The organism is Anoxybacillus sp. UARK-01 (assembly GCF_002075365.1).
GTDB classification, from domain to species: domain Bacteria; phylum Bacillota; class Bacilli; order Bacillales; family Anoxybacillaceae; genus Anoxybacteroides; species Anoxybacteroides rupiense.
This window is the reverse complement of record NZ_NASY01000051.1, coordinates 1-57671: the sequence shown is the minus strand read 5'-3', so window position 1 is coordinate 57671 and position 57671 is coordinate 1. Positions and strand designations below refer to the sequence as shown.

The 57671-nt window shown below is 40.5% G+C and carries 60 protein-coding genes and 2 pseudogenes (1 of these 62 running past the window's edge); 48 read left to right on the top strand and 14 right to left on the bottom strand.

The genetic code is table 11. The annotated features are described in order from the left end of the window. Positions 1–164: the 5' portion of a cupin domain-containing protein gene (locus B6A27_RS16300; protein WP_080862665.1), read on the bottom strand. The gene continues 514 nt to the left of window position 1, outside the view; 164 of the gene's 678 nt are visible here — the first part of the coding sequence; its start codon is at positions 162–164; its stop codon lies off the left edge, out of view. 12 nt (positions 165–176) lie between these two features. Beyond that, positions 177–827, bottom strand: a complete 651-nt coding sequence (locus B6A27_RS16295) for a cupin domain-containing protein (RefSeq protein ID WP_080862664.1) — start codon at positions 825–827, stop codon at positions 177–179. Positions 828–1508: 681 nt separating this feature from the next. Between B6A27_RS16295 and B6A27_RS16290 the strand changes: the two genes are divergently transcribed. The 4 genes from B6A27_RS16290 to B6A27_RS16275 all read left to right on the top strand — a co-directional run bounded on the left by B6A27_RS16290 (position 1509) and on the right by B6A27_RS16275 (position 5037). Continuing rightward, on the top strand, positions 1509–2207 hold the full coding sequence (locus B6A27_RS16290; RefSeq protein WP_080862663.1) for a CAP domain-containing protein: 699 nt from the start codon (positions 1509–1511) through the stop codon (positions 2205–2207). A 465-nt stretch (positions 2208–2672) separates the two neighbouring features. Beyond that, a complete protein-coding gene (locus B6A27_RS16285; RefSeq protein ID WP_080862662.1) occupies positions 2673–3548 on the top strand; it encodes an ABC transporter ATP-binding protein in 876 nt (291 codons plus the stop codon). A gap of 13 nt (positions 3549–3561) precedes the next feature. Then, positions 3562–4359: an ABC transporter permease subunit gene (locus B6A27_RS16280; protein ID WP_080862661.1), complete on the top strand. Its 798-nt coding sequence runs from the start codon at positions 3562–3564 to the stop codon at positions 4357–4359. A gap of 12 nt (positions 4360–4371) precedes the next feature. Beyond that, the gene (locus tag B6A27_RS16275) at positions 4372–5037 is read left to right on the top strand and encodes a TetR/AcrR family transcriptional regulator (RefSeq protein WP_236631861.1); all 666 of its coding nucleotides are present in this window, start codon (positions 4372–4374) and stop codon (positions 5035–5037) included. Positions 5038–5598: 561 nt separating this feature from the next. Here the strand turns inward: B6A27_RS16275 and B6A27_RS16270 are convergent. Next, entirely contained in the window at positions 5599–5997 is a 399-nt protein-coding gene (locus B6A27_RS16270) for a hypothetical protein (protein WP_080862659.1), read from the bottom strand. Between the two features lie 700 nt (positions 5998–6697). Here B6A27_RS16270 and B6A27_RS16265 point away from each other — a divergent pair. Next, entirely contained in the window at positions 6698–7033 is a 336-nt protein-coding gene (locus tag B6A27_RS16265) for a L,D-transpeptidase (RefSeq protein WP_044745311.1), read from the top strand. A 398-nt stretch (positions 7034–7431) separates the two neighbouring features. On the opposite strand, the gene B6A27_RS18520 is transcribed toward B6A27_RS16265, so the two are convergent. Then, a complete protein-coding gene (locus B6A27_RS18520; RefSeq protein ID WP_231734597.1) occupies positions 7432–7530 on the bottom strand; it encodes a YjcZ family sporulation protein in 99 nt (32 codons plus the stop codon). 626 nt (positions 7531–8156) lie between these two features. Between B6A27_RS18520 and B6A27_RS16255 the strand changes: the two genes are divergently transcribed. The 4 genes from B6A27_RS16255 to B6A27_RS16240 all read left to right on the top strand — a co-directional run bounded on the left by B6A27_RS16255 (position 8157) and on the right by B6A27_RS16240 (position 12670). Continuing rightward, on the top strand, positions 8157–9053 hold the full coding sequence (locus B6A27_RS16255) for a YitT family protein (protein WP_236546411.1): 897 nt from the start codon (positions 8157–8159) through the stop codon (positions 9051–9053). 350 nt (positions 9054–9403) lie between these two features. Next, complete coding sequence (locus B6A27_RS16250; protein WP_080862657.1) at positions 9404–11056, top strand: copper resistance protein CopC; 1653 nt, start codon at positions 9404–9406, stop codon at positions 11054–11056. 17 nt (positions 11057–11073) lie between these two features. Further along, on the top strand, positions 11074–11736 hold the full coding sequence (locus tag B6A27_RS16245; protein WP_080862656.1) for a YcnI family copper-binding membrane protein: 663 nt from the start codon (positions 11074–11076) through the stop codon (positions 11734–11736). A gap of 298 nt (positions 11737–12034) precedes the next feature. After that, positions 12035–12670 carry an FMN-dependent NADH-azoreductase gene (locus B6A27_RS16240; RefSeq protein WP_066147366.1) on the top strand — a complete coding sequence of 212 codons (636 nt, stop codon included), beginning with the start codon at positions 12035–12037 and terminating at the stop codon, positions 12668–12670. A 102-nt stretch (positions 12671–12772) separates the two neighbouring features. Here the strand turns inward: B6A27_RS16240 and B6A27_RS16235 are convergent, their stop codons facing one another. Further along, positions 12773–13486 (bottom strand): polysaccharide deacetylase family protein, encoded by a 714-nt coding sequence (locus B6A27_RS16235; protein WP_044745308.1) that lies wholly within the window; start codon positions 13484–13486, stop codon positions 12773–12775. 413 nt (positions 13487–13899) lie between these two features. Between B6A27_RS16235 and B6A27_RS16230 the strand changes: the two genes are divergently transcribed. The 14 genes from B6A27_RS16230 (at position 13900) to B6A27_RS16165 (ending at position 30303) form a co-directional block, all read left to right on the top strand. Next, entirely contained in the window at positions 13900–14553 is a 654-nt protein-coding gene (locus tag B6A27_RS16230) for a YhbD family protein (protein WP_066147369.1), read from the top strand. After that, entirely contained in the window at positions 14535–15239 is a 705-nt protein-coding gene (locus B6A27_RS16225) for a polymer-forming cytoskeletal protein (protein ID WP_066147371.1), read from the top strand. Before B6A27_RS16230 ends, B6A27_RS16225 begins: the two co-directional genes overlap by 19 nt. 11 nt (positions 15240–15250) lie before the next feature. Then, entirely contained in the window at positions 15251–15964 is a 714-nt protein-coding gene (locus B6A27_RS16220) for a polymer-forming cytoskeletal protein (protein WP_236546412.1), read from the top strand. 571 nt (positions 15965–16535) lie between these two features. Beyond that, the gene (locus tag B6A27_RS16215) at positions 16536–17888 is read left to right on the top strand and encodes an MDR family MFS transporter (RefSeq protein WP_080862654.1); all 1353 of its coding nucleotides are present in this window, start codon (positions 16536–16538) and stop codon (positions 17886–17888) included. A gap of 127 nt (positions 17889–18015) precedes the next feature. Beyond that, complete coding sequence (locus B6A27_RS16210) at positions 18016–19704, top strand: methyl-accepting chemotaxis protein (protein WP_201722575.1); 1689 nt, start codon at positions 18016–18018, stop codon at positions 19702–19704. A gap of 284 nt (positions 19705–19988) precedes the next feature. Continuing rightward, entirely contained in the window at positions 19989–20936 is a 948-nt protein-coding gene (gene miaA, locus B6A27_RS16205; protein ID WP_066147724.1) for a tRNA (adenosine(37)-N6)-dimethylallyltransferase MiaA, read from the top strand. A 33-nt stretch (positions 20937–20969) separates the two neighbouring features. Continuing rightward, positions 20970–21194, top strand: coding sequence for an RNA chaperone Hfq (hfq, locus tag B6A27_RS16200; protein ID WP_044745301.1), 225 nt, complete (start codon positions 20970–20972; stop codon positions 21192–21194). A 585-nt stretch (positions 21195–21779) separates the two neighbouring features. Next, the gene (gene spoVK / locus B6A27_RS16195) at positions 21780–22712 is read left to right on the top strand and encodes a stage V sporulation protein K (protein ID WP_080862652.1); all 933 of its coding nucleotides are present in this window, start codon (positions 21780–21782) and stop codon (positions 22710–22712) included. 118 nt (positions 22713–22830) lie between these two features. After that, positions 22831–24390: a fatty acid--CoA ligase gene (locus tag B6A27_RS16190; protein WP_080862651.1), complete on the top strand. Its 1560-nt coding sequence runs from the start codon at positions 22831–22833 to the stop codon at positions 24388–24390. 12 nt (positions 24391–24402) lie between these two features. Beyond that, positions 24403–25551: an acyl-CoA dehydrogenase family protein gene (locus B6A27_RS16185; protein WP_080862650.1), complete on the top strand. Its 1149-nt coding sequence runs from the start codon at positions 24403–24405 to the stop codon at positions 25549–25551. Positions 25552–25569: 18 nt separating this feature from the next. After that, complete coding sequence (locus B6A27_RS16180; protein ID WP_080862649.1) at positions 25570–26652, top strand: CaiB/BaiF CoA transferase family protein; 1083 nt, start codon at positions 25570–25572, stop codon at positions 26650–26652. A gap of 6 nt (positions 26653–26658) precedes the next feature. Further along, the gene (locus B6A27_RS16175; RefSeq protein ID WP_044745296.1) at positions 26659–28269 is read left to right on the top strand and encodes a long-chain fatty acid--CoA ligase; all 1611 of its coding nucleotides are present in this window, start codon (positions 26659–26661) and stop codon (positions 28267–28269) included. Between the two features lie 11 nt (positions 28270–28280). Beyond that, the gene (locus tag B6A27_RS16170; protein WP_080862648.1) at positions 28281–29132 is read left to right on the top strand and encodes a 3-hydroxyacyl-CoA dehydrogenase family protein; all 852 of its coding nucleotides are present in this window, start codon (positions 28281–28283) and stop codon (positions 29130–29132) included. Between the two features lie 16 nt (positions 29133–29148). Then, on the top strand, positions 29149–30303 hold the full coding sequence (locus B6A27_RS16165; protein WP_080862647.1) for a thiolase family protein: 1155 nt from the start codon (positions 29149–29151) through the stop codon (positions 30301–30303). Between the two features lie 44 nt (positions 30304–30347). Here B6A27_RS16165 and B6A27_RS16160 read toward each other — a convergent pair whose 3' ends face one another. Further along, on the bottom strand, positions 30348–30959 hold the full coding sequence (locus tag B6A27_RS16160) for a trimeric intracellular cation channel family protein (RefSeq protein ID WP_044745293.1): 612 nt from the start codon (positions 30957–30959) through the stop codon (positions 30348–30350). A gap of 748 nt (positions 30960–31707) precedes the next feature. On the opposite strand from B6A27_RS16160, the gene hflX reads away from it, so the two are divergent. The 5 genes from hflX (at position 31708) to glnA (ending at position 36374) form a co-directional block, all read left to right on the top strand. Beyond that, complete coding sequence (hflX, locus tag B6A27_RS16155; protein ID WP_221211952.1) at positions 31708–32973, top strand: GTPase HflX; 1266 nt, start codon at positions 31708–31710, stop codon at positions 32971–32973. A gap of 107 nt (positions 32974–33080) precedes the next feature. Next, positions 33081–33209, top strand: coding sequence for a hypothetical protein (locus B6A27_RS19280; protein WP_255375097.1), 129 nt, complete (start codon positions 33081–33083; stop codon positions 33207–33209). Between the two features lie 28 nt (positions 33210–33237). After that, positions 33238–34506, top strand: a complete 1269-nt coding sequence (locus tag B6A27_RS16150; RefSeq protein ID WP_044745292.1) for a methionine gamma-lyase family protein — start codon at positions 33238–33240, stop codon at positions 34504–34506. 77 nt (positions 34507–34583) lie between these two features. Next, positions 34584–34991 carry a MerR family transcriptional regulator gene (locus tag B6A27_RS16145; protein ID WP_044745291.1) on the top strand — a complete coding sequence of 136 codons (408 nt, stop codon included), beginning with the start codon at positions 34584–34586 and terminating at the stop codon, positions 34989–34991. A 48-nt stretch (positions 34992–35039) separates the two neighbouring features. Beyond that, the gene (glnA, locus tag B6A27_RS16140) at positions 35040–36374 is read left to right on the top strand and encodes a type I glutamate--ammonia ligase (RefSeq protein WP_066147395.1); all 1335 of its coding nucleotides are present in this window, start codon (positions 35040–35042) and stop codon (positions 36372–36374) included. Positions 36375–36546: 172 nt separating this feature from the next. Here the strand turns inward: glnA and B6A27_RS16135 are convergent, their stop codons facing one another. From B6A27_RS16135 to B6A27_RS19515, 3 genes and pseudogenes are all read right to left on the bottom strand, one after another. Beyond that, positions 36547–36981 carry an HIT family protein gene (locus tag B6A27_RS16135; RefSeq protein ID WP_080862646.1) on the bottom strand — a complete coding sequence of 145 codons (435 nt, stop codon included), beginning with the start codon at positions 36979–36981 and terminating at the stop codon, positions 36547–36549. Positions 36982–37115: 134 nt separating this feature from the next. Then, positions 37116–37283 carry a hypothetical protein gene (locus B6A27_RS19520; protein WP_483294919.1) on the bottom strand — a complete coding sequence of 56 codons (168 nt, stop codon included), beginning with the start codon at positions 37281–37283 and terminating at the stop codon, positions 37116–37118. 36 nt (positions 37284–37319) lie between these two features. Then, positions 37320–37650, bottom strand: a pseudogene (locus B6A27_RS19515) (transposase); the annotation flags it as partial. A gap of 317 nt (positions 37651–37967) precedes the next feature. Here B6A27_RS19515 and B6A27_RS16125 point away from each other — a divergent pair. The 5 genes from B6A27_RS16125 (at position 37968) to B6A27_RS19510 (ending at position 41194) form a co-directional block, all read left to right on the top strand. Further along, positions 37968–38756: a M23 family metallopeptidase gene (locus B6A27_RS16125; RefSeq protein ID WP_080862645.1), complete on the top strand. Its 789-nt coding sequence runs from the start codon at positions 37968–37970 to the stop codon at positions 38754–38756. A gap of 441 nt (positions 38757–39197) precedes the next feature. Continuing rightward, complete coding sequence (locus B6A27_RS16120) at positions 39198–39641, top strand: ASCH domain-containing protein (protein ID WP_080862644.1); 444 nt, start codon at positions 39198–39200, stop codon at positions 39639–39641. A 120-nt stretch (positions 39642–39761) separates the two neighbouring features. After that, on the top strand, positions 39762–40190 hold the full coding sequence (locus B6A27_RS16115) for a DUF6173 family protein (protein ID WP_221211951.1): 429 nt from the start codon (positions 39762–39764) through the stop codon (positions 40188–40190). Positions 40191–40372: 182 nt separating this feature from the next. Further along, positions 40373–40864, top strand: a complete 492-nt coding sequence (locus B6A27_RS16110) for a hypothetical protein (RefSeq protein ID WP_139788153.1) — start codon at positions 40373–40375, stop codon at positions 40862–40864. A 90-nt stretch (positions 40865–40954) separates the two neighbouring features. After that, complete coding sequence (locus B6A27_RS19510) at positions 40955–41194, top strand: DUF6198 family protein (RefSeq protein WP_080862642.1); 240 nt, start codon at positions 40955–40957, stop codon at positions 41192–41194. A 13-nt stretch (positions 41195–41207) separates the two neighbouring features. Here the strand turns inward: B6A27_RS19510 and B6A27_RS16100 are convergent. Then, positions 41208–41766: pseudogene (locus B6A27_RS16100) on the bottom strand (IS3 family transposase); the annotation flags it as partial. 221 nt (positions 41767–41987) lie between these two features. Between B6A27_RS16100 and B6A27_RS16095 the strand changes: the two are divergent. The 3 genes from B6A27_RS16095 (at position 41988) to B6A27_RS16065 (ending at position 45809) form a co-directional block, all read left to right on the top strand. Then, the gene (locus B6A27_RS16095; protein ID WP_080862641.1) at positions 41988–42362 is read left to right on the top strand and encodes a hypothetical protein; all 375 of its coding nucleotides are present in this window, start codon (positions 41988–41990) and stop codon (positions 42360–42362) included. Positions 42363–42607: 245 nt separating this feature from the next. Then, complete coding sequence (locus B6A27_RS16090) at positions 42608–42985, top strand: hypothetical protein (protein ID WP_080862640.1); 378 nt, start codon at positions 42608–42610, stop codon at positions 42983–42985. A gap of 2461 nt (positions 42986–45446) precedes the next feature. Continuing rightward, positions 45447–45809, top strand: coding sequence for an NAD(P)/FAD-dependent oxidoreductase (locus B6A27_RS16065; RefSeq protein ID WP_044745280.1), 363 nt, complete (start codon positions 45447–45449; stop codon positions 45807–45809). A gap of 1027 nt (positions 45810–46836) precedes the next feature. Here B6A27_RS16065 and lexA read toward each other — a convergent pair. Then, positions 46837–47460, bottom strand: coding sequence for a transcriptional repressor LexA (gene lexA, locus B6A27_RS16060; protein WP_044745279.1), 624 nt, complete (start codon positions 47458–47460; stop codon positions 46837–46839). A gap of 148 nt (positions 47461–47608) precedes the next feature. Between lexA and yneA the strand changes: the two genes are divergently transcribed. From yneA to B6A27_RS16030, 6 genes are all read left to right on the top strand, one after another. Next, positions 47609–47908 carry a cell division suppressor protein YneA gene (gene yneA / locus B6A27_RS16055; protein ID WP_044745278.1) on the top strand — a complete coding sequence of 100 codons (300 nt, stop codon included), beginning with the start codon at positions 47609–47611 and terminating at the stop codon, positions 47906–47908. 16 nt (positions 47909–47924) lie between these two features. After that, positions 47925–48575 carry a YneB family resolvase-like protein gene (locus B6A27_RS16050; protein WP_044745277.1) on the top strand — a complete coding sequence of 217 codons (651 nt, stop codon included), beginning with the start codon at positions 47925–47927 and terminating at the stop codon, positions 48573–48575. Between the two features lie 67 nt (positions 48576–48642). Then, the gene (locus B6A27_RS16045; RefSeq protein WP_080862636.1) at positions 48643–48873 is read left to right on the top strand and encodes a DUF896 domain-containing protein; all 231 of its coding nucleotides are present in this window, start codon (positions 48643–48645) and stop codon (positions 48871–48873) included. 123 nt (positions 48874–48996) lie between these two features. Next, positions 48997–51003 carry a transketolase gene (gene tkt / locus B6A27_RS16040; RefSeq protein WP_080862635.1) on the top strand — a complete coding sequence of 669 codons (2007 nt, stop codon included), beginning with the start codon at positions 48997–48999 and terminating at the stop codon, positions 51001–51003. 154 nt (positions 51004–51157) lie between these two features. Further along, positions 51158–51592, top strand: coding sequence for a sporulation inhibitor of replication protein SirA (gene sirA / locus B6A27_RS16035; protein ID WP_044745274.1), 435 nt, complete (start codon positions 51158–51160; stop codon positions 51590–51592). A gap of 512 nt (positions 51593–52104) precedes the next feature. Beyond that, positions 52105–52317: a YneF family protein gene (locus tag B6A27_RS16030; protein ID WP_044745273.1), complete on the top strand. Its 213-nt coding sequence runs from the start codon at positions 52105–52107 to the stop codon at positions 52315–52317. Between the two features lie 211 nt (positions 52318–52528). On the opposite strand, the gene B6A27_RS16025 is transcribed toward B6A27_RS16030, so the two are convergent. After that, positions 52529–52708 carry an aspartyl-phosphate phosphatase Spo0E family protein gene (locus B6A27_RS16025; protein ID WP_044745272.1) on the bottom strand — a complete coding sequence of 60 codons (180 nt, stop codon included), beginning with the start codon at positions 52706–52708 and terminating at the stop codon, positions 52529–52531. Between the two features lie 167 nt (positions 52709–52875). On the opposite strand from B6A27_RS16025, the gene B6A27_RS16020 reads away from it, so the two are divergent. From B6A27_RS16020 to B6A27_RS16010, 3 genes are all read left to right on the top strand, one after another. Beyond that, complete coding sequence (locus B6A27_RS16020; protein ID WP_066147414.1) at positions 52876–53583, top strand: cytochrome c biogenesis CcdA family protein; 708 nt, start codon at positions 52876–52878, stop codon at positions 53581–53583. 188 nt (positions 53584–53771) lie between these two features. Continuing rightward, positions 53772–54131, top strand: a complete 360-nt coding sequence (locus B6A27_RS16015) for a response regulator (protein WP_044745270.1) — start codon at positions 53772–53774, stop codon at positions 54129–54131. 233 nt (positions 54132–54364) lie between these two features. After that, positions 54365–54859 (top strand): CcdC family protein, encoded by a 495-nt coding sequence (locus B6A27_RS16010; RefSeq protein ID WP_369815497.1) that lies wholly within the window; start codon positions 54365–54367, stop codon positions 54857–54859. A 39-nt stretch (positions 54860–54898) separates the two neighbouring features. Here B6A27_RS16010 and B6A27_RS16005 read toward each other — a convergent pair whose 3' ends face one another. Continuing rightward, positions 54899–55327, bottom strand: coding sequence for a DUF2621 domain-containing protein (locus B6A27_RS16005; protein ID WP_044745268.1), 429 nt, complete (start codon positions 55325–55327; stop codon positions 54899–54901). Positions 55328–55585: 258 nt separating this feature from the next. Here B6A27_RS16005 and B6A27_RS16000 point away from each other — a divergent pair, with 258 nt between their 5' ends. Then, a complete protein-coding gene (locus B6A27_RS16000) occupies positions 55586–56242 on the top strand; it encodes a cell wall hydrolase (protein ID WP_066147419.1) in 657 nt (218 codons plus the stop codon). A gap of 414 nt (positions 56243–56656) precedes the next feature. Here the strand turns inward: B6A27_RS16000 and B6A27_RS15995 are convergent, their stop codons facing one another. After that, a complete protein-coding gene (locus tag B6A27_RS15995) occupies positions 56657–56788 on the bottom strand; it encodes a small acid-soluble spore protein P (protein WP_063504932.1) in 132 nt (43 codons plus the stop codon). A 116-nt stretch (positions 56789–56904) separates the two neighbouring features. On the opposite strand from B6A27_RS15995, the gene B6A27_RS15990 reads away from it, so the two are divergent. Together B6A27_RS15990 and B6A27_RS15985 are read left to right on the top strand one after the other, a co-directional pair. After that, a complete protein-coding gene (locus B6A27_RS15990; protein ID WP_066147422.1) occupies positions 56905–57165 on the top strand; it encodes a hypothetical protein in 261 nt (86 codons plus the stop codon). A gap of 141 nt (positions 57166–57306) precedes the next feature. Further along, the coding region (locus B6A27_RS15985) for a transposase (protein WP_139788151.1) at positions 57307–57671 on the top strand (365 nt) is incomplete at its 3' end.

Sequence of the window (57671 nt, the reverse complement as noted above, 5' to 3'; positions counted from 1 at the left end):
GCTCCCCCTACCATTGCTGGTATTTGTGTCGAGGTGACCTCATAGGCAATGTTTTCATCATCTCGCTGAAAAAAGATGTTATCTCTTGAGTCGAAAAAAAGATTGGGAGTGCCGCTTGTTTTTTTTATATTTGTGTTGTCGGGAACAAATCCGGATTTTCTCATAAACGATTCCTCCTATCGCTGAGAAGAGCGATTTTCTTTTAAGTACGACGGATATTGGGGAATATAAGAGATTGGCTGATGCTGGTACGGCAGCTGATAAGGATATGGGTGAGATTGGTGTGCTGTCCCACGATGGCAATTTTTATATGGACCGATATAGGTGGATGGTTGAACAGGTGCAATGGCCTGTTTCCATTGATTTTCGTCCATACAATAAGTATGGGCCATCATATAGGAAGGAGTAAGTTTTAGGATGTCAGAGCCGAGAATCACTTCCGGAGTGGATGCATCAAAAATAGCGAGAAGATGAGTGCGGTCTACTGTAGCGATTTCATAATGCCACCAGCCTTGAGGGATGTTGACTACCTGTCCGGGAGTAATCGAGTAGCTAAGAACTTTTTTGGTAAATGGATTCAGCATGGAGACGGTGGCAGCGCCAGAAATGCAATAAACTAATTCGGCTGCGTTTTGATGATAGTGCGGCTCTACCACATGATTGGTACTGAGAAAAATATCAAGAAGCGAAATATTTTCTAATGTGTTTAATTGCTTGATGCCTAACACATTAATATAATTATTTTGGTCCAATTGAAACAATGGACTTTGGTTGACATCAAAGGAGTATTGAGCAGATGGAGACGTATAATCAACTGATGAAGCCATAATAGTAATTCACCTCTTTGGTTTGGTGTTCAGACTGTATAGGCATGTTATGCAGCCATAGCTTGTTTGGTGTGCTTTGATGGCTGCTCGTTTTTGAAAAGTTGGTGGAATAAACACAAGAAGCTCGCTCTTAGATCATGAAAAATGAAAAAGAATATCTCAAGTAAGATACTCGTGTGCGAGATCCAATCCGTTAACTGATTGTCCATGCTATATACAGATGAATGGTATCTGTAAAAATTCACGGGTAGAAGTGAAGCTTTATCTGATTACATACGAATGTGAGGATCGAGTGATATCGGTCGCCGCTGCCTATCATGCTCAATGAACCCCTATATTTTACCAGTAAGAAAATTGTAAAATAAAAGGGATCGTTGTAATAAGCGTGTAAAAAATGTTAACGAACATCTTCTTCAAAAATATTGTCAAGACTTATTTTTACGGAAAATAATAAAAAGTGATTATGAATTAGGTATAGAAGGTTTTCATAGGAATGAAAGATATTTTTTTGAAACTCCTGTTGTTTCATGAACGATCCAAGATTTTTTTAATGAAAACGTAGGTTTTTTTTGGAAAATAAAGCTGGAGATTTTTAGTTACCTTATTTATCCATAAATATTACAAAAAGTCCATGTTATCATGAAGATGCACGCAAGAGATGAGATTGAAGGAGGAGAAACGATGAATAAAAAAATCGTACTTTCACTTGCTGCATCTTTAGCGATTGCAGGAGTAACGTTTACGGCGAAGACGGAGGCGGCTGGGATGACTCCATGTCCAGCAGCTAACGGGAAAGAAGTTAAATATACTGTTCAAGTATCCAACTTTCAAGAAATTGAAAAATGGCTTCAAGGGAAAATTCCATTCACCTTATATAAAACAGAGAAGACAAAAGTGAATGCACCACAGCAGACAACTGTTAAAAAACCAGCCGCTTCTGGGCAAAATACTTCTGCAACTCCGTCAACACAAAATCAAAATACTAAAACGACGGAAACGGGATTAAAGGCATATGAACAACAAGTAGTCGATTTAACCAATAAAGAGCGAGCAAAATATGGGTTACCGCCTTTACAAGTGGATTTAGCACTAAGCAAAGTGGCACGTGAAAAATCAAGAGATATGGCAGTCAATAATTATTTTTCACATACTAGCCCAACATATGGTTCTCCATTTGATATGATGAAAAAATTCGGTATCTCTTATACAGCAGCTGGGGAAAATATTGCGAAAGGTCAGCGTACCCCTCAGGAAGTTGTAACAGCTTGGATGAACAGTGAAGGGCATCGTGCCAATATTTTAAATAAAAATTACACTCATATCGGTGTCGGCTTTGAAGAAAATGGATATATCTGGACACAGCAATTTATCAAAAAATAAGGTGTGTGGATACGTCCTTAATAAAGAGCAGTATGATTCTTCATTTCTTTGCCGTACGTAGCCGGCAAGTCATATATTCATTGCACCCAGTGCCTATTCGAGGCACTGGGTATTTTTGTATGTGCACTTTTCTAAACGAAGAAAAGTGGTAGTGAGCTGAATGAGGGACAACAGGGTAGATTATGTATTTTTTACTGAGAGAAATTGGATAGGAAACAACGAACATTAGGCGTTTATCTTCTATGTGGAAGAAGACAATTTTATGGAATTTACTTGGATTAAAGTGAGATAAAAACAATGATATTTTTAATAAAGATGAATGATGTGCAGTTTTTGATATCGAACGGTTTTCAACCCATTCGTTTTTAAAATTTAAAAAACAAATGGACTCACCAGTCAATTTTCTATATAATGGTATTGACTCACCAGTCAATCTGTGCATAGCCACCTAAAGGAGGCGGAAGAATGAAAATTGTAGATGTCAAACATTTGACTAAAATGTATAAGAAGAACAGGGGAATTACCAACTTAACCTTTTCCATTGAAAAAGGGGAAATTTTTGGATTTATTGGACCGAATGGAGCAGGTAAGAGCACAACTATTCGAACGCTTTTAAATTTCCTCTATCCGACCAGCGGGAGTGCGACAATTTTCGGGAAAGATATTGTGAAACAATCAAAAGAAATTAGACAAAAGGTGGGTTACCTGCCATCTGAAGTTCATTTTTACGATGATATGAAAGTGGTTGATTTATTAAAATACTCCGCAGGCTTTTACAAAACATTCAACCCAAAAAGAATGAAAGAACTGGCAGAAAGACTCGATCTTGATCTCCATAAAAAAATGGAGGATCTTTCCTTTGGTAATCGGAAAAAAGTAGGGATTGTCCAAGCGCTTTTGCATGAGCCAAAACTTTTGATCTTGGATGAACCGACAGGCGGACTCGATCCGCTTATGCAAAACACCTTTTTTGAACTTCTTAAAGAGGAAAGAGAAAAGGAAGCAACCATTATTTTCTCCTCTCATATTCTTTCTGAAGTGCAAAAGATGTGTGACCGGGTCGCTATTATTAAGGAAGGGCAGCTTGTGAAAGTCGAAACGATTGAACATCTTACGAAAAACAATTTAAAAAAGATTACCATTACATTTGAACAAGCGAATGCGATGGACTTCAATCTCGAAGGAATCGCGAAAAAAGAAATCAACGGCAGTGAAATGAAGCTGCTTTACAGCGGGGATATAAAGGCGCTTCTCCATCAGCTGAATACGATGCCGATTCAAAACTTGCTGATTGAAGAGCCGTCTCTTGAAGAAGTATTTATCCATTACTATGAGAAGTAAGGGAGGGATCGATATGATTTTTAAAAGGGAACTGAAACGAAATTTCAAGTCGTTGATGATTTGGAGCGTCGTCCTTAGCGGCCTCATTTTATTGACGTTAAGCATTTATCCGCAATTTGCTGAACAGCAAAATGAAATGAACAAGCTGCTAGAGGCTTATCCGGAGCCTATGAAAAAAGCGTTGGGAATGAATGAATTAAGCCTAGGAGATCTGATGGGGTTTTACGGGATCGAAATTTATATGATGACGACTCTTTTAGGAAGCATATATGTGGCTATTCTTGCCTCTAATATCCTAGCGAAGGAAGAAAATGAAAAGACGATCGAATTTTTGCTGTCAAAGCCGGTTACAAGAAACCGAATTGTGACCGAAAAACTTTTGGCTGTTTTCGTCAATATTTTGATCTTTAACGGAGTTATAACAATCATAAGTATGATCGGGTTTCAATTTGCAGATGATCCGGAAGTTTCGGCAGGCATCTTTAGCCTACTAATCGTTGCCACCATTTTGCTTCATTTGACATTTGCTGCTGTCGCGTTTATGTTGTCATCCATGTTAAAAAAAACAAGGAGCATTCTTTCTATTTCATTAGGAATTGTCCTAGCGGCTTATTTTATGAATGTGATGGCAGGGATTTCAGAGGACTTAGAGATTTTAAAATATTTCAGTCCGTTTAAATATGTAGACGCTGCCCAAATTATTCGTGATCATCAACTGGAGCCTCTTTATATGTTTATCATGGCCGCTGTTATTTTCATTAGTTTATTCGTTTCCTTTATGGTATATAGAAAGAAGGATATGGCAGTTTGATAAAACATTGAGGTGTTTAAATTGTATTCAGCATTTGAAAAGCAGCCACAGGAAAAAAGAGCTTTGATTATCAAGGTGGCTATTGAGGAATTTGTGAAGAATGGCTATGAAAAAGCTTCCACAGATGTTATTACGAGACGGGCGGGAATTTCCAAAGGACTTCTGTTTCATTATTTTAAAAGCAAGAAAAACTTATACCTTTATTTAGTCCGTTATGTAAAGGATCTGCTTACGAAAGAAGTAACAGAAGCCTTCAAACAAGTTCAGGCTGATGATTTTTTTGAACGAGTGAAAGAAATAGTCCTATTGAAACGTAAAGTGATAGAGAAGTATCTTCAAGAAGCGTATTTTGCTATGAACGCGCTCACTCATCCGCCTGTTGCTGTAAAAAAGGAAATGGAAGAGATCATAAAGGAACACTACGAAACGTATCAGGAAGGCTTTATGTTGGAGCGTGTTTATATGAAAGACTTGATCCAAACGGAAAAACTGCGAGAGGATATTTCCGTCGATACCGTAGTAAAAATAACGATGCTTATTAGTGAACAGCTAGCTACGAAATACTTAACTCTATATAAAAATAAACCAATCGACATCGCTCATATCATGGATTCCTCCATCAAAGAACTGAATGAATATCTCGAAATTATAAAATATGGAATTTATAAACCAGGATAAACCTTACACTTTTTCCACTGGTTTTCGTTGCTCCGAGCGCGATTTTCAGCGTGTAGATAACATCTCTGGATCGACTGTCGAGGATCTCTTTCCATAAAAAAGATTAGGGCTTGTTACATGGCTATAGAAAAGAACAGCAGCTATGATGAAATAATGGCCTTTATTCACTAAAGAGCATGTTATTTACTAATTTCACACCATCCACCGAGAAGTTCCTCACCTCTAAGCGAAGTGGAGGTGGAGGGAGGTTTATAATTTATCGAAATGTATGTGAAACATAACTGAAAGGTGAAATAAAAATATGGTCGGAAGGCAAGTCTACAGGCTTGCCTTTTCGCCATGCATCCGCGTGGTGAACATTGGAACAACGCTGCTTTCTTTAGGAAGCCGCTGCTTTCAACTAACTGACCATGGACAAACGGCAAAAGTTCCATCATACAAATGTTACCATATCCAATTGCATGTAATAAATTAAATACTATGTAGGGATACCAGAAAATATAACATCATGTTGAAGTATGAAAAAAGAGGTGAGGTCCTTACTTTTGAAGGAGATGTAAATTACATGATTTTTTTTCTTAACGTACGGATGGAAACGTCATGTTCGCCGATGATTTCGTAGACAGATTTAAAGCTTTCTTGGAGGTTTTTCACTTCTTCGTTTGTTTCCATTACAGCTTGCTTCATTAATTTTTGTTCCTGTTCAACCCGATCTAATCGCTCTTCAACACGGCTTAAGCGTGTCTCAACTTGATCTAATCGCTCTTCAACATGACTTAATCTTGCTTCAACTTGATCTAACCGTGTTTCCACTTGATCCAGCCGCTTTTCAACTCGGTTCAATCGGTCATCTATCTGTTTTAATTGTGTTCCGATATCATCTAATCGATCATGGACATTTTTTAGCTCATTGTCAATCGACGTCATTTTTTCTAAAATGAGGTCAAGCTTTTGTTCCATTTTTTCACTCCTTTCCAAAATCACTTTGTCTTTATTCTATTCGAATGAGACGGTTCTGACAAGTATGGATTCATGGATCAAGTGCAGTATTCAGTCAGCATACTTCTGTGTTGATGTAGGAGAAAAACTATGGAACGATAGAGAGATTCAAAAGCAATGAATGAACGTGTTGAAGAGCCTGTTTGTCTATTGCGATCGCTTTCACGACAAGGAAATTTTTTATGATTCGTTACCCGAAGCGCTCATTGGACATGGTATGCAAGGATGATGAGCCTCCTCAATATTCGTTGCCTTTGACTAGGTAATAATCCACTTTTGACCGTGAGTTTTGATAGATACCATTTCTTTCATTGTCTGTATACGGCGCGAGGATCATACATAAGTGAATGGATTGGACAAGCGCCACAGGTTATTCTTCATAACAAACTTTTAGGTCTTCAAAAAGTGATTTCGGATTATTCGATTGCTTGATCACCAAAAAACGTTCCCCTTTTCGCTTACCGAATCGGCCCAGAAGGCTTTTCCGATCCTCCTATCAAGCAGGAGAAGTCACTTTCTTTTGCGCTGAAGCTTCTTGGATTGAGTGGTAAAAAACTCCTCTCTCTTAACGGAGGGGAGATGGGCGAGGTTCATGAATGTCAAAAAATAAAAAAACTCATACACTGATACAAAATTCAAATTTTTATCTGGAGATGGTTGGATGGCGCGTTGGATCGATGTCTCGACAAGTAAACATCAATTAAAGCTTTACGATGGACAGCGGCTCATTAAGGTGTATCCCATTGCTGTTGGTAAAATGTTGACACCAACCCCTTCAGGAACGTATACGATCATTAATAAACAGCGTCATCCTGGAGGCGCTTTCGGGGCTATGTGGATGGGACTCTCTAAGCCACACTATGGAATACACGGAACGAATAACCCTTCCTCTATAGGAAAAAATGTATCCCATGGCTGCATTCGTATGCATAATCAAGATGTGGTGGAGTTAGCTGCACTTGTGCCAATCGGAACACCTGTCCATATTCATAAGTGAGAAGCCTGCTTTGCTATATAACGCTGATAAAGCAAAAAATACAGAGATGTTTCGGATTGTTTTATTTTATGTGGTTTGTCTTCTTTTTTGGAGAGGCTCAGGCAAAATGACAGGATCAAAACATCACAAGTGTTGATGATCCATTATTTTACTAAAAACATGGAGTGATCTAGCTAGGAACCAAGCAATGACCATTAGTTTTTATTGGATAATCAACACACCTGTAAAAACATGTTAAAATTAGCTATCCATTTTTTGGACTTTTATTGTTAAGATGATGTGAAAGAAAATTTTCTTCCCATTATTCGAATGGAGAGAAGAGGGGGATATGAAAAGAAAGGGAGTTCCGTTTGGACGGAACTCCCAGCGGCAATGAAGAAGAGGGTGAAAACGGGCTGTTAATAGTTAATTAACGATGCACCAACGATAATTAATAAGATAAACAATACTACGATTAACACAAAGCCATTATTATAAGATCCGCCGTATTGAGACATGGAATTTCCCCCTTTCATCCGAAGGATACTATTAGTGTATGAAAAAGTTTGTATCATGTTTTGGACAAACATGGATTTTATTGAAATTTGATGAATAAAAACTATCATCAGTCCAACTGAAAAATGGAACGAAAGAAGTATGTAGAAAAATTTCTATACCCAAAAAAGTCTTTCGTCACGTATTCGTGGGACAAATACCTGCATAGCGCGTTTATGGTTCTGTGGAGAAAGTTTTTCACCACTCCTAATCACCGAAAGAGGGGCATCACCTGCCATACAAGGAATAAATGTGGATGAATCAAGTTGTATCTAACAGAAGGGATAACCCGAGCCCCCAACTCTTGACGTCAGCATAGGGAGAGAATATCACAGTGCATGATATGCGTCATATTCATCGTTTTTTGATATAATAAAAACGAAGAAGAACTAACGTGCGAGTGATCTAATGTGAGAAAGAGATGGCCAGCTTGCCGATTTGCCCCTTCTCTTAGCGTAGGTTATATTTTCACTTATATAATGAAGCAATCCCATTTTATCTATATGTATGCTATCATTTAGCAAAACCAAACAATTTTATTTAGGAGGCATTGGATCATGAGCGCTGTTAAGAATAAGGGGGAGTAATTTTGTCAGAAATCTTATCACAATCAGCTAAAGTATCAGTTCAACATCAACAATTATCTAAAACAAAAATCCTTAAAAGGGCAATCGGCATTTTTATTGGAGCTGTTGCAATGGCTGTGGGACTTGAGATCTTTTTAGTTCCCAATAAAGTCATCGATGGAGGCATAACAGGCATTTCCATTATGCTTTCCCACATTACAGGTTATCGCCTCGGTATTTTCATTTTCCTTTTAAACCTTCCATTCTTTTTTATGGGATATAAGCAAATCGGTAAAACCTTTGCTATTTCCACATTATTTGGAATTGCTGTTTTATCTGTTTTTACCTCTTTGTTTCACCCTGTTCCTGCTTTTACAGAAGATATTTTGTTGGCCACGATTTTCGGCGGCATGATTTTAGGCATGGGAGTAGGACTTGTTATTCGCTGTGGCGGTGCGTTAGATGGCACGGAAATATTGGCGATACTGATCAATAAAAAGATTCCTTTTTCCGTTGGCGAAATTATTATGTTTTTTAATATTTTTATCCTTGGTACGGCTGGATTCGTATATACTTGGGATCGCGCGATGTACTCGATTTTAGCCTATGTTATTGCCTTTAAAACCATTGATGTCGTGATTAAAGGATTAGATGAGTCGAAATCAGCGTGGATTATTAGTGATAATTCGGAAATGATCGGCAGCGCCATCATGAATCGACTTGGGCGCGGCGTTACCTATTTGAGCGGGGAAGGCGCATTTTCCGGAGATGATAAAAAAGTAGTGTTTTGTGTGATTACACGCCTTGAGGAGGCAAAGCTGAAAGAAATTGTAGAAGAAAATGATCCCAATGCTTTCTTGGCGATTGCCGATATTGCTGAAGTGCGCGGCGGACGTTTTAAGAAACGGGACATTCATTAATCCATACTTGTTTGTAGCTGCTTCAGCAGCCGTTGATAAAGACGGCTGCTGAAGCGGACAAGCTTGTTATTCAACGTTTAGGCGAGAGGATGAAAGGCGAAGGGCTAGTTTAACCCGTATACACGGGTTTATTTTTTTGCTCTCATAGCGGATATCATGTGAAAAAAGTGTCATACATCCTTCACACTTTTTTCACAGTGTTTATCTAATATAAATACATATCGAACTTCTCCGGGCGAAAAAGGAGAGTTTGTCCGACATGGGGGCTTTGATTCAAGCGGATACAGCTAGACATAGCCAAACGTGATCGATCAGAAAAACGGAAAGTACAGTCACAAGGAGGGAAATCGTTGCTTCGTTTGCACAAAGTACTGCTATGGGGATTGGTGGGTATATTCCTGCTCAACCTATTCCCTGGCCGCTCATTTGCCCATGCTTATATTGTTCGCTCCACGCCGTCAGAAAATGAAACATTGGCTCGCGCTCCGAGTATGATTCGCATCGAGTTTAATGAAGAAATTCAAGACCATTTTTACTCTTTGAAGCTAATCAATGAAGCAGGGCAATCGATTACATTAAACCAGGTATGGATTGATAAGAATCATCCAAAAATACTTGAAGCGAATTTGCCAAACGCTCTGTCGCAGGGAACGTATATGATCCAATGGAGGGTCGTTTCCAGCGATGGCCATCCGGTCAAGGGAACGATTCCGTTTCAAATTGGACAAGGAGGCAAAACGGAAACATCGATTTTGCCTAAAACCAAAAACTATTTGCCACAGCTGGATATGGTATGGATTCGCTGGCTGTTTTACGTAAGCTCATCTTTGTTTGTCGGAATGCTTTTTTTTAAACAAATAGTAGAGCCGAAGCAGGAGACTTTTTCTTTTTCATTCAGATATAATGCTTTGTATTGGCTCGCTTACATTGGAATGAGTCTTTCAATTTTACTGAGTCTGCCTTTACAAATTACAGTCGAAGCAGATGTACCATGGTCTAAAGCATGGAGCGTATCCTTCATAAAAAAAATGATTACGGATAGTTCATTTGGCTCTGTATGGCTCATTCAGATCGCATGCCTTGGATTATTGCTGATAACGGGCTCTGCCATTACATATTTCCATCAGCGCCAAGAGAAGCGGCTTAAACGTTGGGTGTCTTTGTCATTCATTATCGGAATGGGGCTTTTGTTTACGAAATCGTTACTTGGACATACAGCAGCGTCTCCTCATCGCATGATTTCTGTATTGATAGATTTTCTGCATCTTCTTGCTGCCAGCCTTTGGCTGGGGAGCTTATGCATGATTGCCCTTATTTTGCCGCTAGAGCTATTGACGAAAAAGGAAAAAGATTGGCATCGGTATTGGGCCGCGATTAAAAGATTTTCTTACTGGGGGGCGATTTTTGCTTGTGGGGTCATGATGACGGGTGCATACATGAGCCTTCAACAAGTTCCGACCTTTTTTGCTCTTCTTTCGACCATGTACGGGAAGTTTTTGATGGGTAAAGTCATGTTATTGATGATGATGCTGCTGCTAGCTTCCATCCATATATGGGCGAGAAAGAAAGGAAGAAAATTAGGGCTTTCAATATGGGGAGAATGGGGGATCGGAATCATCGTGCTGCTTCTTGCTGCCGTTTTGACGAATCTCCCTCCCGCGACAGCGGCTCCGGGCCCTTTTCAGCAAACAAAAGAGGTTCACGGGTATACGATTGGCTTAAAAGTGACTCCCAATATATTAGGAACCAATCATTTTACGATCCATATTAAAAATCAAAAAGGGCAGCCGGTCCAGGATATTGAGCAAGTGACAGTCACACTTACATCTAAGGAAATGGATATGGGAGAAAATGTTTTACAAGTTCGCGGAAATCAATCCGGCACTTATCAAATCCAAGGAATGATCAGTATGGCTGGCCGCTGGAACATTCATATTCATGCATTAACCACATCTTTACAAAGCATTGATGCAGATTTCGAATGTTTTGTGGGTAGTCAATAAAAGGAGGAAATGGATTTATGAAAAAAGCCGTTCTCAGAGTATCAAGACTGACTATTTTTGCTATGACCGCATTTTTTTTATTTTCAGGAATAGCAAGTGCACATGTGACAGTGAAGCCCAATATTTCTGCACCGGGCTCTTGGGAAACGTATACCATAAAAATTCCTGTCGAAAAAGAGATACCGACAACAAAAGTCACGTTAAAAGTTCCAGAGGGAGCAGAGTTTGTATCCTATCAGCCTGCTAGTGGATGGAAGGTAATCACGGAGAAAGACGCATCTGGAAAAGTGACAACAGTTACGTGGGAAGCAACAGGAGAGGGCCTTTTGCCAGGAGAGTTTCAGCAATTTTATTTTATGGCTAAAAACCCAGAACAGGAAGGAACATTAGCTTGGGATGCTTATCAATACTATAAAGATGGCTCTGTTGTCGAATGGACGGGCGATGAAAGCTCACAAACCCCTCATTCTGTAACTGAAATCAGTCAATCAGCCGCAGCTTCAGACAGCCACAGCTCTCATCATGGCCAGCAAGCTGTTACAGAGACAAAAAAAGAAAGTGACAAAGAAGAGACAGAGAACAAAAAAACGGAAGCAAACGGTGTGCAAACAGCTACCCTGATTGTCTCAATTCTTGCTCTCATTCTTTCCGTTGCTGCGTTTTTGAAAAAGAGAAAATAGGATAACATCCAGTCAAAAAGCACCTTTATCCAAGGTGCTTTTTTATCGCGATTGATAGGGTGTTATTTTGTGGGCGTGGAAGGGAAGCGAGAAAGGGTCATCAACAATGTTTTTCTCGAGCTCCTGAAAAAAATGATCGTTCATCGAGTGAAAAATGAATTTTTCGTTATACTAAAATATTGTGAGCAAATCATTTGAAATCCTATTTAAAATTTAATAAGATTACTTCGAATCAAAAATGTATTGATTCGAAATTTATAACCAAACAAAATTTACAACAAGAAAGGAAAGAATGAATATGGCAAAAGTCTTGTACATTACAGCCCATCCTTATGACCACACACAATCTTACAGCATGGCAGCTGGAAAGGCGTTTGTTGAGGCTTACAAGGAAGCTAATCCTGATCATGAAGTCGTTCATATTGACCTTTATAAAGAATACATTCCGCAAATTGATGGAGATGTATTGAACGGTTGGGATAAATTAAGAACAGGAACAGATTTTAGCGAGCTTTCTGCAGAAGAAAAAACGAAAGTAGGGCGTCTTTCAGAGCTATGCGAGCAATTTATTTCCGCTGATAAATATGTGTTTGTCACACCGTTCTGGAATTTCTCATTCCCTCCGGTGATGAAAGCATATATTGATGCTGTTGCGATGGCAGGCAAAACCTTTAAATACACAGAGCAAGGCCCGGTTGGGTTATTAACAGATAAAAAAGCGCTACATATTCAGGCGAGCGGTGGTATTTATTCAGAAGGCCCAGCTGCTCAATTGGAAATGGGGCATCGTTATTTAAGCGTCATCATGCAATTTTTTGGCATTCCATCCTTTGAAGGGTTGTTTGTCGAAGGACACGCTGCGATGCCTGATAAAGCACAAGAGATTAAAGAAAATGCCATTGCGCGGGCAAAAGATTTAGCTCAAACATTTTAATTAAAAAGAGCCGATCAGGAATGGTCGGCTCTTTTTTCGTGCGCAATCAATGCTTTGCCAATCGTATTTCATACCTGAGGCGTTAATGGAGACTAACGCGCATTATTGATTTTCCAAGTTTTGCAGCTCATTTACCGTGACAAACTGATAGCCTTGCTTGGATAAAGAGGCTAATATACCTTTAATGGTTTGCAGCTCATGATCTGTATCATCGTACATTGGATGCAGTAAAATAATGGATCCCGGCTTTACGTGCTGGTTGACATAATTTACTTTATCGGAAACCGAAGAGTAGTATGTGTCAGGCTCAAGATTCCACATCACCGTTTGGATATGCTGCTCTTTTAAATAATAGGGCAGCCCGATGAGTTTTTTCCCGTTTGGAGGACGAAAATCGATTTCTCCTTTGTATCCGGTTTTGCGAATCCAATCGTTTGTTTGTTCAATTTCTTTTTGAATAAAAGAAGAAGACTTAAAAACCATACGTTGATGAGAATAAGTATGATTTCCAAGCTGATGTCCCGCCGCCACCATTTTTTTGCCAAGCTCTAAGTGTTTCTTTAATTCGTTTCCGATGACGAAAAAAGTGGCTTTTGCGTGATATTGCTCTAAAAGGGGCAATATCTTTTCCACATTTTCCGTAGGTCCATCATCGAAGGTAAGTGCCACTACCTTTTTTGTCGTATCGACATGGCTGATGAGATCTCCAAACAGCTGATATGTTCTTGAATTCATTAGCTTATATAGACCAGCTAATAAAAGGCATATTGAGATGAGACAAATGATTCCATATGTAATCATCCGTTTTTTGACCATTGATTGTCATCCTCTTTTATTTAATTAGTCAAATGGCTTGTTCTTGGACATTTTATCAGTTCGCACTTATTAATACAAGCTCATTTCATGTATATGCCGAGATCAAAGAAATGAATGCTTCTTTTGTGTACAAGGCAGTCCAAGAGAAATAAATGGATTTCTGAGGGAGAGGCTACGTCTTCATGTGAGGCAAAGGGAAACATCGCTTTCGGCTTCACTTGTCAGTCTTTGAAGCAAATGGCCGTTCGCTCACTCAACCGTTAAAAATATCCCGAGATGAAGGGGGAAGATGACGTTTCATCGGTTTAATGGACTGTCTATTGCTCCAATCATGATCATAAAAATGATTTTTATTTACAACGTAACATTGTTATGTTACATTAATGATATGATAACGAAGGAGGTGCTTGAGTGTGGAGCAAGAGTTGATTTCGAAAAAGGAATTGCTGGAACTCACAAATATTTCATACGGACAGTTATATAGATGGAAGCGCAAAAAATTAATTCCTGAAGAATGGTTTATTCGAAAGTCAACATTTACGGGACAGGAAACATTTTTCCCAAAAGAAAAGATATTGGCGAGAATTGAAAAAATTAAACAAATGAAAGATGATTTATCACTTGATGAATTGGCAAGTATGTTTTCACCGAATCCGACTACAATTGCCCTTCATAAAAATGATATTATAGAACGTAACATTGTTTCGGAATTAGCGCTTCATTTTTATATTGAACAAAAGGGCGAGCAGCATGTATTTTTGTTTGACCAACTCCTTCAATTGTATGTATTTGATCGGCTGTTGCAGACAGGCGAAATGAGTTTGGGAGAAGGAAAAAGCGTATTTGATGTATTTGAGCGCCATTACAAAAAAATTCAAGGAAAAAGCTGTGAACTGCTCATCGTGCGAAAAATGGGCATTTCAACATGCCTGCTCTCTACAAATGGGAACGAGCTATATTTTGAGGACGGAGCCAAGGTGGTGGCCCGTTTACATGTGCCTAGCTGTATAGAGGAGTTAAAAATAAAGGTGACGGAGGGGATGGATAAATGGAGCGAAAAGATTTAGTGATTGCTGGCGTCGGCCATGCTTCGGGTGGAATATACAATATGGTCAAGGTTTCAGGAAGTGGAAAGCTTTTTGGTGATGTGGATTGCAACGATTTGAGCATTCAAGGAAATGCCACCATCGAAGGAAATGTGAAAGCGGAAATGGCTCATGTATCCGGAAGGGTTCATATGACGGGGGCGCTGCATGCTGAACAGGTAAAAATTAGCGGAAATGCTAGTGTTGGCGGGAACATAGAGTGTAAAGTGATTCGCTTTCATGGAAACGGGAGCGTAAAAGGAACGTTGAATGCCGAAGAGGTGTATATCCATGGAGAAACAGATGTCGCAGGGGATTGCGCTGCCGAAACATTTGATGCACGGGGCAGCTTTACCATTGGTGGATTATTGAACGCGGGAAACATTCAAGTGAAGCTGTATGGTCATTGTCAAGTGAAGGAAATTGGCGGGGAAACGATTGAGGTTCGGCAACCAGGAGTTCCATTTTTGAAAAAACTATTTTTTCATGTCGGCTTAACAGCTGAAATGATTGAAGGCGATGAAATTTATTTAGAACATACCAATGCCAAAGTTGTGAGAGGAAACAAAGTAACCGTCGGCCCTGGGTGTGAGATTGAACGGGTGGAATATCAAAGTAGCTTTGAATGTGATAAAGGAGCGAAAGTAGGAACATATCAAAAAGTATGAGGAGGAAAGTCATGAGAAACTTGACAGTCAATGGTTCTGCTTTGACATCAGGAGGAACCTTTCGTAATGTGACCATTCGTGGTGATGCGACAATTAGCGGCGATGTACAATGTGCGAAATGGAAAGTATTTGGGAACGCGGATGTGAGTGGAAATATGACAGCCGAATGGCTAAACATTTTTGGACAGGCGAATATAAGAGGAAACGTCCATGTGAAAACGATCAAGCTATTTGGGCAGGCGGACATTCGCGGAAATACCAATGTTGATGACATGCGTCTTCGCGGGGCTGCGCATATTCAAGGGAATATTACAGGCGGAGCGATTCACGGGTATGGAGAGATGAATGTTTCCGGTGATTGTGAAACGGAATCGTTTTCGGTTAAAGGGGTTGTACAAATTGCTAATACATTAAATGCAGAGCGAGTCGACCTCTCCCTTTATTTTGCGGATAGCCGCATTTCGGAAATCGGTGGAAAAACGATCCGCGTGAAACGAAGCAAATGGAACGTGATGAACCTTTTTAAAGGGATGGCGAACACGTCAGCAAGGCTCATGACCGAAATCGTCGAGGGAGATGAGATTTATTTAGAGCATACGAGTGCCCAAATTGTCAGAGGAGACCGTATTATCATCGGCCCGGGCTGCGATATTGAACTGATCGAATATCAAACAAGCTTGCAGCAAAGCGAACGAGCCGTTGTAAAAGAGAAAAGAAAAATATAAAAAGGAGAATCGACTGGGTGTGTTTGGGTGATGAGGAGATCATCTTTAAAAAATCGACAAATGATTAGGGCAGCATATCGCTTCATACCGGCAGCTGAAAAGTATGCCGGTATTTTTATTATGTTTGTTTCATCAATATAGATTTGATAATTTCTTAGGAAAAGCAAAAGATAAAAAACAGAGCATTTTTTTTTAGAAAAACAATGGAATCATGTAAAATAAAAAGTATTCTTCAAAAATTATGTGTGCACAAAATGCTGAAGCGGCTGCAGCGAAAAAGTGCGTAGTGAACAGAGGAATGATGAATTTTTAAGAAGAAAAAGGGGGTGAGCGTCAGTATACGAGCGCATTCGCTTCTCATTCCAAAAGAGGAGGGGCGATGACATGCTAGATTCAGGGAATGGCAGGATATAGAGGCAACTTGGCGTGTCCACAATTTCGTGTCTTCAACGAAGGGAGACTGTTTGATTTCGACAGTCGAAAAAGATCGCTGATTCTTGCTAATCAGCTATACGTTCAATCTTCTTGTATATAGATAGATGGCATGAGTATTTAAAAAAGGGGGATATACATGAGTAGTAGGACATCTGTAATGATTAGCATCGTTTTAGCTATGCTAGTAGCATCTATGGACACGACGATTATGAATACAACGATGCCGATTATTTCTAAAGAACTTGGCGGCTTTTCACTTTATGCGTGGTCATTTGCCTCTTATATGATTACAACGACGGTTCTTTCTCCTATAGCAGGAAGGCTGTCAGATATTTTTGGTAGAAAGAAAGTGTTTAGCTTTGGAATTGTTCTTTTTCTTGCCGGATCACTTTTGTGCGGAATGTCGCAGAGTATGATTCAGCTTGTTCTATTTCGTGCTATTCAAGGAATTGGCGCAGGATTTATGATGCCGTTTCCGGCCATTATTGCCGGAGATTTGTTTCCAGTCGAAAAACGAGGGAAAATTCAAGCGTTTTTTACAGCCATGTGGGGAATTTCCGCTGTACTTGCACCGCTGCTTGGCTCCTTATTTGTGGAGTATTTGTCATGGCGTTGGATCTTTTATGTCAATATTCCTGTTTCTTTGCTTTCATTATTGACGTTGATCCCATATAAAGAAGTATATGAACCGAAGAAAGCGGCTGTCGATTATATCGGTGCGGTTTTATTTGCGCTGGCGATCAGCTCCCTTTTACTTGTGACAGTTGTGAACAGCGGGCAGTTTTTGTATGCTGCTGGAGGGGTATTATTGCTTATTGTTTTTTATTGGTATGAGAAGAAGCAAGCTTCCCCGCTCGTTCCATTAACATTAGTTCGCCATCAAACATTAAAATGGATGAATATTAATGGCTTTATCAGCTGTGTCGCTCTATTTGGAACATCAAGCTATATTCCATTATTTTTGCAGCAAATAGCTCATCAAACCGTTTTTATGAGCGGTGTAGCATTGCTCGGGACATCCATTGGCTGGATGCTGGCAGCTGTTCCGGCAGGAAAATGGATTTTACGATATGGTTATCGTCGTCTGCTTATTATTGGCAATATTTTGCTTGTGGCAAGCGGAGGACTACTTGCGCTGTTGAATGAACAGCATGGCTTTTTTTATGTATTTTTCGCTATGTTTATTCAAGGACTGTCCTTTGGTCTTATGACCACGGTCGGAGTGATTGGTTCCCAACAGCTGGCGGATGCGCATGAAAAAGGAATTGCGACTTCATTTTTTATGTTTTGCCGTAATATCGGAACAGCTATTGGGGTAACGGTGATGGGAGCGCTATTAACGAAAGCCGCTCATTTTATGACAGGGATTCATGATCTGTTTTTATTCGGTTTTGCCGGTAGTATTGTTGCCCTTCTTACCTCCTTTTTCATACGGGAAGAAGTGCAGCATGAGCCGTTCAATGAAATAAAAGAAGGAAAAATGGTGTAGATTCGTATAAAACTTCTGCTCATAGAATCCGATAGAAAAAGTGAGTATGACAGAGGAACCATCGTTTTTCCATCATTTGTTATATTGGTAAAGCGGATGGAGAAAAAGGGGGCTTTTATCATTGAAAATGACCGTTAGAAAAAAATTGTTTGCTGGCTTTACAGCCGTGTTGGCCATTTTAGCCATCATTGTTGGAATTGCCTATTATGAATTGAGAGGCATTGATCAAACGTATACGAATCTATTGAATGAAAAAGTGCAAGCTTTATCGCTCGTTCAGCAAATGGAGATCGCGGCAAAGAAAGAGCAAACGAGCGCACGCGGCTATTTAATTACCGGAGATAGCACATCTTCCACAAATTTTGAAAAAGCGCATGAAGAGTATGGCGAACTAAGCAGCGACGTAGCTAAACTGATCACTCAAGAGGAAGCGAAGGAGCTGCTGTCACAGCTAAATCAACTGGAGGAAGACTACTATCAATTCGGCAAACAGCTAATACAGCTCAAGCAACAAAATGATGTCGAGCAGTATACAGAGTTAGTTGCCACAAAAGGCAGAGAGCTTTCCCAGCAGTTTGATGAAGCGGCGGAAAAATTGGTTCAATTCGAGCGGCGCTTATTAGATCAAGCTAGCCGTTCCACTTCTGCAAAATCGGATTCTGCGCAAATGTGGATGATGATTTATGGAGCGATTGCTGTGCTTGTTAGCGTTGGGGTAGCCTTTTCTATTAGCCAGATGATTTCACGCCCTGTTACTGCGCTATCGCAGGCGGCAAAGCGAATCGCTTCGGGAGATCTTGCAGGGGATAAAATTCTCGTGAAAAATAAAGATGAAATTGGTGAATTAGCCGCCTCTTTTAACGAAATGGCGGGAAATCTACGAGAGGTGATTCAGCAAGTAGCGAGCAATGCTGAACAGGTAGCCGCATCATCGGAACAACTAACAGCAAGCGCGGAGCAAACGAGCAAAGCGACTGAGCAAATTACGGCAACGATGCAAGAGGTGGCATTGGGTGCGGAAAAACAAGTTCAAGGTGTTGAAGAAACACTTGAAACCGTTCAAGAAATGTCCAATGGCATTCATCATGTAGCACAGCGCGCGCAAAATGTAGCCGAAATTGCCGGAGATGCCTCTCAGCGGGCATTGGAAGGCAGTGACACAGTTCGAACGGCCGTTGAGCAAATGAATTCGATAAACGAAACGGTAACGAGTTTAGCTAATGTCATTAAAGGATTAGGGGAACGTTCAACGCAGATCGGCCAAATTATTGAAGTGATTACCGGAATTGCTGAACAAACGAATTTGTTAGCGCTCAATGCAGCGATTGAAGCAGCAAGAGCAGGAGAACAAGGGCGCGGTTTTGCTGTAGTGGCTGACGAGGTTCGAAAGCTTGCAGAACAATCGGCACAATCTGCTCAGCAGATTTCAGCATTGATTGCGGGAATTCAACAAGAAACAAATGCTGCTGTCCAGTCAATGGAAAAAGCAACAGCAGAAACGGGCAATGGAATCGATGTGATTCGGACCGCTGGGCTATCGTTCAAACAAATCAAAGATGCCGTGCAGGAGGTAGCGGGCAATATTCAAGAGGTGTCTGCATCTGTTCAGCAAATGTCTGCTGGTGCGGAGCAAATTGTCCAATCGATACAGCAAATGAATAAGCTAGCCGAAACATCGGCTTCGGGAACACAGGAAGTGTCTGCAGCCGCTGAGGAGCAGCTTGCTTCTATGCAGGAAATCTCTGCTTCTGCTACAGCATTATCAACGATGGCCGAAGATTTACAGGAAATGATTCGAAAGTTTAGAATATCATAGCGTACAGCATGGGATCTTGCATGGCGGCGAGATCCCTTTGTTCATCTTGAAATAACGACGCTTAGTGTTTATATAAGGACCCTATTGTGAACACATCCACCGAGAAGTCTCCCATCTCTAAACGGAGTGAAGGAGGGAGAGGAAGCTCACATCCTTTCATTTTCGTTTGTCTTGTGAAAAGAAGCAATGAAACTCTTTTTTCTTCCTGCAAAACGTGATAAAATTTCCTTCGCTTGGATATAATAAAACAATGTGGCATAATGACACAGAAGGTAGTGATGTCCGTGGGAGAGAAGCTTGTTGTGTTAATCGGGCCAACCGCTGTGGGGAAAACAAAAATGAGCATTGAACTGGCTAAACGGCTCAATGCAGAAATTATTAGCGGTGACTCGATGCAAATTTATAAAGGAATGGATATTGGCACAGCTAAAATTACTAAGCAAGAAATGGACGGAATCCCGCACCATTTAATAGACATTAAAGACCCAGCCGAGCCATTTTCTGTCGCCGAATTTCAACAGCTCGTTCGACCGTTGATTCAAGAAATTACTGACAGAGGCAAATTGCCGATGATTGTTGGCGGGACCGGGCTTTATATTCAATCGGTTATCTATGATTATCGTTTTTCTGACGCTCCTTCCGATCCAGCATATCGAGAGGATCTGCGGCGTATGGCGAAGGAAAAAGGAGCAGAGGCGTTATATGAAGAATTAAAGAGGATTGATCCAGAAAGCGCTGAACGCATTCACCCTCATAATCTGCGCCGTGTCATTCGTGCGCTTGAAATTTATCGATGCACCGGAAAAACAATGGCGGAATGGCAGCAAACGCAAACCCATGAGCTTCTTTATCAAGCGGCGATTATTGGTTTAACAATGGAAAGGGAGCAATTATATCGTCGCATTAACGAACGCGTCGATCAAATGGTGGCCCAAGGGCTGCTCGATGAGGTTAAAGCCTTGTATGAGCGCGGCTTGCGCAACTGCCAATCGATTCAGGCTATTGGCTATAAAGAAATTTATGCATATTTAGATGGCGAGCTTTCATTTGCTGAAGCCGTTGAACAGCTCAAACAAAATTCACGTCGCTATGCTAAACGTCAGCTCACATGGTTTCGTAATAAGATGCCTGTACGCTGGTTTGATATGACAGATTTATCTCGATTTACCGAGAAACGCGATGAAATTTTGCGATACATAGAAGGAAAGCTTCAACAAAAGACGAATATATAAAAATAGGTAGAGAGAAAAAGAGGAGGCCAGTTCATGAAAACATCGATTAACATTCAAGACCAATTTTTAAATCAATTGCGCAAAGATGGCACACAGGTAACCGTATTTTTATTGAATGGATTTCAACTTCGCGGCTTGGTGAGAGGCTTTGACAACTTCACTGTGCTTTTAGAGGTGCAGGGGAAGCAGCAACTCATTTACAAGCATGCGATTTCTACATTTGCACCTGAAAAAAATGTTCAGCTTGATATCCAATAAACAAGCAACAAAAAATCGCCCGCACGACACATGCGGGCGATTTTGTTTCGTAAAAAGGCGGGGAGATGAATATACTATAATAGCTATGGGAATGCAGTGCTCGTTTACACATGATAAAAGGCGATGCTTCTGCACCTTTAGAGCAGTGAAAGCTTGCCTGCTGGTGAGCATTTATTTGATTTTTTACGAAAACAATATAAATACAAATGAAAGATTGAACCAGTTAGCTTCTGGAAAGGTAGGTGACGCATTTTTGAACGGCCAGAGAAACAGAATTTTTCCTTTATTGCGCGAATGTTTGACAGGGGATAAACAACGATCGGTTTTACGAGACTTATGAGTAAATCTGAAAACGGTTTGTTTAGACATCCTGGCCGTCTAAAGAGACGAATTCCACATAAACGATGAAGAGAGCAAACGTTAAATTCGAATGAAATGGGACCACATCATGGAGCAAATAGAGGGGGAAAGGGAGAAGTGCATCGGATGATAGGCATTTGTCACAAATAAATGTCGCTAAACGTATACTGGAAAAAACAATACTACTATTCATCAAGCGAAAGGGATAAAGCGAGGTGACAACCGTTGTCAGAAGTAACGATGAATAAGGCGAAAGGACAAATTAACATTGTATTAAACTCTAAAAATACGAATCATTTAGCGAAAGAGGAACGCATCGAAGGAATTGATTACGAGCAACATGCGATATTAAGAAGCATCCAAACAGAGCTTGACCAATTGATCGGCTTGGAAAATGTCAAAAAAATTGTCAAAGAAATTTATGCGTGGCTATATATTAACAAAAGGCGCAAAGATCAGGGACTGAAATCGAATAAGCAGGCACTTCACATGATTTTTAAAGGCAATCCGGGAACGGGAAAAACGACAGTCGCTCGCCTGTTAGGAAAATTATTTTTTGAAATGAACGTGTTGTCAAAAGGGCATTTTATCGAAGCAGAACGAGCGGATTTAGTCGGCGAGTATATTGGGCACACAGCCAATAAAACACGTGATTTAATTAAAAAGGCGCGAGGCGGTATTTTATTTATTGATGAGGCGTATTCGTTGGCACGCGGGGGAGAAAAGGATTTTGGAAAAGAAGCGATTGATACGCTTGTAAAAGGCATGGAGGATTATTGTGAAGATTTAGTCGTCATTTTAGCTGGTTATCCGGCGGAGATGGATTATTTTCTATCCTTGAACCCCGGTCTCCCTTCCCGCTTTCCACTTATGATTGAGTTTCCTGATTACACGGTAGACGAATTAATCCATATTGCCAAACAAATGCTGCGAGAGAGAGAATACGAATTTACGTTCGAAGCAGAACGAAAGCTGTATCATCATATTGAAGAGCTTCTTCACACAAAGAAGGAACGAAAATTCAGCAATGGCCGCTACATTCGTAATTTAATTGAGAAGGCGATTCGCAAACAAGCTGTTCGTTTATTATATGAAGGGCGTTATGACAAAAAAGAATTAACGTTGATTCGTGATCGTGATTTAATCATCGGTTCTTAATCAAGCGGAAGCAGCAGCTTCCTTATTTTTTTGCAGAGAGGCAGGAGTTTTATTGCACAAAAAAGAATACATAAAATTATTAATTGTCTTAATATTTTAATAAAAAAGGAGGAGAAGAATGTCTATTACGATTGGCGAAGTATTTTTACAAACGGTAAGGAAATTTCCAAAAAAAGAAGCGCTTGTCGATATAAGAAGAGGAATTCGCTATACGTACAAACAATGGGCAGACGAAGTCAGCCGTCTTGCTAATGCCTTCATAGGTATGGGAGTAAAAAAAGGTGATCGTGTTTCCACCATATTGTTAAACACTAGCGAATTAGCAACGGCATTTTTTGCATGCGCCCAAATTGGGGCCGTATTCAATCCAGTCAATTTTCGTTTGAGTCCGAAAGAAATCGCTTACATTTTAGCGGATGCAGCTCCGAAAATAGTTTTGTTTGAAAAGGCCGTAGAACCGCAAATATCACATATTCACCATGAATTTCCTCATATTTCCTTCTGGTATATTGATAACGATACACCACCATATGCGATAAATTACTGGGAACAAGTGAATACCGCTTCATCACAACCTCCTCGCAGCGATGTATCAGAAAATGATCTTTACGCCATTATGTATACGAGTGGAACGACGGGAAGACCAAAAGGTGTTATGCACCGGCATCGCGAGATGATTGAGCAGAGCTTGATTTGTAACTCGATTATGCGCATTCGTGAAACCGACCGGGGACTTGTTGCTGCTCCCATGTTTCATTGCGCTGAATTACATTGCTGCTTTTTGCCGCGCGTGCATGCGGGAGCCACGAATGTCATTATTCATCATTTTGATCCAAAGCAAGTGCTTGAGGTCATTGAAAAAGAGCGGATTACTTCTCTATTTGCCGCACCGACCATGTGGAACATGATTCTTCAGGAGAATATAAGCGCCTATCATTTATCCTCTTTTCGCATTGGCTTATATGGTGCCGCCCCAATGGCTCCTGTGCTTGTAAAGGAGTGCAAAGAAAGATTGGGAATTGATCTGATTCAAGCGTATGGAATGACAGAAATGGGACCGGCCGTAACGTTTTTGCTAGAGGATGAGCAACTAACGAGGGCTGGATCAGCTGGCCGTGCTTGCTTAAACCATGAAATTCGCATTGTGCAGCCGAAAGAAGATGGTCCGTCCGACCCCGATCACGTGCTGCCTCCAGGGCAGGTTGGCGAGATCATCGTGAAAGGACCGTGCATGATGATGGGCTATTACAACCGCGAAGAAGCAACAGAAAAAGCGATGTATAAAGGCTGGTACCATTCGGGAGATTTAGGATATATGGATGAGGATGGATATTTATATGTGGCAGATCGCGTAGATGATATGGTGATCAGCGGTGGTGAAAACGTTTACCCACGCGAAGTCGAGGATGTCCTCTATGAGCATAAAGGGGTGCTGGATGTTGCTGTGCTTGGGGAGCCGGATGAAAAGTGGGGAGAAAAGGTTGTGGCTTTTATTGTTAAAAAAGATCCCAATTTAACAGCAGAAGAGCTTGAGCGATTTTGCAAAAACAGCGACCAGCTAGCTCCATACAAACGACCGCGCGCCTACTATTTTGTTGATGCGCTGCCGAGAAATGCAAGCGGCAAAATCCAAAAATTTTTACTTCGCGAACAAATGAACCAATCAGCAAAATCATAGGGAGATGAGAAGATGGCAGCAAGCTATTTGCGTGAAGAGCATCGCATTTTTCGCAGCTCCTTCAGAAAATTTTTGGAAAAAGAAGCAGCACCCTATTACTTAGATTGGGAAAAACAAGGCCTCATTCCGCGTGATTTTTGGAGAAAAATGGGTGATAACGGTTTTCTTTGTCCGTGGATTGGTGAGAAGTACGGCGGCTTATCCGCTGATTTCGGTTATTCTGTGGTCATTAATGAAGAATTAGAAAAAATAGGATCAAGTCTGATTGGGATTGGCCTGCATAATGACATTGTCGTTCCATATATTTACTATTATGGAACAGAGGAACAAAAGAAAAAATGGCTGCCAAAATGCTTAACAGGAGAAATGATCACGGCCATTGCGATGACCGAACCGGGGGCAGGATCTGATTTAGCGGATATTTCAACAACGGCGATCAAACATGGCGATTACTATGTTGTCAATGGACAGAAGACGTTTATCACGAATGGCATTCATGCCGACTTAGTCATCGTTGTTTGCAAAACCGATCCGCAAGCCGTGCCGCCTTATAAAGGAATAAGCTTATTGGCTGTGGAACGAGGTACGCCTGGATTTACCCGGGGCAGAAAACTGGAGAAAGTGGGACTGCATGCACAGGATACAGCCGAGCTCTTTTTTAGCGATGCAAAAGTTCCAGCAGCCAATTTGCTCGGCAAAGAAGGACACGGTTTTTATTCCTTAATGGAAAAGCTGCAGCAGGAACGCTTGATTGTGGCGATTGCTGCGCAAACGGCAGCGGAAAGAATGTTTGAGCTGACCAAAGAATATGTTAAAAACAGAAAGGCATTTGGACGAGCAATCAGTCAATTTCAAACAATCCAGTTTCGACTGGCTGAAATGGCAACCGAAATTGCTTTGGGTCGGACCTTTCTTGACCATGTCATCGAACAGCATATCGATGGAAGGGATGTAGTCACATCTGTCTCGATGGCGAAATGGTGGATTACTGATATGGCCAAGCGAATAGCGGCAGAAGGGATGCAGCTGCATGGAGGTTATGGCTATATGGAAGAATACGAGATTGCGCGGCGATATCGTGACATTCCAGTCAGTGCGATTTACGCGGGAACAAATGAAATGATGAAAAGGATCATTGCTAAAAATCTAAACCTTTCATAGAAAAAGGAGGAACATCATTTGCTAGAAGGAGTAAAAGTCATCGATTTTTCTCATTATCTTCCTGGTCCATTTGCCAGCCTTCGCTTGGCCGATTTAGGAGCAGAAGTAGTGAAGATCGAACCGCCAACAGGCGATAAGATGCGCGAGCTGGCTGATGAATGTATATTTGCAGCCAATAATGCCGGCAAGCAAAGCATTGCTCTCAATTTAAAGCTGGAGGAGGATGTGCGAATTGCAAAATCGTTAATAAAAGAGGCTGACGTGATCATTGAAAGCTTTCGCCCTGGCGTTATGAAAAGACTCGGTTTGGGCTACGATGAGATCAGCCAAATAAATCCTGCCATTATTTATTGCTCCATTAGTGGCTATGGGCAGAATAGCCCTGCTTCTTTATTAGGAAGCCATGATTTGAACTATATGGCGCTTACCGGTGTATTAGCTCAGCTAAAGGATTCTCAAGGACGCCCTGTCCATCCGACGATTACGATGGCGGATTTCATTGGCAGCCTTCATGCTGTTGAGCAAATGATAGCTGCTTTATATGCACGTGAGCGGACAGGAAAAGGGAGATATCTCGATCTTTCGCTAGTGGATGGACTACTTTCATTGATGACTAACCATTTTGTGCAGGAACACAAAACGAAAAGCAAAAATGGCATTCAGCTGCTTGCAGGTATCATTGTTTCGTATCATTTGTACGAAACAAAAGATGGGAGATACGTGTCGTTAGCCGCCCTTGAACCGAACTTTTGGAAAAATTTCTGTTCGGCTGTAGGTCACCCTGAATGGTGCGAGCACCATATCTCTCCGGCGAATGATGATAACGTCATCTTTCGGGAGATCAAGCAGCTGTTCCAATCGAAAACACTAGAGCAATGGGCGGAGTTTAGTATGCAGATTGATTGTTGCCTTACTCCTGTTTTCGAAACAGATGAAGCAAAAATCTTATTTTCGAGCGAACGGTATCGAAAAATGATTCATATAGAGGAGGATCGAATAGAAGTGGCGACTTGCTATGATCGCGAGTTGCTCAAAAAGCGGTCACATGCACCAAAAATCAATGAGCACAAGCAGGATTTCATTTATTCAATAGGAGAGTGATGAACGATGATGAATGTGCCATTAAATATCGCGACGATGCTGGAGAGAGCGGAAGCACTTTTTCCAAAAAAGCAGGTTATTTCCCGGATGAAATCTGGTATTGTTCGCCATACCTATAGAGAAATCGGTGAAAGGACGCGAAGGCTTGCAAGCGCTCTAAAACAGCTAGGCGTGGAAATAGGGGATCGCGTCGGTACGCTTGCTTGGAATCATCATCGGCATTTGGAGGCGTATTTCGCTATTCCGGGAATTGGAGCTGTGCTGCATACGATTAACATTCGGCTGTCTCCAGAGCATATTGCCTATATTATTAATCATGCAAATGACCGTGTGCTGCTGATTGATGAAGATTTTCTTCCGGTCATTGAAAACATAAAAAACGAGATTCCTAATGTTCAAGCCTTTATTGTGATGACAGAAGAGGACAGCGTGCCAGAGACGTCTTTGTCCCCTGTCTATCATTATGAAAATCTGCTGCAAAAAGGAGAGGCTCATTTTGCCTTTCTTAAAAATATGGATGAAAATAGTCCTTCGGGCATATGTTACACCTCGGCAACGACGGGATGGCCGAAGGGGGTTGTTTACTCGCATCGCGCGACAGTGCTGCATAGTATGGCGCTGGGGCTTGCCGATAGCGCTGGTTTATCCGAAACCGATGTAGCCATGCCGGTGGTGCCGATGTTTCATGTGAATGCGTGGGGACTTCCATTTGCTGCCGTGTGGTTTGGAACAACGCTTGTGATGCCTGGTGCAGCCTTTACTCCGAAAATTTTAGCGGAACTGATGGAAGTGGAAAAAGTGACTCTTGCTGCCGGAGTGCCGACGGTGTGGCTTGGCTTGCTAAAGGAGTTGGAGAAAGAAGACTATGATTTAAGTAGTGTGAAGCGTATTTTATGCGGAGGGGCGGCAGCTCCAAAAGGTCTGATTCGCGCTTTTGAAGAAAGAGGGATTCCGTTTGTCCATGCATATGGTATGACAGAAACAAGCCCGCTTGTCGTGCTTTCTCGTCTCAAAAGCTATCAGCAGCATTTATCTAAAAATGAGAAACTGGATATTCGGGCTAAGCAAGGCTTTCTCGTTCCTGGAGTCGAAATGAAGGTGATTGGCAAGGACGGTGATGTATCATGGAACGGAACAGAAATGGGGGAGCTATGTTTGCGTGGACCGTGGATTGCTAGCGAGTATTATCATGATGAACGAAGCAAGGAATCGTTTCGCGATGGCTGGCTTTATACAGGAGATGTCGTAACGGTTGATGAAGAAGGCTTTATTAAGATTGTCGACCGTACGAAAGATGTCATCAAAAGCGGTGGGGAATGGATTTCTTCGGTAGATTTAGAGAATGCCTTAATGGCCCATGAGGCCGTATTTGAAGCAGCCGTGGTCGCCGTGCCTCATCCAGAATGGCAGGAACGTCCGGTTGCCTGCGTGGTTGTCAAAGAAGGGAAAACAGTCACAAAAGATGAACTGTACGATTTTTTACGTCCGCAGTTTGCTAAATGGTGGCTTCCAGATGAAATCGTGTTTGTCGATGAAATTCCCAAAACAAGTGTCGGGAAATTTTTGAAAACGAAATTGCGCGAGCAGCTGCGTAGTTATTTTACCAATACAAATTAGGAGGGAAGGGCATGTTGCAATCCGTTGCGGTTATCGGCTCCGGTTTAATGGGAAGCGGAATTGCTCAGTCGCTGGCCATGGGTGGGAAAACTGTATATTTATACGATATTTCCGACTCCGCTCTTGAGAAAGGAAGAGATTCGATTCGCAAAAGTCTAGCGCGATTTGTGAAGTCTGGCAAATGGAGTGAGCAGCAGGTGGAGGATGTGCTGAATCGAATTCAGACAGGCACGAATCTACAAACGGCTGTAAAGGATGTGGATGTGGTGATCGAAGCGGTTCCAGAGCAGCTAGCACTAAAAAAAGAGGTGTTTAAACAACTGGATCGCTATGCGAAGCAGGAAGCCGTGTTGGCCACGAATACCTCTGAGTTAAGTGTGACGGCGATTGCTTCAGCCACGCAACGGCCGAGCCAGGTAATCGGCATGCATTGGTTCAATCCTGCGCCGGTGATGAAGCTGATTGAAATCGTGAAAGGAGTCCCTACATCTGAGAAAACGATTCGAATCATTGAGCAATTGTCTCAAGAGATTGGAAAAGAAACGGTAGTAGTGGAAGACAGGCAGGGGTTTGTCACTACACGAGCCATTGCTGCTCATATGATTGAATGCATCCGGATGTATGAGGAGGGAGTCGCTTCCGCAGAACATATTGATAAAGCGATTTGTCTCGGCCTAAATTATCCGATGGGACCACTCGAGCTTGCTGACTTGGTCGGCTTGGACACCATGCTATTTGTCAGTGAAAACATGACAGAGGCATATGGAGATCGCTTTCGCCCGCCGCAAATACTTCGAAAGCTTGTTGAAGCAGGTCATTTAGGCAGAAAAACAGGAAAGGGATTTTACACATATCACGAATGAAAGAAGGGAAAATGTTGTGCGAGAAGTGGTAATTGTCGAAGCAGTGCGCACGCCTGTCGGCAAGCGTAATGGAGTATTTCGTGAGGTTCATCCTGTTCATCTTGCCGCCGCGGTGCTTGCCGAAGTAGTCGATCGTGCGGGAATTGACAAGCCTCTCGTTGAGGATATTGTTATGGGATGTGTGACTCCTATTGGTGAGCAGGGGTATAATATCGGGCGGCTGGCGGCACTGGAAGCAGGCTTTCCTGTCGAAGTGCCCGCTGTACAAATTAACCGGATGTGCGGATCGGGCCAGCAGGCCATTCATTTCGCTGCTCAAGAAATTCGTTCAGGGGATATGGAGATTACGATTGCTGCCGGAGTGGAAAGTATGACAAAAGTTCCGATTTTAAGCGACGGAAACGACCAGACCATTCCACTATCCTTGCATGGAAAATATGAATTTGTGCATCAAGGCATTTCTGCAGAGCTCATCGCTGAAAAATATGGGCTTACACGCGAGGAGCTTGATGCCTATGCATATGAGAGCCATCGTCGGGCGCTTCAGGCACAAGAAAAGGGGGTATTTGCCCAAGAAATTGTACCTGTGCACGGGCGGGACCAAGAAGGAAACGAGATCGTTGTTATAAAAGATGAAGGGCCGCGGCAAGATACATCGCTGGAGGCGCTGGCTTTATTGAAACCGGTATTCAAGCAAAAAGGAAAAATTACAGCCGGAAATGCAAGTCAAATGAGTGATGGAGCAGCTGCTGCGCTATTAATGGACGCAGGGACCGCCTGCCGCCTCGGAATTGTGCCGAAGGCAAGAATCATCGCACAAACCGTTGTTGGCTCTGATCCCACATATATGCTGGATGGGGTGATTCCAGCAACGAAAAAAGTCTTGCAAAAAGCGGGTCTTACCATTGATGATATGGATCTGGTCGAGATTAATGAAGCGTTTGCACCTGTTGTGCTAGCATGGCAAAAGGAAATCGGCATCCCGCTTTCGAAGGTAAATGTCAATGGAGGAGCGATTGCCCTCGGTCATCCGCTTGGCGCAACTGGAGTTAAACTGATGACCTCTCTTGTTCATGAGCTTGAACGCAGACAGAAGAGATATGGTTTGTTGACGATTTGTATTGGACATGGGATGGCCACTGCTTCGATTATTGAGCGATGGAATGCATAAAGGGGATGGCCCAAAACGCGTTAGTGTTTTGGGCCATCCCCTTTTTATGATGCTTTTGCTTTTAATGATTTATTCGGCAGCTTCCAATTATATGTATATGATAGAATACGAAGGGCGGCAACGATCATAAAGAGAATATATAATCGAATAGGAGAGTGAGCGGCCCCAATTCCAACGGCTAATCCCGCTAAAATAGCCCAAACAGCATAAATTTCGGCACGAAGTACGAGCGGTTTTCGCCCGGCTAGCAAATCCCTAATGATCCCGCCTCCACTGCCTGTTAAAACAGCGGCTACAATGACAGCGCTCAGCGGATGCCCCATTTTGGCTGCATATAAAGCTCCTTGAATGGCAAATGCAGATAATCCGAGCGCATCAAAAAAATTCCCCCATCTTTGCCAGTGGGGCAGCATTTTTTGCGGGAACAGATAAATAACGGTCATAGCAAAGAGGGCTATATGAAACAGCATACCTTGATCCCATAGTGCTGATACAGGAACACCGATCAGCAAATTGCGAATCGCTCCACCGCCAAAGGCAGTCACAATTCCGAGAATATAGACGCCCAAAATGTCATACTCCTCTTCCATAGCGACAATAGCGCCACTAATGGCAAAAGCAACCGTACCGATAATACTCAATATTTCCCAGGTCATACGGCAAATCCCTTTCTTCATCGTATTACGGTAAACATTTTAGGCGGAATAGATAAGAAAATCAATCATCATTTTTTGGCCGTTTCCTATAAGGGGATTTTGAGAATGAGATATGATTTCATGACAAAAACATAAGAAAAAAGCTTGTATATGGTATTCTACCATAAGATAAATTTCTATCGCTGAGAATTTGTATCCTTCGTCATATCTAATGAAGCAATATTCATAAACGGCTTCTAATCACCCTATGTCCATTTGACGGCCCGATTTTCCCAGTCTGTTTCCATCGTTTTTATGAACAAGTGATAAAGGACTATATAAATGTAACCTAACGTGTTAATATTTGTATGGATATGAAGTTCCGTCATTTTTGGATGATCAGGATTCTGTCACGCGTGAGGAGCAAAGGGGAAGTCAAAGTGTACCTCTGGTTGCCCAAAACAATGGAGCCTTTTCTTTTCTGGATCCGTCGTTCCATCTTTAAGGTGCCATCATGTCATTTCTTGAGTAGATGGGGGACAAAATCATTATAGTAGAAATATAAGCAGCCGAAATCGCCTAAGGGCTGTGTGAAAGTTGGCTTGAACGGATATAAACAATATAATGAGAGTGTTTTAAGGCTGAAAAATCAGCAAAGCCAAAGACAACATGATCAAGTTTATAAGTTAAAAAAAGCGACGGCATGGTTCGTCATAAAAGATCTAAGAAAAAGTAATGACCAGCCGTTGCTCAGAAAGAGGGGAGCATATTGCAGGAGATTCAAAAAAGCGATCGAGAAAGAGTCATCATTGTTGGTTGCCAGCTTGCCGATGAAGATGATGATCGGTTTTCATATTCGATGGAGGAGCTTGCTTCGCTTGTTCATACAGCGCACGGAGAGGTGATCTTGCAGCTTTCACAAAAGCGGGAAGCGGTCCATCCAGCGACATATATCGGAAAAGGAAAAGTTGAGGAGCTTGCTCGACTTGTGGAACAGCTTGAGCCAGATGTAATTATTTTCAATGATGAGCTATCGCCAAGCCAAGCCCGGAATCTTTCTAAGCTGTTGGAAGCAAGAGTAATTGACCGTACCCAGTTGATTTTAGACATATTCGCGCAGCGAGCTCGCTCGAAGGAAGGAAAGCTGCAAGTCGAACTTGCCCAGTTGCAATATTTATTGCCGCGTTTAAGCGGGCAGGGTGTACAGCTTTCTCGTCTAGGCGGCGGAATTGGCACAAGGGGACCGGGAGAAACGAAGCTAGAAACCGACCGTCGTCATATCCGTCGCCGCGTTGATGAGATTAAAAATCAGCTAAAATGGGTAGTGGAACATCGCGTGCGTTATCGTGAACGCCGTAAGAAAAACAGGACATTTCAAATCGCGCTTGTTGGCTACACTAATGCTGGAAAATCAACGCTATTTAACCGTTTGACCAACGCTGATTCATTTGAAGAAAATTTACTGTTTGCTACGTTAGATCCTCTGACACGAAAATTCATCTTACCAAGCGGCTATACAGCGTTATTGACCGATACGGTCGGTTTTATTCAAGACTTGCCGACAACTCTTGTGGCTGCTTTTCGATCGACATTGGAAGAAGTGAAAGAGGCTGATTTGATTTTGCATGTCGTTGATTCTTCAAATTTGGATTATGTTCAGCATGAACAGACGGTTTACGATTTGCTACAAGATCTTGAGGTGTCAGCTATTCCAATTGTCACGATTTACAATAAGAGAGATCTTGCTGATAAGAATTTTATCCCAAGCTCGAGAACAGATTCGATTTTTATTAGTGCTTTAAATGAAACCGATCTGCAACAGCTTCGTCAATTTATTGAAACAGCAATGATTGAAGCAATGGAGCCTTATGATGTGTCAGTGTCGGCGTGTGATGGAAAATTGCTTGCCCAATTAAAGACAGAAACCATTTTACAAACGTTGCATTACCACGAGGAGAAAGAAATGTACGAATGCCAAGGGTTTATTTTGCCAGAACACCCGCTGTATCCACAGCTTAAAACTGCGCAACTCTAGCATGTATACGGAATTGAGCAATGGGGCTAGTTTCGGACAGGTTGGCCCCAGTGCGCTTTTTCCGCAATGTCTCCGAACGTTCTTATTGGGAAATTAGGTGGAAAAGCATGGCTTTCGTGCTCTTTGCCGACTGGCTTCAAATGGGGCTTTCAATGGGCGAATGGCACGGGTTAAAGGGCTTTCCGCAGACCTTGGCGCAAAATAGGAAAAGCGATAAGAATATCATAGACCATTGAGAAATTCAGCATAGAAAGGGTTTGTTTTATGTTTCAGCATTTAAAATACGGCAAAGAAATTGCAGTACTTGTTCAAGAAGTAGAGGAGCGCATAGCTCCAATGCATAAAGAAATCGAGCAGCGAATCGATTATAACCAGTATCGTGTTCTCGAAAGCTTTCGGCGCCATCAAGTCAGCGACGCTCATTTTATTCCTACAACGGGATATGGATACGATGATATCGGGCGCGACACACTTGAAAAGGTGTATGCAGATGTGTTTGGCGGAGAAGCGGGGCTTGTTCGGCCGCACATTATTTCTGGAACACATGCTATCTCGATTGCGTTATTTGGGATCCTTCGCCCTGGAGATGAGCTGCTCTACATTACGGGAAAGCCATATGATACGCTTGAGGAAATTGTCGGCATTCGTGGAGACGGCAGCGGATCGCTAAAAGAATTCCATATCCGTTATCGAAGCGTTCCTTTGACCGCAGAGGGGAAAATAGATGTTGAGGCTGTGAAAAACGCTATTCATGAGCGTACGAAGATGATTGGGATACAGCGCTCAAAAGGGTATGATCCTCGTCCTTCCTTTACGATTGCTGAGATTGAAGAAATGATCCGTCTTGTCAGATCGATAAAACGAGATGTAGTTGTATTTGTTGATAATTGCTACGGAGAATTCGTCGAAGAAAGGGAGCCTTGCCACGTGGGCGCCGATCTTATTGCTGGTTCTCTTATAAAAAATCCAGGAGGGGGGCTGGCGAAAACGGGAGGATATCTTGTCGGCAAAAAAGAATATATAGAAATGTGCTCTTACCGAATGACCTCTCCTGGTATTGGTGCAGAAGCGGGCGCTTCTCTTTATAGCCTGCAGGAAATGTATCAGGGCTTTTTCTTGGCGCCGCATATTGTCGGGCAAGCACTGAAGGGAGCGATATTTACGGCTGCGATGCTTGAGCGTGTCGGCATGAATACATATCCAGCATGGGATGCAAAGCGTACAGATCTTATTCAATCGGTGCAGTTTGATGACCCAAAGAAAATGGTTGCATTTTGCCAAGCTATTCAATTTGCCTCACCGATCAATTCTCATTTTATGCCATATCCAAATTATATGCCTGGGTATGAGGATGATGTGATTATGGCAGCTGGAACATTTGTTCAAGGAGCAAGTATTGAACTGACAGCAGATGGTCCGCTTCGTCCTCCATATGTAGCCTATGTACAAGGAGGATTAACGTACTCCCACGTAAAAATTGCGATTTGTACAGCACTTGATCACCTGATAGAAAAAGGTTTGATTTCTTTGTGAGAAAATATAACATTGTATTGACATATTACCTGACATTGTAATAAAATAAAAATATATGATTAAAGGAGGCGTTTGACATGAGTAGCAACATTCGACGTTCTATGCCGTTGTTTCCAATCGGCATTGTCATGCAATTAACAGAGTTGTCTGCTCGTCAAATCCGCTATTATGAGGAACATGGACTTGTTTCTCCTGCAAGAACGGAAGGAAATCGGCGTCTTTTTTCTTTTAATGACATCGACCGACTTCTTGAAATAAAAGATTTGATTGACCAAGGGGTAAATCTGGCTGGAATCAAGCAGATTTTTGCAGCGCGTCAGTCTGAAGCGAACCGTGAGCCGGCGGGAGAGAAAGTGGAAAAGGTTGTTAAGCAACAATTGTCAGATGAAGAACTGCGAAAAATGTTGAGAGCAGAGCTTATGCAAGCTGGACGCTTTAATCGCGCATCGCTTCGCCAAGGCGACATTGCCCGCTTTTTTCATTAAGTTAGTTTATTTTATGCTTTATATAAAGAATAATAGGGAGGATTTGGCATGGCGAAATATACAAAAGAAGATATCATCCGCATTGTCCAAGAGGAAAATGTCAAGTATATCCGTTTGCAATTTACGGATATATTAGGAACCATCAAAAACGTAGAAATTCCAATTAGCCAGCTACAAAAAGCGCTAGATAACAAGATTATGTTTGATGGTTCGTCCATTGAAGGATTTGTTCGCATTGAGGAATCTGATATGTATTTGTATCCGGACTTGGATACATTTGTGATTTTCCCATGGACAGCAGAAAAAGGGAAAGTGGCTCGTTTCATTTGTGATATTTACAATCCAGATGGTACTCCGTTTGAAGGATGCCCTCGTTATAATTTAAAACGCATGTTAAAGGAAATGGAAGCGTTAGGCTTTACGGCTTTTAACCTTGGTCCCGAGCCAGAATTCTTCCTATTTAAGCTTGATGACAAAGGAAATCCGACACTTGAATTAAACGATAATGGTGGCTACTTTGACTTGGCGCCGACAGACTTAGGGGAGAATTGTCGCCGCGATATTGTGCTTGAGCTTGAAGAAATGGGATTTGAAATCGAAGCCTCCCACCATGAAGTAGCACCTGGTCAGCATGAAATTGATTTTAAATATGCTAACGCGGTAAAGGCGTGCGACGATATTCAAACATTTAAGCTTGTGGTGAAAACAGTGGCTCGCAAGCATGGCTTGCATGCGACATTTATGCCAAAACCGCTCTTTGGCGTGAACGGATCAGGAATGCATTGCAACTTGTCATTGTTCAAACACAATGAGAATGCGTTTTTTGACCCAAATGGCGATTTACAATTGAGTGAGGTTGCCCGTCAGTTTATCGCTGGTGTATTAAAGCATGCACCGAATTTTACAGCTGTGACAAATCCGACGGTGAATTCTTATAAACGTCTTGTGCCTGGATATGAAGCGCCATGCTATGTGGCTTGGTCTGCGCGCAATCGCAGCCCGCTGATCCGCATCCCTGCTTCCCGCGGCATGAGCACACGGATTGAGGTTCGCAGTGTCGACCCTGCAGCTAACCCATATTTAGCAATGGCTGTGCTGCTTGCGGCTGGCTTAGACGGAATTAAAAACAAATTAACTCCTCCAGATCCAGTTGATCGCAATATTTACGTCATGACAAAAGAGGAGCGCCTTGAAGAAGGAATCGTTGATTTGCCGTCAACATTAGCTGAAGCACTGCAAAATTTAAAATCCGATGAAGTGATGATTCATGCGCTAGGAAAGCATTTATTTGAACATTTCGTCGAAGCGAAGGAAATTGAATGGGATATGTTCCGCACACAAGTCCATCCGTGGGAACGCGATCAATACATGGCCCTTTATTAATCGTAAAACCCCTTGACCCTCTAGGTGTTGAGGGGTTTTTATATCGGGCATTTTTCGATTGTGAATATGCGTTTTATCAGCTGCCCGATTTTAGTTAATAAATGTCGATTCACTTTGAAGTGTTGTTTTTTAAAATCGTTGATATAATGCGGTTATCGCTCTAATTTTAATCTCATAACCTCTCATGCAATTTGATTTTCTCCCACGTCTTGAGTAGGTTTTTATTCTCCGCTGCAACAAAATCAGTCTCTAATTTCAAGACAATCTTCTCATCTTTGTGTCTAGGTATAATATGAAAATGAATATGTTTAATATCTTGCTGCGCCCAATATCCGTTATCTTGAATTACTGTAAAGTCTTTGCAAATTCCCGATTTAATTAATTTTTTTGACACTATTATCAAGGAATTCATTAAAGCATTAGCGATTTGATTGTCTTTTATATCATCAAGCCTCTCTATATGTTTATTGGTGACGATTAAGGTATGACCAATACTTACCGGATTTATATCAAGAAATGCTGTTACATAATCATCTTTATAAACCTCATAGCAGGGAGACGTACCATTAACGATTTCGCAGAATACACATTTTTTCATTTTACTCATTTACACTTTACCAAGTGTTCCTCTCTTTCTAACAATTTTTTCACAACTCACAAAAAATAACACTCCTATACAAAACGTTGCTAGCGTTAAGAATTTTATGTAAATAAGAATATCCTTTGCTTGTAGAAATTAACTTACGTGTTGCCTTTAAACATGGCTTGCAGTTCTGCGCGGGCTTGATCAAAGCCAATGTGACAGCGTATGGCAAAGCGCTGGTTGTAGCCTTCAAACTGCGAAACTAAGAACTTTTCTAGTGCTTCTTTGTGAGGAAATTGCTCTTTCCGCTTGGTATATTTCTTGATCTGCTTGTTAAAGGATTCAATAAGATTAGTAGAGTTTTTCTCGATCAGATCAGCGATTTCAGCCATGGTTACGCCTTTTTGGAATATGCGAATAACAAAAGATTCTAACGTGTCGTTAGATCGTTTGTAGGGAGATACGGCCTGCTGCTTAAAATCTCCATTACGATCGCGAGAAATGTGGAGGTGTAAATCGCCGTATTCCGTATGGGGTGTACATGTATCGTTCGCATTGCGAGAATTATCTGAATGGAATCCTGCACGATCATACTTTTGTAATCGAGAAAGGCCGTTAACTCGGTTCCAGAAACTGATTCATTGCTTTTTCCAGATGGATACGGAAAATTTCTGTTGTGTCTTGCTTCGTGATCTAGAGCTTGAACTTGTTGTAAAATGATTCATAGGGGAGGCCTCTTTTCTGTGAGTGGTTGTGTGGTAACTCAATTCTACAAGAAAAAGTCTTCCTTTTCTATATTATCTATTTACACAAAATATTTTATACTCCCTTGGTGGCGTTTTTTAGTCAGATTTATTAGGAATATTAAACATTATAGAAAGTATTTTCTATTTATGTGGTTGATCAAAATAAAATTTTAATAGAAAAAATATAGTAATATGTTGACAGAAAATATATAAATTTGGTAGTTTTAGTAATGTATACATGAATAAACTTATTAGGAGGAGAGTATGAAAAAAGCTTTTTTTAAAAAAATTTTAGCATTATCTTTAGTCAGTATTTTGGGATTAACTCTTTTCCCATCTTATGAAAGGCCTGTAAAAGCTGATGATTTTACTTGCCAACCTTATAAAATGCCCACCCAAGGTACAATATCATCATATTATGGCTGGAGAAATGGTAGTTTCCACCATGGTATAGATATTGCCAAATCAGGAGATGTACCTGTTTACGCCGCATATGCTGGTATTGTATCAAGGGCCTATTATTCTAGTTCTTATGGAAATGTTGTCTTTATTAAACATCGTGGTGGAACAGCTGAAACGGTTTATGCTCATCTAAAAAGTTTTAGTGTAAAAGCTGGAGATGCGGTTTCCCCTGGACAGCAAATTGGATATATGGGTGACACAGGAGATGCAGATGGCCAACACTTGCACTTTGAAATCCACAATCCAGAATGGAATAGCTCAAAATCAAATTCAACAGATCCCATTCCTTTATTACCAGATGAAACTACTTCCCCTATATGTTGGGATGGGGACTTAATGAAAAAAGGTCAGATTGGTAGAATTACAGTCTTAAAACCTATTAATCTTTGGAAACGCGATGCTAATGATAAGCTGACTTTTGTTCGCGTCTTAAATCCTGGAGAAGTTTATCGAGTTTATGGATATGATGATCTGTATGGTGGACAATATAATGTTGGCTCTGATCATTGGATTACAAAAATGGATGGTTATATCAAATATGAAACTCCAAGTAAATGGAGATTAGATGAACTAAAACGTATTTATCCATAATCGATAAGGCATCCTTCGGGGTGCTTTTTTATTTGATAAAAAATGGGTACCTAATTGAGATAAATGGTATAAAAAGTTGTTTTTTGCTGACAATTAATCATCCAATCATGTAGGAATGTATCTTTTGTTATCGAATGATTCTAAATGGAGAGGATGGGAATGATCGACCTGCATGTCCTAGTTGTGGTACAGGTGGGATTGAAAATATTATATCAAGCAATAGTGTGAGAAGAGATAAAAAAGGCGATAAAAGGCTGAATGAAGTATACTGCCTGCTATGCGGATATATTTATGGAGTGTTTGGGAAGATTGAGAATATCATGTCATCATAAATTTAAAAAGAACTCTTGTGGTGCTTTTTATTTTGCGAAAACATCAAATTAAACTTTCGTGGAGGAGTGAAATCAAAGAAAGAATTTTATGTTAAAGGATGGATCATGGATGAATAATAGAGTACAACAATTCTGGAATGATTTTTGTATAGCAACTCATCAGGAGGGGATTGAATATAAAGATGCCTTTCAATTTGGAGCTTCTGCTGATTGGTTAGCCGATTTAGTTGTTAGAGGAAAGAAAACTGCGACAACTTCCGGTTTCGTGTTTTATGAGTTAGAGAAAGAAGCTATACCTAAAGTTGGTGAACATTATATTGTTTTAAATGGTCGGGAAGAGCCAGTCGCAGTCATTCAAATTCAATCCGTTGAAGTTGTTCCGATGAATGAGGTGACAGAGGAATTTGCTTTAGCGGAAGGCGAAGGTGATTATCGTTCTTGGTGGAATGCACACGAAAAGTTTTTTACCAAATCATTAAAAGAATACGATATGGAATTTTCACCAACTATGTTAGTTGTATGTGAACGGTTTGAAAAAGTGTATCCAAAATAAAGAAGTTAATTTAAAAAAGGAATTGATTTAAAGCAGCCGAATAATCGGGTGCTTTTTATTTAGAGTGTGAAGGAAGCTCTCTCTCTTTGTCGAATTAAGTAGGAAAAGGGGGGATTACGCATGAGAAAAGATGCTTTTGAATCCTCAAAATCAATCGGATTTTCAACGCGGGCTGCTGGTTTTTCGAAAAACGTTATTGAACCACCAAAGCTGAATTTTTCCGACGTTGCACTTACTAACCCTAATTTAGCAAGTGAGTTCTATAAAAGATTAATCGAAATGATTAATGATTTTGAAGGAGATTTAGACGAAGAACATGAAGTTGGGATAAGATTGGTTTCATTTGGGCAAACATTGCAATTTCATATTGAAAGTATAGGTTATTGTAATCCTAGTCTAATCACGTTTCAAGGCAGACTACAGAATGGCGCGCGTGTAGAGCTAATACAGCATGTATCACAAATAAACTTTTTGTTAATGGCATTGCCAAAAATGGATGAAAGTGGTCCACCAAGACGCATTGGATTTAACTTAGATGAAAATGAGTAACATATATCAGGGGATTTCAAACATCAAACACCTGTAAAAAAATTCTACTTGAGTGGAAAGACAGCGGGAAGATATAGAGTGCGCCGTTTTTTGGTGTCCTTTATTTTTCATTGAGGTAAAATATGAAATTTGCTATAGTATGTAAAACTAATAAAATTCATATTATAAAGAGGGGTCTGCCGTTGAGAAAACTTTTTGTGGTTTTTGGATTACTGCTGATTGTGGTCTTAGGAAGCGGATTTTTCGTACTCAATAAGACACCTGCTAAAAATACGGAATCTCAACCTAAAAATCAAATGGAAGCTATAAAGCCAGAAGTATTACAAAGGGGAGTGGACCCCAATACTTATCCTAAATATGAGTCTAATTTCAATCTTTATTTTGCTCATCTGAATGCGTCTATTTTTGTAGACAAATCCAAAGTCAACAACGGCGGAAAGCCTCTTAGTGCTGAGGATTATAAGTCTATTTTAAACGAAATGAAAAAGAATTTAAGCGAAATTAAATACGATAACAATGGAGAAAAGAAAGCTGAATTAGATAGAGCAATTAAATTAGTGGATCAAGCCATTCAAAGTAAGGCGAAAAAAGGCGATCCGATTTTTAATGAAATTCATCAAACGATACATGATCTGGACGTCTATTTTAACACGACGCACTTTGTCGATGAATGATCTGTAAATACCTTTCTTTAAAAACGCATTTTTAAAATGAATTTGTTTTATTAATAAACAAATTTAATTAGAGGGGGGAGACAGAATACATTGAGGCGAATAATTAGATACGCTATAGGCATTATTCTGATAGGAATTGGTATAAACATACTAATCCAAGCTCACAGAGGATTAGACCCTTGGGGGACTTTTAATGTTGCAGTAGCAAGAGCCTTTAATATGTCTTTGGGCGTTTTTTACATTTGTTCTGGAAGCTTTTTTGTAGTACTTAATGCTGTTATTCAAAAAAAAGACCGGATATTGCACATAACCCTGTCAAGTAGACAATGAAAAAAAGAGTATATTAAGCAGCGGTCTTTTCTCGATATTCAATCGGGGAAAGATCGTTAAATTTTTCTTGAAAACGATTGTGGTTGTAAAAATGAATATATTCTTGAATAGACTGATCAACCTGTTCGATCGTTTGGGGGCGCACTAAATACAACTTCTCTGTCTTTAAATGTGAGAAGAAACTTTCGATACATGCATTATCATGACAATTTCCTCTTCGCGAATGGCTTCCTTGAATCTTGAGTTCTTTGAGCTGGTTCTCATATGATTGGGTCGTGTACTGAAATCCTTGATCGGAATGAAGGAGAGCATTCTTGCCAAACGTTCCCCTCTCATTGTTTCAGGGTGTTGAATACCAAATGAAGATCATTTCTTTCAGATCGTTCCCATGCGACGATTTCATGGTTATATAAATCTAAAACCGCTGACAAGTAAGCAAACGTATCTCCAACACGCACATAGGTAATATCTGTTACGAGTTTTTGGAACGGAATCTCCGCATAGAATTCACGGTTTAATACATTTGGAAATCCTACAGATCCTCTAATGCCGTAGAAATGTCGTTTCTTCCGTTTTTATCTTACCTATGAGGGATTGAAGCCGTTCCTTGCTGTTTGAGCGTTTTTTTGTATAAAACCGTACATTTGTTCTTATTTTTATATTCTTCAATCAGGAAATTTTTAAAATATGTTGAATTTTTTGGTTAAAATTATAAAAATTTTCATAATGAAGTCGATAAATAGTATAGGAGTTTATTCCACTTTATTTCTTAAAAAAGAAGGAGGAGTAAAAGATGAAAAAATTTATACTGGCATTCTTTACTTTATGTTTGAGCTTGGTAGTTGTTAATACTACTGAAGCAGCAACTCCAATTGGAGAAAACTCTTCTATTTTTATTGAAAATCTCAAAAAAGAACATCCTGATTGGGTAATAAATCCTGTAACCCAAGAAGAAGTCTCTGAAATTCGTAAAGAGATGGCTACAACAAATTCAATAACAGGATCTGCGCCACCGGTTACAGCATTATATATTGATCAAGTAGGATGGGATCTTGAAACTACAACGCCACAAATCCAATATATTAATAATGAATTAACCTCTGCACCTGTTAGAGGAATCACTGGAGTTGGAGCTGTAGAAATAGGATATGGGCATTATTTCCAATGATTAGGTGCAGAACAAATAACTTATAACGATCCAACTTATCTTATAGAAACATCAACTATTGATTTTGAAGGTGATACGATTGTAGATGGTTTTTACCATGTTGTATATTTTGATTCTAATGTGAAAATCCCTAGTGCTTCTTCCGTTGAATATCGTTGTCAATCTACTTCAATGAATTATTCTTGGAATACTATGACCGCTTTTATTAACATTCCACATCAATAAATAGAAAAGGAGTGAGAATAATGTTGAGTGGATTAAACCAAGAACAGATTGCAAATTTTAATTCTAATCGTCAACTTTGGATGCTTCGATCTCTTTATGGATATAAAGGACATGTATTAGAGGAAAAAAATAATATTGTTACTTTAGATGGTAAAGATTTTAGAAATATGATGGAAAATGCAACTGAACCCATTAATCCAGATAATGTGATACACATGTCAGCAGAAGAAGAACGTCGACTTCGCAGTAACGGAAACAGTGAACTTCTTATTCAAGCATTAAAAAGAGCTGGTGAATTAGGAATACTAGATCCAAATGGGCATCAAAAATCACCTGTTGTACAACGAATTAATCGAAACATCAATCAAAGTTTAGGATATAAAGCTTACGGATTATAATCAAGAAAAACTGGAAAAGGCGTTTGTGACCGCTAAATAAAACTGAACAGAATTCGATTGATTAAATTGAACAGTTTTTTACCAGTTAGAAGCGTGCGCTTTACGTGGAGTGGCGTACATGATAGCCTCGTTTCATGTGGCTGATTCTTGTTGTTGTTGTTCGCTTTTTAGAAAATATCTTGTACGCAGAGGCTCCATGTCAAGTGATAGGGATTACGCTGGAATTTCCAGAAAAGTGTTCACTCTTATTTAGCGAAAACTGTTCAATTTTACTTGACGGTTACAGCGTTCATTTCGTCATGCATGAACGCCTTCTTTTTTTATTGTTTTTTCAATAATCAGGGGTTGTATCTTACCTATCGAGGAGGTGATTCCATGTTCGTGTCGGCCGACTGCGTTGTCCCTTGTGTTCCAATCCGGTTCAGCCTGACGAAAAAGTATTTCTCGACATCATCAACACCGTCATCCATCAGAAATGCTACTATCAATCCTCTCGTCCTCGTTGGAAGGGGGCTTTCTCTGTTATTTTGTTCACTTCTTGTTCTCTATTGTTGATAAAGATAATCTTTTTTTGAAGAAATGACCGTTTTGAGATGGATCATATTGGTGATTATAGCGCTCTGGCTCATCTTAATTCCAATCAAATACAAGCTGAATTTCCAGGGAGATAAATGATGGAATGTTCAAAAATCGAAAAGAAGTCGAGGGCTTCATAAAAAGTGAAGTCCTCGGAGTTGCTGAAACTTTGGAAATATTGGGTGTGACTTATCAACGTTTAAGCCAACTTATAGAATCAGGAAGAATCGTTCCGAAGAAGATAAGTTATTTTTCGGAGTGATATTGGACAACTTGAAAAGGAATTGAAAGAACTTCGGAAAAAATACCGCCCCTATAATTAAGTAGTTTGTTGAATCTGCCTTCCCTGCTTGGTGTGGGGGTTATTTTTTAATCAAGTGTTCTATATAAGGTAATGTGTAGGTAAAAAGAGATGAGAGGGGGTTAGTAATGAGGAAGGTCATTTCAAAAGTAAATATCGATCCCAAAGAAATTGAAAGCAGAATTTCGGAAGCGTTCAAACAAATGAGAGGTAAAACAACTTTAAAAGTCATCACATAACGCTTGCAGCAATCAGACACCTTAGAGAAAGAGGATTTAGACTTTGTTTTTCTGGCATGGCCGCTGATTCTTTAAGCTATGGAGAACGGCCCAAAGTAGTTTCCTGCATTTATATCCTTCTTCATGCGAATTAGTCAAATTTTAATGGTAAAATATCACTACTAAACTGTAAGATAAGGAGGATTTCATTGTTTAGGGATATAAAGATAAAAGTGGTATCAGGTATACTAACTTCAATTAATTCAGGCTTTTTATATTATGTAATTGAGTCCAAAGGTGTAACGGTATCAAAGGAATTAAATATTTTAGAAGGACTATTAAAAGTTCTTGTCAGTTCCCTGCTCTATTCTATAGTGTACATACTTCCGTTAGTTTAGTTGTTTTATTCAGTATACCGCTCTCTTTATTTATAGACTATGCATTACAAAGAACAAATCAAGCTTGCTATATCATTTGTCCTCCATGCCATCGTCTATTTTATTATCGTAATCATATATTGGGGAATCAGGTTTGGGGTAGATAAAATAATGGATATGAGGGATTCAGAAATCGTCTATAATTTATTTTTGTTTATGTATACTCCGTGTGTTTTTTGGATTATAACTACGTAATAAAAAATTTTCGAGTCCAATGACGCTGTGAGGAAGAAGGGAGAAAAGCATAGGCAAAAAGTGTATAGGGTATATAGTTGAACCAGAGGGTGTGAGGGAAGAAAGGGGCATAGCCCCAAACTGCCCGGTAGCTGCCCGATAATTGTCCGATTTTAGTTAATAAATGTTGATTCATTTTGAAGTGTTATTTTTTAAAGTTGGATACAGGCCACAGGTTCTGTTCTATCCCTTATTGGACAAATCCAGGAGGAATCTGAGGAAATACATCTTAACATTCATGAATAAGATTTTTTAGTTGTAATTTTAGATGTTAGGCATCCAAATAATTGGTTGCTTTTTATTTTATTCATCGGAGTGATGACTATGAAGTTTGATGATTGTTTACGAAATCAAATGAACTTATCATTCGATTTCTCAAGCGATACAGCTGTAAAACATCGTCATTGCGACATTCAATATACTTTAAGAATGAAGCTATCGACTGGCTAATCAATAGCTTTGTGTACGTCATTGTGAAAATGATTGGCAACGGCTGACGGTGCTTTTCACCATTTCCAAAGACACTCCATGAGATTCAGCTTTGGAGAAGAAGGTGCTTTTCTTAATACACAGCAAAACATCATAGGAAGAAAATCACACAGATAGTACGATCATAAAAAATAATGAATATTCGGATAAAACACTAAAAAATGAGCGCGGAATATGAGATAATAAAAAAAAGGAGGTTGATTTATATGAAAAAGATACCTCTTAGAGTTTTGTTTATAACAATCGTTTTGTTTTTTGTTAGTGGTGGACTTAGTGGTGCGGTAGTCTACCATATGAGCGATGCAGCGGAAGCAGCGAAAAAAGAGTACCAGCAAGAAATCAATCAATACTTGTCAGAAAAAGACATGAAAATAAAAAATGATCTATCCAATGTAACACAGTCTGAAATCCAGCGATTGCAAGATGAAACTAAAAAATACTTAAATGAAAAGCTCAATCAAGATTATCAACAGTCTTTAAATCAAAAAACAGAAGAAATTAAAAAAGTTACCGATCAGAAGATAGAAGAGATAAAAAACTACATTGATCAATTACTTAAAAATCAATGATGGTAAAATAAGAAATGAAACAAAACAATAGAATAATAATAGGATATTCTACCGAAAAAAAGCGATGATGATTCATAGACTTGATTTTGGTCTGTAGTTTTCATCCTGTCGGCAAAGCACGATATAAATAAAACTTAACGATTGAACCAATAGTATCTGTACCACGGTTGGAAGGCAAGTCCACAGGCTTGCCTTCTCGTCATGTATCCGCGCGATGAAGGTCTGAACAAACTCTATTTTATGGTTCTGTGTTCTTGGGTTCAGGCCTTTGTCGCTCCATCTCAGTCATGTTTTTCGGTTTTCTGGATACAGCTATAAGAGAAATAATAAATCCGATTCCTAAGATAGCAGATAGTGTCCATGCGAAAAAGTCAATAGATAACATGGCCTGATGCCCTCCTTTTTTGATGTTATGTAAATGATATGCAGAGATATGGATTCGCATGATTATGGTGATGAGGAATCAAAAAAACAAGAAAAAGAAATGCTTTCCTTGAATTTAGATTATTAGCCATATACCCTAAGGGAATAGTCTCATTTAAAGAGAAAGACTAGGAAAGAAGTTCGATGAGGTTTAAAGGAATTACGATTCATCCTGTATATAAGTGCTGAATGGTTTCGGCATTGGGTCCATTTGCGAATGATCGAAATCCAACGAAAAGATGGAATAGACGCCCCATTCAAAAGCAGAATTTGTTTTTCGCCGGTTCGAGACAAGTCCGTGACTTGCCTCGGTCATAGCAGCTGTAGTCTCTACAGTTACAACGTTAGTCACTATCATTTTATCTGTCAAGAACGATACGGATTATGATGTAGAGAAATGATTTGCTGTTCGTTCCTGTCTTTATGCAGCATCCGTCTTAAAATGGGCAAAAATGTACCGCTCAAATGAATTGCACAAAATGATGTCGCTTCCATCCATATAGACAAATAAGAGAACCTAGCGGATTTTAACAATGATCGAATAATCATCGCTACTTAAAACAAGGGCAGATAAGGTGAATTTCACTTTATCTACCCTTGTTTGTTATTGAATCATGCGATATACGCCGATCACTTTCCCGAGAATCGTAACATCGTTGACGATAATAGGCTCCATATGAGGGTTTTCTGGCTGTAGGCGAATGTGGCCTTGTTCTTTAAAAAAGCGCTTGACGGTTGCTTCGTTTTCTTCCGTCATAGCAACGACAATATCTCCGTTATTAGCTGACTGCTGCTGACGAACAATGACAAAATCTCCGTCTAAAATGCCTGCCTCAATCATACTATCGCCCATTATTTCAAGCATAAAAACATGGTCCTCTGCAGAAACGAAGCGTTCTGGGAGCGGAAAATAGTCCTCCACATTTTCGATAGCGGTTATTGGTTGCCCTGCCGTTACCTTTCCGATGACCGGAACATTGATCACATTGCTCGGCCGCATGAATGAGGCAAAATCCGGATCTAATATTTCAATCGCGCGAGGTTTAGTTGGATCACGGCGGATGTATCCTTTGCTTTCAAGCCGAGCTAAATGTCCATGCACCGTTGAGCTAGAGGCAAGTCCAACCGCTTCGCCAATCTCACGAACGGAAGGAGGATACCCTTTAGTTTTTACTTCTTTTTTGATGAAATCGAGAATTTGCTGTTGGCGTTTCGACAGTTTGGTCATGTTTCACACCTCTTACCCATCGTTTTTTTTATTATAACACGAGGAGAACAAAAAAACAAACATAAGTTCGAAAAAATGGTTGACGCAAACGAATGTTCTTAATATAATGGGTAAAAAAGCGAACAAACATTCTAAGAGGTGGGAGAAGATGAAAGTTACTCATTATCTCGTGTTTTCATGCTTGGTGTTTATGCTACTATCGGGTTTCGTGTATGCGAGCCATCCGATTCAAAAGGAGAAATATTTAAAAATTACGGTAGAATCCGGAGATACGCTTTGGGGAATAGCCAATGAATACAGATCTTCACATCAGCTTTCAACGAAAGAATTTATTGAATGGGTAATGAATGTAAACCATTTGCCAAATGAAAAAATTGCTGCGGGTGAAAAGCTAGTGATTCCCGTGTTAAAATCAAAGGCAGAAAAGAAGCTAGTCGTCAGTAAATAATAATGGAGATGATGGAATGAAAGCGATTATTTATTGTCGGGTGAGCACAAACAAAGAGGAACAAGAAACATCACTGCAACGGCAGAAGGAGGAGCTTGAGCAGCTCGCCGAAACATATCGTTTTCAAGTCGTTAAGGTCATTGAAGAGCGGGCAAGCGGTTATGAGATTGAGCGAGACGGGATACTGGAGCTTTTAGAAGCGCTGAAAGAGGATAAAATCGAAGCCGTTCTCATCCAAGATGAAACGAGGCTTGGACGAGGAAATGCAAGAATTGCCTTATTGCATTGTATTCAAAAAGAAGGAGCCAAGCTGTATACGGTGTGCCATCATGGAGAACTACAGCTATCAGAAGCTGATTCCATGGTACTAAGTATCCTCAGCATCGTAGAGGAGTATCAGCGCAAAATACATAACTTAAAAATCAAGCGCGGGATGCAAAAAGCCGTTGAACGTGGATATCGGCCAGAACGAAATTTGAAAAATATAGGTGAACATGCCGGAAGAGATCGCCTTGAGCTACCAATTGAAGAAATTATCCGTCTGCGCAGGAACGGACTGACCTTTGCTGAAATTGCGGCGACTTTGCGCGGATTTGGATATGATGTGTCGAAAGCGACTGTCCATCGCCGCTATCAGGAATATGAGCGGAAAAGTCAGTCAACATAGTTGTCAAGGATCCATTTCTCTAGTAAGATGGGGGCATAATATTTTTCGAAATAGGTGGAATGAAACGATGATCTCAAAACAAAAAATCGCTCGCATTAATGAATTAGCGAAAAAGGCAAAGACAAGCGGGTTGACAGAAGTGGAGAAAAAAGAGCAAGAGCAGCTTCGCAAGGAGTATCTTCAAGCATTTCGCCAAGCGGTAACGGATACTCTGCATTCTGTAAAAATTATTGATCCAAATGGAAAAGATGTGACGCCCAAAAAATTGAAGGAAAGTCAAAAAAATCGGTTGCATTAAGAGAAGCAAGCATTCTCATCAGTCAAAGATTCTTGATTTTTTGAAGAAACGTTGTACATTTTTTCTTACTTTCTATATGATAGAAATGGATAAAACGCTACGAAACGAAAGGATGAGCAAAAAATGGCACAAACGATTGATCAATTGGCCATCACGACAATCCGAACGTTGTCGATTGATGCAATTGAAAAAGCGAATTCCGGGCATCCAGGCATGCCGATGGGCGCTGCGCCGATGGCCTATACGCTTTGGACCAAATTCATGAATCATAATCCAAGCAATCCAAAATGGTTTAACCGCGACCGTTTTGTGCTATCTGCGGGTCATGGCTCTATGCTTTTATATAGCTTGCTTCATTTAAGTGGCTATGACGTATCAATGGAAGATATCAAACAGTTTCGCCAATGGGGGAGCAAAACACCCGGACATCCGGAGTACGGTCATACACCTGGAGTAGAAGCAACAACAGGTCCGCTTGGTCAAGGGATTGCGATGGCTGTCGGTATGGCAATGGCAGAACGTCATTTAGCGACTACATACAATCGAGATCATTTTGAGATTATTAACCATTACACATATGCCATTTGCGGCGATGGAGACTTGATGGAAGGGGTTGCCTCTGAAGCAGCTTCATTAGCTGGTCATTTGAAACTTGGCCGTCTCATCGTTCTTTATGATTCGAATGACATTTCGCTCGATGGAGAGCTGCAGCTTTCCTTCTCGGAAAATGTCGCACAGCGCTTTGAGGCATATGGATGGCAATATTTGCGCGTTGAGGATGGAAACGATATCGAGGAAGTTGCGAAAGCACTTGAAACAGCAAGAGCAGATGTCAATCGCCCAACGCTCATTGAAGTGAAAACAACAATTGGCTATGGATCGCCAAATAAGGCAGGAACTTCTGATGTTCACGGCGCTCCGCTTGGCGCAGATGAGCTAAAACTAACAAAAGAGGCTTATAAATGGACGTTTGCCGAAGATTTTTATGTACCGGAAGAAGTATATGGCCATTTCCGTCAAGTTGTTCAAGAAGTGGGAGCACAAAAAGAAGCGGAGTGGAATGAATTGCTTGCCGCTTACCAAAAAGCTTATCCAGATTTAGCGAACCAATTGAAGCTGGCGATCGATGAGCAGCTCCCTGAAGGATGGGAAGAGCAGCTGCCTGTTTACCCAGAAGGCAAGAACATAGCTACACGCGCATCCTCAGGAGAGGTGTTAAATGCGATTGCGAAAGCTGTTCCACAGTTTATTGGCGGTTCCGCGGATCTTGCGGGATCGAATAAAACGCTGATTAAAGGAACAGGCAACTTTATGCCGGAAAGCTATGAAGGGCGAAACATTTGGTTCGGGGTTCGTGAATTTGCCATGGGAGCGGCATTGAATGGAATGGCGCTTCATGGGGGAGTAAAAGTATTTGGCGGTACATTCTTTGTGTTTTCTGATTATTTGCGTCCAGCTATCCGTCTTGCTGCATTAATGGGCTTACCAGTCACCTATGTGTTTACGCACGACAGTATTGCGGTCGGTGAAGACGGACCGACTCATGAGCCGATTGAGCAGCTTCCTTCATTGCGGGCAATGCCGAATTTATCGTTAATTCGCCCAGCAGATGCGAACGAAACCGCGGCCGCATGGCGCTTAGCACTGGAATCAACGGATCGCCCAACAGCGCTTGTGTTGACAAGACAAAACCTCCCGACGCTTGCAACCACGGCAGAGCGCGCATATGAAGGTGTGAAAAAAGGTGCATATGTCGTATCAGAAGCAACGAATGGAGAACCGCAGGCCTTGTTGCTTGCTTCCGGTTCAGAAGTGAGTTTAGCTGTTGAAGCGCAAAAAGCGTTGGCTTCTGAGGGCATTTATGTTTCGGTTATTAGCATGCCATCTTGGGATCGTTTTGAACAGCAGCCGGAAGAATATAAAGAGCAAGTTTTGCCGTCTGCTTTGAAAAAGCGTCTAGCGATTGAAATGGCGGCTTCATTCGGGTGGGAGCGCTATACGGGAGATGAAGGAGACATTTTAGCAATCGATCGCTTCGGCGCTTCTGCTCCAGGCGAACAGATTATGAAAGAGTATGGGTTCACAGTGGAGCATGTAATCGAGCGTGTAAAGAAGCTTTTGCATCCATAATGAAATAAGGTGAAAAAGCTGCCTTTTATTAGCGAAAGGTAGCTTTTTCTTTTGTTTCGACAAAAATAGTGAAGAATTTTTGCGCCAATAGACACGTTTCTCTCTTCTGTTTTTCTATAATAGGTAAAAAGAAGAAAAGAATGGAGGACGAAATGTGACGCGCTATTGGATTTATTTGTTTCGAGACGATGTAGTGAAAGATTACTATCATCGTCCAGAAAAAATCGTCGAGCTGCTTCGGGAATATCAAAAGGCCCCTTTTAAAAGTGTTTGCCATAAACAAGTTGAATTTATTACAGAACGCATTTCGTTTTCACGTGTAGAGCTAGGAATAAAAGAGCATTTTTCTGGACAAGTTGAGAGAAACTTGGAACGAAATATGCTAATGTTTAAACATGATCAAACGAATGAAGAGGCACTTGTCATTGTCCAAAAGCGCCGCTTACTCCTCATTAGCGATTGCTATGATTTAACCAATCGTATTTTCCAGTCATTAGCTATGATATCATCCGCTTTTCTAGCGATTGACAGCGAGTTTAGCCACTATCAATGGCTCAAAGCAGAATTAGAAAACAGAAAATTTGCCTAAAAGATGGAAATAAAAATAATGATTTGGGATAGCGTGTCTATGTGAAAAAAGGGCGTTGGATCTTGGGAGAAAAAATCACATGGACTGGCAATAGAAAGGCAAGTCTTTGGACTTGCTTTTCGTTCGTATTCGCGTGATCGACCGTCGTCCACTTGTGGACCAATGTTGATGCACCAGCAGTGATTCATTTAGCCTTCGATCCATTTACCAATGATAGAGATTCAGTGAAAAGATGGAACATATATAGTCAAAAGCAGATTCCCATTTTTTCGACGGTAGGAGATAAGTTGGCGACTTATATCGATCACGCTCCAGCGTGAAAAAATTGGAAGATTCACTCAGTTCAATCAAGATCGTCTTCTTGATCTGCTCTTCTGTAGCAAACTGTATTTATTGTTCTTTCTGATCGACGGAATTGTGCGTAAATAAAAGATTTTTAAGGGAAAATATTGTATAATAGCTCATTGTTTAGTACACTGTTAGATAGACAACATGAAGGAGGAAAAAGCAGTATGTGGACAACGATTCTTGTTGGCATTCTAGCGCTTATCGCTGGAACAGCGCTAGGATTTTTCATTGCCCGTAAAACGATGATGAACTATTTAAAGAAAAACCCGCCAATTAATGAGCAAATGATTCGAATGATGATGATGCAGATGGGAATGACACCGTCGCAAAAGAAAATCAACCAAATGATGAAAGCGATGAACAACCAGCTTAAATAAACATGGGACAGGCACTCCGCGGAGTGTCTTTTTATTTGCGCTAAACGGTGTAAAAGCTAACAAAGCAGGAGTTAGATCGAATGAGCTTTTAAGAGGGGGGACGCCTGAACGTCGTTAGTAGCGCAGCGAACGAAAGCTTGTCTATACAAGTGGTCCGTTACTCTGCAACAAACGGAATGTTTCATAGTGAGAAAACGCCTCATCGTTTTTTTTACTGAGAAGAGAGGCGTTTCTGTTTCTTGTATACGTATTCATTATATTGGTTCAAAAGCAAGTCCAATTCTTGGCTGATTTGAATGGTAATCGCTGCGTTTAATCCACTTTTGGCAACCATTTCAATCAGTTCGTTTCTTTTCTTTTCAATGAGCCGAAGCATCTCTTGTTTTGACACGGGAGAACAAGTCCTTTCTGTTGTACAAAGTTATATAGGTATTGTATACTATTCTGGCAATTAATTCAAAAGAAAAAAGTCGGTTTTTTTTTAAATTCATACATCACCATTAAGATTTATTTTTTGGTAAAATTAAAGAAAAAATAGAACTTGTGGGGTTGAAATTGATGACAGACGTAAATCTTTTTTTAGCATTTGGAGCAGGATTTTTATCGTTCATTTCTCCATGCTGTCTGCCGTTATATCCGGCATTTTTATCTTATATTACCGGCATTTCGGTCGCGGAACTGCAAGCGGAGAATGCGATGTTGCAAAAGAGGAGCTTGTTGCATACGCTGTTTTTTTTGCTTGGTTTTTCTCTTATTTTTGTTTCCATTGGATTTGGCACTTCACTAATTGGCGAACTGTTTAAACAATATCAAGATTTTATTCGGCAAGTCGGCGCCATTTTAATTATTTTCTTTGGATTTGTGATCATCGGTGTATTTAAGCCAGGCTTTTTGATGAGAGATCATCGCATTTCCTTTCGCAATCGTCCGTCAGGGTATGCGGGATCGATATTGATTGGCATGGCTTTCGCAGCAGGGTGGTCGCCGTGCACAGGCCCGATTTTAATGTCAGTGATTGCTTTAGCAGCGACAAATCCAGGATCAGGAATGGTTTATATGACAGCTTATTCTCTAGGCTTTGCCGTTCCGTTTTTTCTTTTATCGTTTTTTATTGGGAAAATGCAATGGATTCGCCGCTATCATATGAAAATTATGAAAGCAGGCGGATATGTGATGATTATAATGGGGATTTTGCTGTTTTTTGACTGGATGACGAAAATCATTATCTACACGACCAGTATTTTTGGAGGTTTTACGGGATTTTAGCGCTATCGAAAAGGAGTCTCCCATTTCTAAACAAAGCGTAGGTGATGGGATGTTTTCTGTCAAAAGGAATCATAGATTGTCACTATATTTAAGTTGAAATTCTTCCGCAAATTCGTTACATTGTTGCATAGGATTATTGTCGACCCATGATCGCGCATATTATTTTTCTGGCTAATAGGGGGATTATTATGGCAAAAGTGTTGATTGTCGATGATGCGAAATTTATGAGAATGACATTGTCAAATATTTTAAAAAAAGCGAATTGTGAAGTAGTAGGAGAAGGAGAAAACGGAAAAGAAGCGATCGAGCTGTATCAAGCATTAAAGCCAGACATCGTAACGTTAGATATTACAATGCCTGTAATGAATGGCATTGAAGCGATCAAAACGATCAAACAAATAGACCCGAAAGCGAAAGTTATTATGTGTTCGGCGATGGGACAGCAAAAAATGGTGGTTGAAGCAATCGAGGCAGGAGCGATCGATTTTATTGTGAAGCCGTTTGATGAAAGCCGTGTGATGGAAGCGATTGCCCGTGCTTTAATGTAAAATAGGTGGATTTTGGAAATTTAAAGTGTGTAAATAGACACCTAAATAATGGAATGTAGGCTGTGTGTTGATTTAAAGCATATTGCTGCGTGTTCAGTAGTGATGACGGTGACACTAATTTTAGAGCGGCTTCTGGGCATGCTCTATTTGCGTGTTTTTGTTGCTGCTGAATCTTCTTGCTTATAGAAGTCTATAATGAAATAAAGGAAAGCAGTAAAATCTTATAGCAAAGGATGATTTGCTTGGCAATTTTAAGCACAATTATCGCGATTATAATGGCGCTACTCATTTTGTTTGTTCGTATGAAGGCATCGAAAAAACCGACAAATGCCAAAAAAATTATTCTGCCGCCGCTTTTTATGAGCACCGGCTCGCTCATGTTTTTAGATCCACTGTTCCGCGTGACAAAAGGGGAACTGATGGAAGCCATTGTTTTAGGTGCCTGTTTCTCGGTTTTTTTAATTAAAACATCCAAGTTCGAAATTCGCGATCACCATATTTACTTAAAGCGGTCCAAGTCATTTGTTTGGATTTTAGTTGGTCTTATTATCATTCGTCTTGGTTTAAAGGTCTATTTAGGCAGAACGATTGATTATCATCAGCTGAGCGGCATGTTTTATTTATTGGCATTTGCGATGATCGTTCCGTGGCGAGCGGCGATGTATGTTTCTTATAAACGTCTAGAGAAGCAATTAAACAATAATCCGACTCTTTGGTCGACACAATAAAAAAGATGGGGACTCCCCATCTTTTTTGTTGTGTCGAATTTACTCAAGTAAATGAGCATATGGCGCCAAATCGATTTGCTTTTCGTTTAAAGCTTTGACTAAAAATTTATGATCACGTTTTGGTGTAGCGATAATGTAACCGCGGATAACAAGATCTTTTGTAATGCGTGAAGCTTGCTCTTGAAGTGCTAATTCGCCGATTTTACCTGCGATTTTCTGGCGAGCGACATCGCGAAATAACTCGGGAACGGGCTTCACTAAGTCCTCAAGCAGCGCTTTTTCTTCCTCTCCCCACAAATGCCGGGTCTGCTCAATGTAGTATTCCTGCCAATCGAGCTCTGATTTTCCGTCTGCTTTTGGCAGGCGCTTTAAAAATTTACGGAACATAAAAAAGCCGCCAATCGACATCATCGTAAGCAAAAAGACCACCCAGAATAAAATAAACCAAAGAAACCAGCCTGTTAGCATGTTTTCACCTCAATACAGCCTTCATGATCTATCAAACATTATCTCTAAAAGAAGAATATTTGGCAAGAACGCTGTTATAAGCGCTGTTACGAAACTGTAATACAACTGTAAAAAAATAAGCTCGTCCTTTATATATCAACAGATGGAGAACATTTCATGAGCTGGAATGGAAACGTCGCCCAGTGTCAGCACACTTGAAACATGCTAATCTAGTAAATGCGAACGGGAAAACCAAAAAGCGACTATGAGGAGGCCATCATGATCAAAAGGATTTTAGCAATACTCGCAGTAGTTGGCTGTATGGTTGTAGCGTTTACGCCACATAAAAGTAGTGCAGCAACCACATATACATACTATAAAGTGCAAAAAGGAGATTCGTTTTATAAAATCGCTCAAAAATACAAAACGAGTGTTTCAACGTTAAAAACGCTAAATAAAAAAACAACAGACCGCATTTTGGTCGGAGAAACATTGAAAGTGCCTGTCATAGCAACAGCGAAAAAAACGACAACCGCTTCGTCAGCAGCGAAATGGAAAATTACCGCAGAGGAAAGAACGCTTTTAGCGCAACTTGTTCAAGCGGAAACAGGATCTAGTGAACCGTTCGCAGGAAAAGTAGAGGTTGCGCTTGTGATTCTGAACCGGGTCAAAGATCCGGCGTTTCCTAACACGATAAAGGGCGTGATTTATCAAAAAACGAAAACAGGCTATGCGTTTGTTCCTGTCAAAACAGGAAAGCTGACAAAAATCCGTCCAACAAAGCAAGACTACGATGCGGTTGATCGCGCGGTAGCATTATTCCCAAGCGATCGGCGCCATTCGTTGTATTTTTATAATCCGGCTATTACAAAAGACCGCTGGATGCTTTCAAGACCTGTTACCATCCGGATCGGTCATCACGCATTTGCAAGATAAGCCAAAAATATTGATAGAAGAAGGCCTCTTTCCGCTGGTTGAGTTTGTTAACAGGCTGAAAAGAGGCTTTTGTTCATGATGCAATCATGCTTTCAGCTTTATCGATCTAAAGTAATAAATGAACCTATATAAATCCCATTTCAACTTTCGACATATGAACTTGTGCGATACGTTAGGGGCTTTTTTAAATCTATCCGCAATGCGTTCCAAAAAGATAGATTCCCAGAAGTAGAACTGACTAACAATCATATTTTCTTTTATATGTTCACACACATTTTAACAAAGTGAATGGCGATTATTATTTGTAAACCAAATAAATAAAAAAATCTAAAAGCTATTAAAAACGATAGCTTTTAGATTTTTGGGAGGGGAAGCCTTGGGCAGTTGCCCCTTTCTTCTGTCTATTTTGTTGCATTACATATCATGTCCAGCGTTATGCTTTTGCCGCGTATGATTGCGGTTTTTGACTTTTTTGGAGCCGTCCAGCGGTTTGGGTTGTCCCGACTGTTCGTTATTGCGGCCGTTTTTTGCTGTGTCTTTGCTCATAAAAATAACCTCCTTTTATTGATTAGGATAGCAGGGTTTTTTTTATTTATTCATCGTATAAATTTTTGAATATTTGACACGATATAAATGTGCAATGCAGTGGAAGGAGGAAGAACATGCCGTATCATAAAGATAAGCAACAAGCGTTTCAAGCCGCTGAACAAGGGACGATGGAAGCGAAGGAATGGTATGACCATTTAGTTCGCGATCAGGCCGATTACGGAAGCCAGTTAAAGCATTTAAAGCAGGAAGTCAATGAAGCATTTGAACAAATCAATAACGCAATGGAAGTCGCTTCAGAAACGCAGCGACTGCGTCTTGAACAATTTCGTACGGATTTGCAAACGATTGTAGACGAGGTAAACGAGATTCAATAAAAGGGGCTGTCCAAAAAGTCAGGGTAACTGACTTTTTGAAGCCCCTCTCATTTTTTTCATTTTTTAAAAAAGTACACAAAAAAATCGTCCTATCCTGTAAAATGAAGGTACCACCACAACATTCCAGAAAGGACGATTTTTATGAGCAATCAAATGATTACTACTGAAAATTATAACACGCAAATGACACTTTTTCCAGAGACAGAGGAAAAAAAGCCCTCTAAAAGACCATTAGCCCCTACTTTTAAACCCTATGACAATCGTCAAACTCAAGTGATTTTTGATATTGAAGCCCTTATACCAGAACATCACGTCGCACGAGTAGTGGACGAAATGGTGGAATCTGTACCAGATGAGCTATTGTTTTCTCATTATAAAGGTGGTGGCAGAAGTTCCTATCATCCCAAAATGATGCTTAAAATCATTCTGTATAGTTATTCCCAAAAGGTTTATTCCTGCCGTGGAATCGAAAAACTAATAAAAGAAAATCTTCCTGCCATATGGTT

Bases quoted from the DNA above. Each gene is read 5' to 3' on its own strand.
- B6A27_RS16295 (WP_080862664.1), bottom strand. From the start codon at position 827: ATGGCTTCATCAGTTGATTATACGTCTCCATCTGCTCAATACTCCTTT.
- B6A27_RS16290 (WP_080862663.1), top strand. From the start codon at position 1,509: ATGAATAAAAAAATCGTACTTTCACTTGCTGCATCTTTAGCGATTGCA.
- B6A27_RS16285 (WP_080862662.1), top strand. From the start codon at position 2,673: ATGAAAATTGTAGATGTCAAACATTTGACTAAAATGTATAAGAAGAAC.
- B6A27_RS16280 (WP_080862661.1), top strand. From the start codon at position 3,562: ATGATTTTTAAAAGGGAACTGAAACGAAATTTCAAGTCGTTGATGATT.
- B6A27_RS16270 (WP_080862659.1), bottom strand. From the start codon at position 5,997: ATGGAACAAAAGCTTGACCTCATTTTAGAAAAAATGACGTCGATTGAC.
- B6A27_RS16265 (WP_044745311.1), top strand. From the start codon at position 6,698: ATGGCGCGTTGGATCGATGTCTCGACAAGTAAACATCAATTAAAGCTT.
- B6A27_RS18520 (WP_231734597.1), bottom strand. From the start codon at position 7,530: ATGTCTCAATACGGCGGATCTTATAATAATGGCTTTGTGTTAATCGTA.
- B6A27_RS16245 (WP_080862656.1), top strand. From the start codon at position 11,074: ATGAAAAAAGCCGTTCTCAGAGTATCAAGACTGACTATTTTTGCTATG.
- B6A27_RS16240 (WP_066147366.1), top strand. From the start codon at position 12,035: ATGGCAAAAGTCTTGTACATTACAGCCCATCCTTATGACCACACACAA.
- B6A27_RS16235 (WP_044745308.1), bottom strand. From the start codon at position 13,486: ATGGTCAAAAAACGGATGATTACATATGGAATCATTTGTCTCATCTCA.
- B6A27_RS16225 (WP_066147371.1), top strand. From the start codon at position 14,535: ATGGAGCGAAAAGATTTAGTGATTGCTGGCGTCGGCCATGCTTCGGGT.
- B6A27_RS16220 (WP_236546412.1), top strand. From the start codon at position 15,251: ATGAGAAACTTGACAGTCAATGGTTCTGCTTTGACATCAGGAGGAACC.
- B6A27_RS16215 (WP_080862654.1), top strand. From the start codon at position 16,536: ATGAGTAGTAGGACATCTGTAATGATTAGCATCGTTTTAGCTATGCTA.
- B6A27_RS16210 (WP_201722575.1), top strand. From the start codon at position 18,016: ATGACCGTTAGAAAAAAATTGTTTGCTGGCTTTACAGCCGTGTTGGCC.
- hfq (WP_044745301.1), top strand. From the start codon at position 20,970: ATGAAAACATCGATTAACATTCAAGACCAATTTTTAAATCAATTGCGC.
- B6A27_RS16190 (WP_080862651.1), top strand. From the start codon at position 22,831: ATGTCTATTACGATTGGCGAAGTATTTTTACAAACGGTAAGGAAATTT.
- B6A27_RS16185 (WP_080862650.1), top strand. From the start codon at position 24,403: ATGGCAGCAAGCTATTTGCGTGAAGAGCATCGCATTTTTCGCAGCTCC.
- B6A27_RS16175 (WP_044745296.1), top strand. From the start codon at position 26,659: ATGATGAATGTGCCATTAAATATCGCGACGATGCTGGAGAGAGCGGAA.
- B6A27_RS16170 (WP_080862648.1), top strand. From the start codon at position 28,281: ATGTTGCAATCCGTTGCGGTTATCGGCTCCGGTTTAATGGGAAGCGGA.
- B6A27_RS16160 (WP_044745293.1), bottom strand. From the start codon at position 30,959: ATGACCTGGGAAATATTGAGTATTATCGGTACGGTTGCTTTTGCCATT.
- B6A27_RS19280 (WP_255375097.1), top strand. From the start codon at position 33,081: ATGGCTTTCGTGCTCTTTGCCGACTGGCTTCAAATGGGGCTTTCAATG.
- B6A27_RS16150 (WP_044745292.1), top strand. From the start codon at position 33,238: ATGTTTCAGCATTTAAAATACGGCAAAGAAATTGCAGTACTTGTTCAA.
- B6A27_RS16145 (WP_044745291.1), top strand. From the start codon at position 34,584: ATGAGTAGCAACATTCGACGTTCTATGCCGTTGTTTCCAATCGGCATT.
- glnA (WP_066147395.1), top strand. From the start codon at position 35,040: ATGGCGAAATATACAAAAGAAGATATCATCCGCATTGTCCAAGAGGAA.
- B6A27_RS16135 (WP_080862646.1), bottom strand. From the start codon at position 36,981: ATGAGTAAAATGAAAAAATGTGTATTCTGCGAAATCGTTAATGGTACG.
- B6A27_RS16125 (WP_080862645.1), top strand. From the start codon at position 37,968: ATGAAAAAAGCTTTTTTTAAAAAAATTTTAGCATTATCTTTAGTCAGT.
- B6A27_RS16120 (WP_080862644.1), top strand. From the start codon at position 39,198: ATGAATAATAGAGTACAACAATTCTGGAATGATTTTTGTATAGCAACT.
- B6A27_RS16115 (WP_221211951.1), top strand. From the start codon at position 39,762: ATGAGAAAAGATGCTTTTGAATCCTCAAAATCAATCGGATTTTCAACG.
- B6A27_RS16095 (WP_080862641.1), top strand. From the start codon at position 41,988: ATGAAAAAATTTATACTGGCATTCTTTACTTTATGTTTGAGCTTGGTA.
- B6A27_RS16090 (WP_080862640.1), top strand. From the start codon at position 42,608: ATGTTGAGTGGATTAAACCAAGAACAGATTGCAAATTTTAATTCTAAT.
- B6A27_RS16065 (WP_044745280.1), top strand. From the start codon at position 45,447: ATGAAAAAGATACCTCTTAGAGTTTTGTTTATAACAATCGTTTTGTTT.
- lexA (WP_044745279.1), bottom strand. From the start codon at position 47,460: ATGACCAAACTGTCGAAACGCCAACAGCAAATTCTCGATTTCATCAAA.
- yneA (WP_044745278.1), top strand. From the start codon at position 47,609: ATGAAAGTTACTCATTATCTCGTGTTTTCATGCTTGGTGTTTATGCTA.
- B6A27_RS16050 (WP_044745277.1), top strand. From the start codon at position 47,925: ATGAAAGCGATTATTTATTGTCGGGTGAGCACAAACAAAGAGGAACAA.
- B6A27_RS16045 (WP_080862636.1), top strand. From the start codon at position 48,643: ATGATCTCAAAACAAAAAATCGCTCGCATTAATGAATTAGCGAAAAAG.
- tkt (WP_080862635.1), top strand. From the start codon at position 48,997: ATGGCACAAACGATTGATCAATTGGCCATCACGACAATCCGAACGTTG.
- B6A27_RS16030 (WP_044745273.1), top strand. From the start codon at position 52,105: ATGTGGACAACGATTCTTGTTGGCATTCTAGCGCTTATCGCTGGAACA.
- B6A27_RS16020 (WP_066147414.1), top strand. From the start codon at position 52,876: ATGACAGACGTAAATCTTTTTTTAGCATTTGGAGCAGGATTTTTATCG.
- B6A27_RS16015 (WP_044745270.1), top strand. From the start codon at position 53,772: ATGGCAAAAGTGTTGATTGTCGATGATGCGAAATTTATGAGAATGACA.
- B6A27_RS16010 (WP_369815497.1), top strand. From the start codon at position 54,365: ATGATTTGCTTGGCAATTTTAAGCACAATTATCGCGATTATAATGGCG.
- B6A27_RS16005 (WP_044745268.1), bottom strand. From the start codon at position 55,327: ATGCTAACAGGCTGGTTTCTTTGGTTTATTTTATTCTGGGTGGTCTTT.
- B6A27_RS16000 (WP_066147419.1), top strand. From the start codon at position 55,586: ATGATCAAAAGGATTTTAGCAATACTCGCAGTAGTTGGCTGTATGGTT.
- B6A27_RS15995 (WP_063504932.1), bottom strand. From the start codon at position 56,788: ATGAGCAAAGACACAGCAAAAAACGGCCGCAATAACGAACAGTCGGGA.
- B6A27_RS15990 (WP_066147422.1), top strand. From the start codon at position 56,905: ATGCCGTATCATAAAGATAAGCAACAAGCGTTTCAAGCCGCTGAACAA.